58 protein-coding genes, 1 tRNA gene and 1 pseudogene (2 of these 60 only partly in view) are annotated in these 55168 nt (G+C 67.2%); 28 read left to right on the top strand and 32 right to left on the bottom strand.

Annotated features, from left to right (window positions below):
* The 4 genes in view from ttcA to rpmH are tightly spaced (at most 41 nt apart) and all read right to left on the bottom strand, a layout consistent with a single transcriptional unit that may run on beyond the window.
* Nucleotides 1–86: the start of a tRNA 2-thiocytidine(32) synthetase TtcA gene (gene ttcA / locus Q5Y72_RS10870; protein WP_305963440.1), read on the bottom strand. 760 nt of this gene lie to the left of the window's left edge; 86 of the gene's 846 nt are visible here — the first part of the coding sequence; it begins with the start codon at nt 84–86; its stop codon lies off the left edge, out of view.
* The gene (gene yidD, locus Q5Y72_RS10865) at nt 76–342 is read right to left on the bottom strand and encodes a membrane protein insertion efficiency factor YidD (protein WP_305963439.1); all 267 of its coding nucleotides are present in this window, start codon (nt 340–342) and stop codon (nt 76–78) included. The genes ttcA and yidD overlap by 11 nt, the downstream gene beginning before the upstream one ends.
* Nucleotides 339–755 (bottom strand): ribonuclease P protein component, encoded by a 417-nt coding sequence (rnpA, locus tag Q5Y72_RS10860; RefSeq protein WP_371930808.1) that lies wholly within the window; start codon nt 753–755, stop codon nt 339–341. The genes yidD and rnpA overlap by 4 nt, the downstream gene beginning before the upstream one ends.
* 41 nt (nt 756–796) lie before the next feature.
* Complete coding sequence (gene rpmH, locus Q5Y72_RS10855; RefSeq protein WP_028725980.1) at nt 797–931, bottom strand: 50S ribosomal protein L34; 135 nt, start codon at nt 929–931, stop codon at nt 797–799.
* A gap of 261 nt (nt 932–1192) precedes the next feature.
* Between rpmH and Q5Y72_RS10850 the strand changes: the two genes are divergently transcribed.
* Both Q5Y72_RS10850 and Q5Y72_RS10845 read left to right on the top strand, forming a co-directional pair.
* Nucleotides 1193–2614, top strand: a complete 1422-nt coding sequence (locus tag Q5Y72_RS10850) for a sensor histidine kinase (protein ID WP_305963455.1) — start codon at nt 1193–1195, stop codon at nt 2612–2614.
* 104 nt (nt 2615–2718) lie between these two features.
* Nucleotides 2719–2795: transfer RNA gene (locus tag Q5Y72_RS10845), tRNA-Arg, on the top strand.
* Nucleotides 2796–2801: 6 nt separating this feature from the next.
* Here the strand turns inward: Q5Y72_RS10845 and Q5Y72_RS10840 are convergent.
* From Q5Y72_RS10840 to Q5Y72_RS10815, 6 genes are all read right to left on the bottom strand, one after another.
* On the bottom strand, nt 2802–3950 hold the full coding sequence (locus Q5Y72_RS10840; RefSeq protein WP_305963438.1) for a tyrosine-type recombinase/integrase: 1149 nt from the start codon (nt 3948–3950) through the stop codon (nt 2802–2804).
* Nucleotides 3943–4122, bottom strand: coding sequence for a hypothetical protein (locus tag Q5Y72_RS10835; protein WP_305963437.1), 180 nt, complete (start codon nt 4120–4122; stop codon nt 3943–3945). Before Q5Y72_RS10835 ends, Q5Y72_RS10840 begins: the two co-directional genes overlap by 8 nt.
* 5 nt (nt 4123–4127) lie before the next feature.
* Nucleotides 4128–4607 (bottom strand): hypothetical protein, encoded by a 480-nt coding sequence (locus Q5Y72_RS10830; protein WP_305963436.1) that lies wholly within the window; start codon nt 4605–4607, stop codon nt 4128–4130.
* Nucleotides 4608–4740: 133 nt separating this feature from the next.
* Entirely contained in the window at nt 4741–4986 is a 246-nt protein-coding gene (locus Q5Y72_RS10825; protein WP_305963435.1) for a hypothetical protein, read from the bottom strand.
* Nucleotides 4983–5249 (bottom strand): hypothetical protein, encoded by a 267-nt coding sequence (locus Q5Y72_RS10820; RefSeq protein ID WP_305963434.1) that lies wholly within the window; start codon nt 5247–5249, stop codon nt 4983–4985. Before Q5Y72_RS10820 ends, Q5Y72_RS10825 begins: the two co-directional genes overlap by 4 nt.
* A gap of 14 nt (nt 5250–5263) precedes the next feature.
* Nucleotides 5264–5416 (bottom strand): DNA-binding protein, encoded by a 153-nt coding sequence (locus Q5Y72_RS10815; RefSeq protein ID WP_305963433.1) that lies wholly within the window; start codon nt 5414–5416, stop codon nt 5264–5266.
* Nucleotides 5417–5479: 63 nt separating this feature from the next.
* On the opposite strand from Q5Y72_RS10815, the gene Q5Y72_RS10810 reads away from it, so the two are divergent.
* On the top strand, nt 5480–5755 hold the full coding sequence (locus tag Q5Y72_RS10810; RefSeq protein WP_305963432.1) for an Arc family DNA-binding protein: 276 nt from the start codon (nt 5480–5482) through the stop codon (nt 5753–5755).
* A 593-nt stretch (nt 5756–6348) separates the two neighbouring features.
* Here the strand turns inward: Q5Y72_RS10810 and Q5Y72_RS10805 are convergent.
* The 11 genes and pseudogenes from Q5Y72_RS10805 to Q5Y72_RS10755 all read right to left on the bottom strand — a co-directional run.
* Nucleotides 6349–7428 carry a phage portal family protein gene (locus Q5Y72_RS10805; protein ID WP_305963431.1) on the bottom strand — a complete coding sequence of 360 codons (1080 nt, stop codon included), beginning with the start codon at nt 7426–7428 and terminating at the stop codon, nt 6349–6351.
* A gap of 1 nt (nt 7429) precedes the next feature.
* Nucleotides 7430–7993 carry an HK97 family phage prohead protease gene (locus Q5Y72_RS10800; RefSeq protein WP_305963430.1) on the bottom strand — a complete coding sequence of 188 codons (564 nt, stop codon included), beginning with the start codon at nt 7991–7993 and terminating at the stop codon, nt 7430–7432.
* On the bottom strand, nt 7993–9228 hold the full coding sequence (locus Q5Y72_RS10795; RefSeq protein WP_305963429.1) for a phage major capsid protein: 1236 nt from the start codon (nt 9226–9228) through the stop codon (nt 7993–7995). Before Q5Y72_RS10795 ends, Q5Y72_RS10800 begins: the two co-directional genes overlap by 1 nt.
* Before the next feature lie 9 nt (nt 9229–9237).
* Entirely contained in the window at nt 9238–9573 is a 336-nt protein-coding gene (locus Q5Y72_RS10790; RefSeq protein WP_305963428.1) for an HNH endonuclease, read from the bottom strand.
* The gene (locus Q5Y72_RS10785) at nt 9564–11021 is read right to left on the bottom strand and encodes a terminase large subunit domain-containing protein (protein ID WP_305963427.1); all 1458 of its coding nucleotides are present in this window, start codon (nt 11019–11021) and stop codon (nt 9564–9566) included. Before Q5Y72_RS10785 ends, Q5Y72_RS10790 begins: the two co-directional genes overlap by 10 nt.
* A gap of 245 nt (nt 11022–11266) precedes the next feature.
* On the bottom strand, nt 11267–11821 hold the full coding sequence (locus Q5Y72_RS10780; protein ID WP_305963426.1) for a head-tail connector protein: 555 nt from the start codon (nt 11819–11821) through the stop codon (nt 11267–11269).
* A 502-nt stretch (nt 11822–12323) separates the two neighbouring features.
* Entirely contained in the window at nt 12324–13250 is a 927-nt protein-coding gene (locus Q5Y72_RS10775; protein ID WP_305963425.1) for a hypothetical protein, read from the bottom strand.
* Nucleotides 13247–13477, bottom strand: a complete 231-nt coding sequence (locus Q5Y72_RS10770; protein WP_305963424.1) for a hypothetical protein — start codon at nt 13475–13477, stop codon at nt 13247–13249. Before Q5Y72_RS10770 ends, Q5Y72_RS10775 begins: the two co-directional genes overlap by 4 nt.
* Nucleotides 13474–13719: a hypothetical protein gene (locus Q5Y72_RS10765; RefSeq protein WP_305963423.1), complete on the bottom strand. Its 246-nt coding sequence runs from the start codon at nt 13717–13719 to the stop codon at nt 13474–13476. Before Q5Y72_RS10765 ends, Q5Y72_RS10770 begins: the two co-directional genes overlap by 4 nt.
* A gap of 279 nt (nt 13720–13998) precedes the next feature.
* Nucleotides 13999–14373 (bottom strand): tyrosine-type recombinase/integrase, encoded by a 375-nt coding sequence (locus Q5Y72_RS10760; protein WP_305963422.1) that lies wholly within the window; start codon nt 14371–14373, stop codon nt 13999–14001.
* Nucleotides 14374–14423: 50 nt separating this feature from the next.
* Nucleotides 14424–14657, bottom strand: a pseudogene (locus Q5Y72_RS10755) (IS21 family transposase); the annotation flags it as partial.
* Between the two features lie 238 nt (nt 14658–14895).
* Here Q5Y72_RS10755 and Q5Y72_RS10750 point away from each other — a divergent pair.
* The 16 genes from Q5Y72_RS10750 (at nt 14896) to Q5Y72_RS10675 (ending at nt 34181) form a co-directional block, all read left to right on the top strand.
* A complete protein-coding gene (locus tag Q5Y72_RS10750; RefSeq protein WP_305963421.1) occupies nt 14896–15519 on the top strand; it encodes a hypothetical protein in 624 nt (207 codons plus the stop codon).
* The gene (locus tag Q5Y72_RS10745) at nt 15410–16939 is read left to right on the top strand and encodes a Y-family DNA polymerase (protein WP_371930807.1); all 1530 of its coding nucleotides are present in this window, start codon (nt 15410–15412) and stop codon (nt 16937–16939) included. Before Q5Y72_RS10750 ends, Q5Y72_RS10745 begins: the two co-directional genes overlap by 110 nt.
* Complete coding sequence (locus Q5Y72_RS10740) at nt 16939–20223, top strand: error-prone DNA polymerase (protein WP_305963419.1); 3285 nt, start codon at nt 16939–16941, stop codon at nt 20221–20223. The genes Q5Y72_RS10745 and Q5Y72_RS10740 overlap by 1 nt, the downstream gene beginning before the upstream one ends.
* A 446-nt stretch (nt 20224–20669) precedes the next feature.
* The gene (locus tag Q5Y72_RS10735) at nt 20670–21575 is read left to right on the top strand and encodes a dihydrodipicolinate synthase family protein (protein WP_305963454.1); all 906 of its coding nucleotides are present in this window, start codon (nt 20670–20672) and stop codon (nt 21573–21575) included.
* Between the two features lies 1 nt (nt 21576).
* Entirely contained in the window at nt 21577–23082 is a 1506-nt protein-coding gene (locus tag Q5Y72_RS10730) for an aldehyde dehydrogenase (RefSeq protein ID WP_305963418.1), read from the top strand.
* Nucleotides 23083–23084: 2 nt separating this feature from the next.
* Nucleotides 23085–24425: an NAD(P)/FAD-dependent oxidoreductase gene (locus Q5Y72_RS10725; RefSeq protein WP_305963417.1), complete on the top strand. Its 1341-nt coding sequence runs from the start codon at nt 23085–23087 to the stop codon at nt 24423–24425.
* Nucleotides 24422–25402, top strand: a complete 981-nt coding sequence (locus Q5Y72_RS10720; protein ID WP_305963416.1) for a LysR substrate-binding domain-containing protein — start codon at nt 24422–24424, stop codon at nt 25400–25402. The genes Q5Y72_RS10725 and Q5Y72_RS10720 overlap by 4 nt, the downstream gene beginning before the upstream one ends.
* 263 nt (nt 25403–25665) lie before the next feature.
* Nucleotides 25666–26517 carry a glycine betaine ABC transporter substrate-binding protein gene (locus Q5Y72_RS10715; RefSeq protein ID WP_305963415.1) on the top strand — a complete coding sequence of 284 codons (852 nt, stop codon included), beginning with the start codon at nt 25666–25668 and terminating at the stop codon, nt 26515–26517.
* 76 nt (nt 26518–26593) lie between these two features.
* Complete coding sequence (locus Q5Y72_RS10710) at nt 26594–27697, top strand: quaternary amine ABC transporter ATP-binding protein (protein ID WP_305963414.1); 1104 nt, start codon at nt 26594–26596, stop codon at nt 27695–27697.
* 9 nt (nt 27698–27706) lie between these two features.
* Entirely contained in the window at nt 27707–28555 is an 849-nt protein-coding gene (locus Q5Y72_RS10705; RefSeq protein WP_305963413.1) for an ABC transporter permease, read from the top strand.
* Between the two features lie 8 nt (nt 28556–28563).
* The gene (locus tag Q5Y72_RS10700; protein WP_305963412.1) at nt 28564–29400 is read left to right on the top strand and encodes an ABC transporter permease; all 837 of its coding nucleotides are present in this window, start codon (nt 28564–28566) and stop codon (nt 29398–29400) included.
* A gap of 3 nt (nt 29401–29403) precedes the next feature.
* Nucleotides 29404–30402: a 4-hydroxyproline epimerase gene (locus Q5Y72_RS10695; RefSeq protein ID WP_305963411.1), complete on the top strand. Its 999-nt coding sequence runs from the start codon at nt 29404–29406 to the stop codon at nt 30400–30402.
* Between the two features lie 150 nt (nt 30403–30552).
* Nucleotides 30553–30954 carry a hypothetical protein gene (locus Q5Y72_RS10690; protein ID WP_305963410.1) on the top strand — a complete coding sequence of 134 codons (402 nt, stop codon included), beginning with the start codon at nt 30553–30555 and terminating at the stop codon, nt 30952–30954.
* Nucleotides 30955–31017: 63 nt separating this feature from the next.
* On the top strand, nt 31018–31176 hold the full coding sequence (locus Q5Y72_RS10685) for a hypothetical protein (protein WP_305963409.1): 159 nt from the start codon (nt 31018–31020) through the stop codon (nt 31174–31176).
* A 206-nt stretch (nt 31177–31382) separates the two neighbouring features.
* Nucleotides 31383–32129 (top strand): superoxide dismutase family protein, encoded by a 747-nt coding sequence (locus Q5Y72_RS10680; protein ID WP_305963408.1) that lies wholly within the window; start codon nt 31383–31385, stop codon nt 32127–32129.
* Between the two features lie 12 nt (nt 32130–32141).
* On the top strand, nt 32142–34181 hold the full coding sequence (locus Q5Y72_RS10675; protein ID WP_305963407.1) for a choice-of-anchor B family protein: 2040 nt from the start codon (nt 32142–32144) through the stop codon (nt 34179–34181).
* A gap of 263 nt (nt 34182–34444) precedes the next feature.
* Here the strand turns inward: Q5Y72_RS10675 and Q5Y72_RS10670 are convergent, their stop codons facing one another.
* The 7 genes from Q5Y72_RS10670 to Q5Y72_RS10640 form a co-directional block, all read right to left on the bottom strand.
* Nucleotides 34445–35725 (bottom strand): MgtC/SapB family protein, encoded by a 1281-nt coding sequence (locus Q5Y72_RS10670; RefSeq protein WP_305963406.1) that lies wholly within the window; start codon nt 35723–35725, stop codon nt 34445–34447.
* A 99-nt stretch (nt 35726–35824) separates the two neighbouring features.
* Nucleotides 35825–37603 (bottom strand): SLC13 family permease, encoded by a 1779-nt coding sequence (locus Q5Y72_RS10665; RefSeq protein WP_305963405.1) that lies wholly within the window; start codon nt 37601–37603, stop codon nt 35825–35827.
* A gap of 111 nt (nt 37604–37714) precedes the next feature.
* Entirely contained in the window at nt 37715–37846 is a 132-nt protein-coding gene (locus Q5Y72_RS10660) for a hypothetical protein (RefSeq protein ID WP_305963404.1), read from the bottom strand.
* Nucleotides 37847–37911: 65 nt separating this feature from the next.
* A complete protein-coding gene (locus Q5Y72_RS10655; RefSeq protein WP_305963403.1) occupies nt 37912–38199 on the bottom strand; it encodes a hypothetical protein in 288 nt (95 codons plus the stop codon).
* Nucleotides 38200–38486: 287 nt separating this feature from the next.
* Nucleotides 38487–39611: a hypothetical protein gene (locus Q5Y72_RS10650; RefSeq protein WP_305963402.1), complete on the bottom strand. Its 1125-nt coding sequence runs from the start codon at nt 39609–39611 to the stop codon at nt 38487–38489.
* Nucleotides 39608–40573, bottom strand: coding sequence for a glycosyltransferase (locus tag Q5Y72_RS10645; protein WP_305963401.1), 966 nt, complete (start codon nt 40571–40573; stop codon nt 39608–39610). The genes Q5Y72_RS10650 and Q5Y72_RS10645 overlap by 4 nt, the downstream gene beginning before the upstream one ends.
* Nucleotides 40570–41142, bottom strand: coding sequence for a hypothetical protein (locus Q5Y72_RS10640; RefSeq protein ID WP_305963400.1), 573 nt, complete (start codon nt 41140–41142; stop codon nt 40570–40572). The genes Q5Y72_RS10645 and Q5Y72_RS10640 overlap by 4 nt, the downstream gene beginning before the upstream one ends.
* 347 nt (nt 41143–41489) lie before the next feature.
* Here Q5Y72_RS10640 and Q5Y72_RS10635 point away from each other — a divergent pair, with 347 nt between their 5' ends.
* The 6 genes from Q5Y72_RS10635 to gmd all read left to right on the top strand — a co-directional run bounded on the left by Q5Y72_RS10635 (nt 41490) and on the right by gmd (nt 48845).
* Nucleotides 41490–42647, top strand: a complete 1158-nt coding sequence (locus tag Q5Y72_RS10635) for an NAD-dependent epimerase/dehydratase family protein (RefSeq protein ID WP_305963399.1) — start codon at nt 41490–41492, stop codon at nt 42645–42647.
* A 69-nt stretch (nt 42648–42716) separates the two neighbouring features.
* A complete protein-coding gene (locus tag Q5Y72_RS10630; protein WP_305963398.1) occupies nt 42717–43460 on the top strand; it encodes a phosphoadenylyl-sulfate reductase in 744 nt (247 codons plus the stop codon).
* Nucleotides 43461–43535: 75 nt separating this feature from the next.
* Nucleotides 43536–44486, top strand: a complete 951-nt coding sequence (locus Q5Y72_RS10625) for an NAD-dependent epimerase/dehydratase family protein (protein ID WP_305963397.1) — start codon at nt 43536–43538, stop codon at nt 44484–44486.
* 34 nt (nt 44487–44520) lie between these two features.
* Complete coding sequence (locus tag Q5Y72_RS10620; protein ID WP_305963396.1) at nt 44521–45267, top strand: sulfotransferase domain-containing protein; 747 nt, start codon at nt 44521–44523, stop codon at nt 45265–45267.
* A gap of 66 nt (nt 45268–45333) precedes the next feature.
* The gene (locus Q5Y72_RS10615) at nt 45334–47610 is read left to right on the top strand and encodes a glycosyltransferase (RefSeq protein ID WP_305963395.1); all 2277 of its coding nucleotides are present in this window, start codon (nt 45334–45336) and stop codon (nt 47608–47610) included.
* A 113-nt stretch (nt 47611–47723) separates the two neighbouring features.
* Nucleotides 47724–48845 carry a GDP-mannose 4,6-dehydratase gene (gene gmd, locus Q5Y72_RS10610; RefSeq protein ID WP_305963394.1) on the top strand — a complete coding sequence of 374 codons (1122 nt, stop codon included), beginning with the start codon at nt 47724–47726 and terminating at the stop codon, nt 48843–48845.
* Between the two features lie 9 nt (nt 48846–48854).
* On the opposite strand, the gene Q5Y72_RS10605 is transcribed toward gmd, so the two are convergent.
* On the bottom strand, nt 48855–49763 hold the full coding sequence (locus Q5Y72_RS10605) for a DUF1698 domain-containing protein (protein ID WP_305963392.1): 909 nt from the start codon (nt 49761–49763) through the stop codon (nt 48855–48857).
* A 147-nt stretch (nt 49764–49910) separates the two neighbouring features.
* Here Q5Y72_RS10605 and fcl point away from each other — a divergent pair, with 147 nt between their 5' ends.
* Nucleotides 49911–50891 carry a GDP-L-fucose synthase gene (gene fcl, locus Q5Y72_RS10600; RefSeq protein WP_305963453.1) on the top strand — a complete coding sequence of 327 codons (981 nt, stop codon included), beginning with the start codon at nt 49911–49913 and terminating at the stop codon, nt 50889–50891.
* A gap of 18 nt (nt 50892–50909) precedes the next feature.
* On the opposite strand, the gene Q5Y72_RS10595 is transcribed toward fcl, so the two are convergent.
* Genes Q5Y72_RS10595 through Q5Y72_RS10585 form a run of 3 tightly spaced genes read right to left on the bottom strand, consistent with a single transcriptional unit; the run spans nt 50910 to nt 53672 of the window.
* Nucleotides 50910–51824, bottom strand: a complete 915-nt coding sequence (locus Q5Y72_RS10595) for a hypothetical protein (RefSeq protein WP_305963391.1) — start codon at nt 51822–51824, stop codon at nt 50910–50912.
* Nucleotides 51808–52791 carry a sulfotransferase family protein gene (locus tag Q5Y72_RS10590; RefSeq protein WP_305963390.1) on the bottom strand — a complete coding sequence of 328 codons (984 nt, stop codon included), beginning with the start codon at nt 52789–52791 and terminating at the stop codon, nt 51808–51810. The genes Q5Y72_RS10595 and Q5Y72_RS10590 overlap by 17 nt, the downstream gene beginning before the upstream one ends.
* On the bottom strand, nt 52788–53672 hold the full coding sequence (locus Q5Y72_RS10585) for a hypothetical protein (RefSeq protein WP_305963389.1): 885 nt from the start codon (nt 53670–53672) through the stop codon (nt 52788–52790). Before Q5Y72_RS10585 ends, Q5Y72_RS10590 begins: the two co-directional genes overlap by 4 nt.
* A 215-nt stretch (nt 53673–53887) precedes the next feature.
* Here Q5Y72_RS10585 and Q5Y72_RS10580 point away from each other — a divergent pair, with 215 nt between their 5' ends.
* Both Q5Y72_RS10580 and Q5Y72_RS10575 read left to right on the top strand, forming a co-directional pair.
* Complete coding sequence (locus Q5Y72_RS10580) at nt 53888–54946, top strand: aldo/keto reductase (RefSeq protein WP_305963388.1); 1059 nt, start codon at nt 53888–53890, stop codon at nt 54944–54946.
* A gap of 55 nt (nt 54947–55001) precedes the next feature.
* A protein-coding gene (locus Q5Y72_RS10575) for a DnaJ C-terminal domain-containing protein (protein WP_305963387.1) crosses the window boundary here: on the top strand, nt 55002–55168 show its 5' portion. The gene runs 742 nt beyond the window's last position; the window shows 167 of its 909 coding nt (coding positions 1–167); its start codon is at nt 55002–55004; its stop codon lies beyond the right edge, outside the window.

The raw sequence follows: 55168 nt of genomic DNA, 5'->3' as shown, positions 1-55168 counted from the left end.
CGCTTGCGCAGCTTGCGGAATTCGGTCGACGCGGGTGCGCCGGCGAACAGCGCGTGGATGTCGGTGTCGTCGCTGTCATCCAGCATCGGATGGCCCCTTGCATCTGTCGCCCGCGGGGCAGGTGCCCGGGACCGGATCGAAGCCGTGCCCGCCCCAGGGATGGCAGCGCAGGATTCGCCGGCCCGCCAGCCAGCCGCCGCGCAGGGCGCCATGCCGGGCCAGCGCGTCCAGCGCATAGGCCGAGCAGGTGGGCTGAAACCGGCAGCCATGCCCCACCCAGGGCGAGGCGACCAGCCGATAGGCGCGCACCGGCAGCGCCACGAGATGCGCCAGCGGGCTCATCCATGCACCCTGTCGAGCGCGCGGCCGAGATCGGCGCAAAGCTCGGCGAAATCGCGGCTGATGGTCGCGCCGGGCCGGCCGACCAGAACATAGTCCCAACCGGTCCGGGCGCCTGCCGGCAGGCGCAGCCGCGCCGCTTCGCGCAGGCGTCGCTTGGCGCGGTTGCGGCAGACCGCGTTGCCGATCTTCTTCGAGCAGGTGAAGCCCACGCGGAAGGGCAGTCCGTCGCCACGATCCCGCGCCTGCAGCAGAAATCCGGGCATGCCCTGCCGCCGCGCGCGGGCCGCCGCCAGGAAGTCGGCCCGCTTTGCGATCACCTCTGGCATGCGAAGCCGGGGCGCCGCGATGCGAAATGCCGCCGTGCCGGCACCCTCGGGCTGCATCTCAGCGTCGGGATGGGGCAGGGGCGGCATGTCCAAAAGCCTTTCGTCGGCGGTTGCCCGCCGGACGCGGTTCAGGCCGAAAGGCGCTTGCGGCCCTTGGCGCGGCGGGCGTTAAGGACACGGCGGCCGCCCTTGGTGGCCATGCGGGCGCGAAAGCCGTGGCGGCGCGCACGAACGAGGTTCGAGGGTTGGAAAGTGCGCTTCATGGTCGGTCTCCGGATCGGTGCTTGCGGTGGCACGACGGCGGGGCATGGACAACAGGTCGCAGGCCCGCGCGCGGACGCGCCGGTTGTTCGAAGCCCGCTGGATAGTGCAGAGTGGGGGTGGCGTCAACCGCCAAGACCTGCCTTTATAAGGCCCGTGATGATCCGGCGGCCCCGGAACCGGCGCGTCATCACATTCGTTTGATGTGCAATTGCCGCCTTGCCCGGCAAAAGCGGATGGCACGACGTCACGACCCGGACAAGATGCGACTGAACACGATCTCTGGCCGATTCGCTGCATTGACGATCATCTTCGTCATGCTGGCAGAGCTGTTCATCCTGCTGCCCGCACTGGCCAGCTTTCGCCTCGGCTATCTGGAATCGCGGCTCGAGCGTGCGCAGATCGCCAGCCTTGCCCTGCTGGCCACCGACGAATCACTGGCCAGCGACCTGGAATCCGAACTGCTGCAGAACGCCGGCGTCTTCAACGTGGTGCTGCGCCGTGACGACATCCGTCAACTGGTGCTGGCCTCCAGCATGCCCGGTCCGGTGGCGGCGACCTTCGATCTGCGCGAGGATGGCGTGCTGCAGACCATCGATGACGCGGTGGTGGCGCTGCTGGACGACCAGAACCGGGTGATCCGCGTCATCGGCTCGCCGGTGAACCAGGCCGGCCAGCTGATCGAGATCACCATGCCGACCGCGCCCCTGCGCAGCGCCATGGTGGAATACGGGCTGCGGTTGCTGGCGCTGTCGGCGGCGTTCTCGATCCTGACGGCGGTCCTGCTGAACATTGCCGCGCAGCGGCTGATCCTCGTGCCGATCCGCCGCGTCATCTCGCACATGACCGCCTATGCCGGCGCCCCCGAGGATCCGCTCAGCATCATTTCTCCCAATGCCCGCCTGGCCGAGCTGCGCGACGCCGAAACCGCGCTGGAGGCGATGCAGAAGACCGTCACCTCGTCGCTGAAGCAGAAGGACCGGATGGCGCAGCTGGGGCAGGCGGTGGCCAAGATCAGCCACGATCTGCGCAACATCCTGACGACGGCGCAGATCTTTGCCGACCGGCTCGAGGACAGCGCCGATCCCAAGGTCCGCCGCGCCGCGCCCAAGCTGGTGAACTCGATCACCCGCGCCGTCAACCTGTGCGAAACCACGCTGGCCTTCGGCAAGGCCGAGGAGCCCGCGCCGACGCTGTCACGCTTTCCCCTCGCGCCGCTGGTCGCGGAACTGATCGAGGCCGAGGCGCTGGCCGCAGAGGCCGCGGGACGGGTCGAATTCCTGGCCGATGTGCCCGCCAGCCTGACGATCCGGGCCGATCGCGACCAGCTTTACCGCGTCCTCAGCAACCTGTCGCGCAATGCCCGGCAGGCGATCGAGGGCAGCGGCCAGCCCGGCGCGGTCGAGATCGGGGCGGGCGAGACCGATCAGGGCTGGTGGATCCGCGTGGCCGACAGCGGTCCTGGCCTGCCCGACAAGGCGCGCGAATTCCTGTTCAAGCCCTTCACCGGCAGCGCCCGCAAGGGCGGCACCGGGCTGGGCCTGACCATCGCGGCCGATCTGGTGCGCGGGCATGGCGGCCGGCTGGAACTGGTGCGCAGCGACGCCGAGGGCAGCGAGTTCATGATCCATCTGCCGCGCGACCTCGGCACCATCCCCTCGCGCCACGCCACCGCCGCCCGCTGAGCCCCGTGCCCGCTGAGCCCCGTGCCCGTTGACGCCGGGCGCGACTTTTTTGCACCGCCCCCTTGCATCCCCCCGATCGTGGCGCTAGATGACCGCCCTACAGTGGACCCGTAGCTCAGCTGGATAGAGCACCAGACTACGAATCTGGGGGTCGGGCGTTCGAATCGCTCCGGGTCCGCCATTCATCCTATTGATCTCCTTGAAGTTTGTGCTTCGGTTGATCGGCCACCTGCGGGCCGGTTTGCAGCCGGTTTGCAAATTGCGTTGCCGGGCTGTTCTCGAACGCCAGAATCGCAGCCCTCGACAGGGCAGGGGTCATGGCGAGGTATTTCTCCAAGATACGGGTGGCCGACTGCAGCGTGTGGCCGGTGACGGCGCAAATCTGCGGGATGCCGTTCCCAGCTTCAGACAGCAGCGTGACGGCGGTCCCGCGCAGGTCATTGAGCCGCAGATGTTCGGCCTTCTTTCGCTTGGGCAGTTCCGCGTATCCCTCGGGGCGTAGGCCGCAGGCGACCATATGCGCCGACCATTGCTTGCCCAGTTCCTTGTCGTTGCCCTCGGTGAACCACGGGCGCCCATCAGGACGGGTCAGGATATACGGCCCGCGCCGATCAATGCCGTCCAGCATTCGCCGTAGCGCCTGCGAAACGTGGATCGTGACGCGGGCTTTGGTCTTGTTCTGGCGCAGGCTGATCGTGTCGCCCTGATAGTCGGCCCAGCGAAGCCGGATCAGATCGCCGTAACGCTGGCCAGTGTGCAGGGCGAGGATATGCGCCTGTTGCAGTTCGAGCGGTGCGGCCTGCATGAAGGTCGTTATGTCGCCAGCGCTCCAGATCATTTCAGATCGGTCGGAGGAATAGATGCGCTCGAAGCCTTGCAGCGGGTTTTCCCTGATCCGGCCCTTGCGCGCCGCATAGGTGAAAACGGCGGACAGCACCGAAAGGCGATTGTCCGCCTCTCGGGGACGGTCGCGGCCGATTTCTTCCTGATAGCCGAGAAACACGCCCCGGACGCGCGGGCTTTCCAGAGCCTGGATCGGCAGCTTGCCGAATTTCTCACCCAACGGCATCAGCATCCGCTTGTATTCTCGCTGGGTGCTTGCGGCCTTCGCCTCGAAGGTCAGGCTAAAGAGGTAGTCGCGAATCAGAGCGTTGACGTTGCCAACGTCCTTCGGCTGGATCTTCTCGGCCTCGGTGAAGGCGGCAAGGAAGGCCGGATCGCCGGGCTTGCCGGGCAACGGGGTGCCAGTGTCGCGGTGGTAGTAGTAAGTCTTGACGGTGCCGTCAGCCAGCCGCTTGCGAGTGGTGTTAACGCCCTTGATCTTCGCCTTAACCACGTTGTGACCTCGCCCATGCATCCAGTGCCGCGTCGGCCTGATCCTGCTTTTCCTGAACCGTCAGGACGCGAATGCCGCCATCGGCCAGCACCTCATAGCCCGCGACCGGCAGACCCATATCTAGGGCCACCTTGATCGCTTTTTTAAGCCGAGGGGTGCTGAACGATGACATGCGGATCAGTCCTCGGCGTCGTCGGGGTGAACGTGGCGCGCGGCCAATTTCGCGAACTGATGCGCGATATTCTTGTGTTGCTGGCGCAAGTCCCACGTCTCGATTGAGATGGGGCGCGAGCCGCCCAAGGTGAATTTCACCAGAGATTCGATTGCGTCCGGTGCGCAGACGTGGCGGCGGCGGAATGCGTCACGAACCAAGGTCACCTCTTCCAGATCGGGCCGCTGGCGCAGCAATTCCACCAACTCGCAGGCGAGTTCTCCGGCCTTCGCCGGGGGGATGCCGTCATCCAGCAAATGACCGTAAAGCCAGATTCCCATAACATCGCGCGCAGTGAACACTCGGGCGCGACCTTCGACCCTCGGAGCGCATGGATAGTCGCCGCGCGCAACGGCTTCGTTAAACCTCTGCTTGAACTTCGCGTGGTGGTCTACGAAAGCGACTTCAAAAGCGTAGGTGCTGGACATGGTGGGCTCGATGGTCATTGCCTTTAACTCCGTTCAGGTGCTGCCGACTGTCGGCGCAGCGATTGATTGCCTCGACAATAGAACGGAATGATTGCTGTGGCAATAGCTTCTTTCGCTCGCCCGCAACCGGGATGATTGCGGGCGATCTTCGTCAAGCTGCCTGATCCACTTCCTGCGCCTCGGCCTGCTTAGCCTCCCACTCCAACTCGTGCAGCGCGTCGAGGCGGCACAAATCCTCGTGGATCGTTCGGATCAGCGTCAGGATGCCATAGGACATCGGATCAGGGTTGTTCAGCCCTTCGAAGTCCCAGGCGATTTCGTTCAGGACCGTGGTCAGCCCTTGCATCCGCGACAGATGCGCCGTGGTGTCGTTGTAGGCGTCCTGCCAGTCGGTCATTGCGGCATCCCCTTCGCTTCGGCATAGGCTTGCAGGACAAGGGAACGCTCGTCGCCGAAATAGACCCAATCCAGCGAAAGCCCGTTTTCCACGGCATAGGTCAGGAATGTTTCGCTGAACGTGCGTTCGCCTGTCGGCCCCTCTAGCATCTGGTCGGCGGGGAACAGCGCCGCGCCGGTCCACTTGGAAAACAGCGCCAATCGCTCTGCCACGCCTTGCGGCAAGCCGGTATCGTTCGCCCGGGGGCGGTCCATCAGTTTCATATCGTTCTCCATTGTTACGCGGTCGCCGTCTCGGCCCGCTCCATCCGTTCGCGCACGGCGCGCACGATTTCACTGTTTTGGCTGGAAGCGTTGACGGCGGCTTGATCCGCGATCCACGCTTTCAGGTCGGCGGGCAGTCGAAGCTGCAAGGGTTTCCGGTCGGTCATGGCGTCCTCCATTGTGGCTCATAGCCATTTGTGGCTCAATGCCACCATTGCGTCAAGTTGAAAATGTGGCTCTATGCCAGCATGACAGATCGAAAGCCGCAGGATCAGGACAAGTTCGTGCTTCGCCTTCCAGATGGGATGCGGAACAGACTCAAGATGGCCGCAGAGCGCAACAGGCGCTCCATGAACGCTGAGATTGTGGATGCGCTTGATTCCCACCTGCTGGCGATGGAAAGTTACGCCAAAGTAATCGAAAATTCGGCTGTTCCAGATACGCTCGCTGATGAAATTGCTGACGCGGTCCGCCAAGTCACGCTAAAGCATTTACGTGGAAGTTAGGATGGAAATGATCAGACGGATACTCGAAGCTCGGATAGCAAGATGAACGAACCGACACGAGCGCCAGTTCATCCAGCAATCGTGTTCCATTGGATGTAAGTCGCAAATGAAAAATACTCAAAAGTCTCGAATTCTATTCGCAGTGACAGACCTTCTTGGCTCGGGTCTATTATGGGGAGGGCTGATATTTTTGGCCTACGGGTTGATTGCAGGGTTTCCCATCGGTGCTTTGTGGGGTGCCTCGGCTATGGGCACGGGCCTTTCGTTGCTGATCGTCACGCATATTGGGCGGGCGATTCTCGATATCGCACAGACCAACTCGCAAATATTGGAGAGATTGGCGCGAGGAGAATAAGCAGAGCCGGGCACACGGTTCCCCGTGCCATCCCGGCCCCTTGCCCAGACGCGGGCGATGGCACTTACACGTGCCGCGTTGGCTGCCCCCGGTGCAAGTCCGTGACAGCCTGCGCCGCGCCCCCGAAGATGAACAGGGGCCGCGCCTTGACGGGGTTAAGGGCTATGCCAGCCCGCACACTCGCCGTCTTGTGCAGATGCTTGGCGGGGAACAAAAACCCGCAGGGCGCATCCCGGCCCTATTCCGCCCAATCAATGAAGGCCAGCGCGTCGGCCACGGTCTTGTCGTCCAGCCCCGCCGCCTTGGCCTCGGCCATCGCCTTGAGCATCACACCCAAAGCCCGCGCCTTGCCGCCGTGGTCGAACGCCTGCATGGGCCGCACAACGTCGATTGCGACAGGTGCGCCCAGTTTCTCGGTCGCTTCCTCGGCCATGAGATTTGCAACGGGTTGCAACACAAGCTGCGCCAGGTGCCGTTGCGCCTCGCGGACCAACGGGCCGGTTGTGGCGGGGTTGTGCAGGCCCGGCAGGACGCCGAACGCGCCGAAGATGGCGCCCTTGGCATCGGTCAAGAGCTTGTCGGCAAGCGTCTTGTCCAGTTGCGGCGAAAGTTGATCGGGCGATTTCCCAAGGTTCGGGTTCATGCCTGCCGCCGTCGCCTGCGCGACGCCCTCGACCACCAGAGATGCGCCGCGCCTGCCCCGGAAGCCCGCCCGCAGCGCGTCCATATCGTCGGCGCTGCCCTCGGGCACGGGAATTATTTGGCTGCCCAGGGGCGCATCGCGGAACACATCGCGCAGGGCGGTTTCAATTTCATGCAGCAGGCCAGCCGAGAGGGGCGCGCGCCGCAACGGTGCCGTGCCCGCCCAGGGGGTGACGGCATCGCAGCCGATGCGGAAATGCAGCACCTCGCCCGCCAGCACGGTTTCATTCCGCCCGCCGCCGATTTCGGGCAGTCCCACGCGGTATGCGCGCGGCAACCCATAGCGGGTTGAAATGTCCCAATCGGTGCAGGGAATGAGCCGGTCGCGGATCAGGAACAGGCATTCGCCCCGGAGAGCCAAAGAGCGCGCGCAGAGCGCCATAGAGCGCCGGTCGATCAGATCGGTGCCGGTCACATCTGCCAGGGACAACCCGGCTTCCCAGAGAGACACGGAAGTCTGCACGGTCGCGGTCAGTTCGCCCATGTTGGACGCGCCACTGATCCAGCTTTCACGCGCCGCCATAATCGCCGCCGTATAGCCGGGGGCCACAGCGCGGGTTTCTGAAAGAGGTGGGCGCCCGCCCTTTTCACGCCGGAAAATGTCCATCAGGCCCATGTCACGCCCTCCAACGCCGTAGGTATTGAAGGCGGTCGCCCGCCCCTAACTTTGGGTGGTCTCCCGCCCTAAGTTCCCACGCCCTCGCTTCGATCTGCGCCGTGGGATAAGCTGGCCGGGTCACGGTCGAGAGTTCGAACAGCGATGCGCGGGTGATCGTCCGCAGCACGTCCGCGCCGCGCCGTTCGATGCGTTCGCCATCCGCCGCCACGCGAAAGCCCGGTGACAAGCCTCGGACCAGCCCGGCCCGGTGCGCCGCCAGGAAGTCAGCAGCCCATGAGGTGCCGCCGTCCAGTTCCGCCCGGACTTCCAGCGCGTCCTCGGTATCGCGCAGGGAAAGGGTGCCCGCCGCCGTCGAGGCGAGGGGCTTGGCATAGTCATGCTGTGACAGCAGGTGGATTTCCTCACCTGCCGCGATGCGATCTGCAAAGGCCCGAGGGGCGATCACCTCACGCCGACCTGGTGCCAGTTCAGTTTCGGCACCATAGGGGAACCGCGCCACAAGACGGGTTGCCCCGCCCTCGGCCCGGATTTCCAGCTGCCCGAGATTGCCGCCCCAGAGCATCAGGGCGCCCCGATGCCGGTCAGGATGCGGATCTGCGAACCGCGCGCCACGGTCACATCAGCGGTCAACAGGCCGGTGAGCCGCAGCCCGCCGTTCTGCGCGTCGGTGTAGGGGTCACGAATCATGTCCAGTCCGCCCCAGATGCCGAGGAATGCCGGGGAAATGCCGCCCGCCGAGGTGGTCAGGATCGCGGTTTCCGCCGCAAGCTGGTTCGCCAAAGCGATGTTGCTGGCCGGGATATGTTTGGTCAGGCGGTCCCATTCGGAAACTGCCGTGCCGCTGATCAGCGCCTCATCCAATTCCGACCAGATCGCAGGCCCGAACGCGACATTGACGCCCGATGCCGCGCTGATCTGGTTCGCGGTCATGAACGCCACCACCTCGGCCCGGAACGCCGCCCAGGTCGCCGCAGCGCCAACTGCCGTGCTGGTGATGCCATAGGTCACAGCGCCCGGCACAAGCCCCAGAGGCTGTCCCGCCGCGCCGCTGCCCATCAGCACCGCCCGGTCAAGTTCGGCCCCGACAGCCGCGTTCATGTCGCGCCGGATGGCGTTTTCCAGCCCGTCGCCGGTCTGTTTCATGGCCTTGCGGCTGATCCGCATATGCACGCCCAACGTGTGATCCGGTGCCAGCATCCTTTCGGCGGTCTGGAACGGGTTCGGGCCGGGCACGTTGCCGCCCTCGGTCGCCGCCCATCCGGCAATCGCGCCAGCCGTCGCAACCGGCCATTCGACGCTGCCTTGCGTGATGTTGATGGTCTGCACGCCGATCCGGGCCGCAACCGATGCCGGAAACAGCCGGTCGATAATGGGCCGGGTCTGCACGGGGTTCGGAACGTCTCCAGAAACGGTGTTCCGAAGTTCCAGCGCGGCCAGGGGAACAGGCACGCCGCGATAACCGCCCGCATTGCGCATTTCGGCCACAACCTCGGCGGTCTGGCCGGTCAGGCTGCGCCCTTCGTCCAGCGCCAGCACAACCTGCCGAAGTTCGAAGCCCGCGACCAGTTCGGCAAATTGCCGGTCGGTGCGGGTTTCCAGATCGGCCCCGGCCTCGCGGCGTTCGCTATCCTCGGCGGTCAGCGCTGCCCGGTAGCGGGTTTCGTTCTGCCGATATTCCGCGTCGAGCGTTTCCATCGAGCGGGTTTCGTCCTCGGACAGTTCGGGCTTGCCGACCAGTTCAGACAGGGTTTGGCGGATTTCGGATTGCCGCCGTTGGATTTTAACAGAGTCCAGCATGTGAATACCTCATGTGTTGCCGGTTTCGTTCGTCGCCAGTTCGGCAACAGCTTGCCCCCAGGCGTCACGCTCGGGGGATGTGATCGGGGGCGGGTGTCCGCACTCGATCCGGGTTTTCCTGGTGTGGCAGGGGGGGCAGCGGGTCGCGCAATTGGCCGGGTCAAAGGCCAGATCAGGGCGCAGGCGAACGGGCTGCACATGGTCGATTTCCAGCCGCCCTCGGGTCTGCCCGCAATCCACGCAGGCCCATCCGTCACGTTCCAGCACCGCTTGCCGCAGCACCTGCCAGCGGCGTGTCGAGGTGACGCGTTTGGAATGACGGTGATGTTCAGCCTTCACAGCCATGCCGCCCTCGCTTTCCGCGTGGGTGCCGCCTTCATCCGCGCGCCCTGCGCCACGGCCAGCACGGATGCCGCCGCCGCGTCGATCCGCCCGAGGCTGCGCGCCTTGGCCAGCTTGGCATTGTTGGCCGGGTCCAGCAGAACGATTGCATCGGAAAAGGCAGAGCGCAGCAGCAGCGACGGGGCCACTTTCACCTCGCCGTCGAACAGCGCGCGGCGAAAGCGTTCAATGTCCTCGCTGCCATCCTTCCAGCCGAAGCCTCGCCAGATAAAGGGCACGCGGGCCAGACCGGCAGCCTGCATCGCCTCGACAAATTCGGCATGCCGAAAGCGGTCGCCGCAGATGCAGGCGATTTCCGCGCCGTCCAGCAGCCGCACGATTTCGGCCAGCCAGGGGCCGGGCGGCACGGTCGCCTCGCCCATCACGGTCATTTCGCCGCGTTCGGCCATTTCGACATAGCGCCCGGACACGCCGTCAGCCGCGCCACGGTCGGCCAGTGAGGGGTTGCCGGGAAAGGTGCCCAGAGCCTCCAAGCGGCCAGTGTCGGGCCAATACATCGCCGCGGCCGACATTGACCGGCTGCCGCCCAGATCCACGCCCAGGACGCAAGGCCCCGCGCGCGGCGGCAACTGGTCGGGGTCAACCTCGGCGGCAAGCCATTCGTCAACCGTCACCAGAACGGAGCGATCTTCGGTCGAAACCCGTTCGTTGCGGTTCAGGTTGCGGAAGCTGGACAGGGCCGATCCGCCCCGTGCAATCGCCCGTCGTGCCTGCGCAATGAGCCATTCCGGGCTTGAGCCGATGCCCTCGGTCGCGCCGGGGTTGGCTGCCAGAAGGCTTTCCAGATCGTCGGCGGGCAGGCCAAAGGCGGGCCGATGTTCCTGCACATAGGTGCCGGGCGGGGGTTCATCCAGCCAGCGGCTAAAGGTGTTGGCGTCGTCAGGGGCCGAGGTCGAGATAATCAGCGCCCGCCCGTCGCGCTTGCCCAGGCCCGACAGGATGGCGTTTTCCAGCCCGTCGCCCTTGTCGCGTTCCCAGGCCGCACGTTCGTCCATCAGCGCCAGCGTCGGCGCACCGCCGAGGATGGACTTGCCATCGGCAGCGATCACGCGGGCCAGCCCGCCGCCATTGTCGGAATATTCGACTTCCAGTTTGCTGCCGCGCCGAACGGTGAACCGTTCCTGCTCATCCTCGGGCAGCCCTTCGATGAAGCCGACGAGGAATTGAAACGCGGTCTTGGCCTGGTCACGGTTGCGGGCCGCGAACAGGATTTCCCGCTTCGGCTGATCGTCCCACACGCCCATCAGCGCGCCCAGAGCCAGCCCGGCAGAAAGCGCCGTTTTCGCATTGCCCCGGCCAATCGACAGACAGGCCACCATCACGCCCCCGGCCAGAGCGCCGCGCACGAAACGGCGCTGAAACTCGGCCAGCGTGACCGGCTGCCCGGCCATTTTTCCCTCGGGAATTTTCAGGGTTTCGAGAAACGCAATCGCCAGATCGGCAGGTTCGGCCCCCGATTTTTCCGAAAGCGCGAACGCAACACCCCGACGCCGGTCCCTGTCTGCATCCGAAAGCCGGGCATTGGGACCAATCGCGCCCCTGATCCGCACGCGCCGGTCGGCCGCCTTGGCCTCGGGCGATCCGGCTGGCAACCCGTCCTTGCGCGGTCTGCCGCGTGGCTTGCCCGTCGCCTCGGTCACAGCGCAACCCGCCGATGCCGTGCCGCGATGCGGGCAGCCGCGATGCTCAATCCCTGCGGCGCGTCAGCGGGGCCGCGCTGGTCGTAGAATGCTGCCGCCTGGTCGGCAATAGCAAGGCGCAGGTCAGCCGGGATGCTGCCTGCGTCCATGCCATAGCCAGCGGGATAGCTGATGCGGATCGCCACGCCGCTGCCCGAGGTGGTCAGGTTCAGCACGGGATAGCGCCCGCCCTCGATCCACCAGCCTGCCGGGTGCGGTGTGGCAATGCCTGCCTCGTCCAGCAGTTCGACGGTGATCGGATGTTCGGCCAGCGCGCCGGCATAGAACGGGCCAACGGGCAGGGGGATGCGGCTGCACCACGCGCGTAGCGTGACGGTGACAACCTGGGCCAGCAGCGCCAGTTCGCAATGCCGCTCGATTTCCGCCGCCGCTGCATCGCCCATGACGGACAGTTGCAGATCGTCGTCGTCAAAGCTGATACGTCCACGGTCCTTCAACGCCCCGAGGTCGTAGGGCGCGGCTGTGCTGATCGGGGTGCGGGTGTGGGTCATGGGCATCGTCTTGTTATGTTATCACGCATCTATATATTGGGTCAATATTGCTGACCTAACGCCTGAGCGTAAAGACCTGCCACCCGCTCCTTCCCCCCCGCCATAAGCGGCCAAGCCATTCCGGCCTGCGTCTGGGAAAGGCCCTGCGCTTCCTCGATCCGTATCCACGCGATGCCCGTATCGTGGGCCAGTCGCTTCCCCTCTGGCTTCTCACCAGACCCGCCCTTTGCAGCCATGCGCCGGTGCGGTCCCCGATCTGTCACCCTGCGCCGCAGCATCAGGTTCACCAGCCGGTGGGTATCTTGTCGCGTTTCTGAGCGGGCCTAGCAGGAGCCGGTTCCGCTCGGGGTGGGTTAGAAGTCCCCGGATCGTCATTCCCCGCTGATTTCGCTCAGCGGTCAGAAGCTAGGGCGGATGGTGGAATATGCCCGGCTCATGGTCCGGTCTGCTTCGGTGGGTGGCCGTCCCCGAACCGCGCCCATGGCACGGGGACGGGGTGGCGTTATCGCGGCGGGGGCAGGAGCAAGGTCTGGATCTCGTCGCGGTCGTTATCCTCGCGGGCCTGATCGACGCCGTATTGAACCATGTCCAAGCGGCACTCGATTTCCTCGCGCAGAATGTCGGCAATGATGTTCGGCGGCAGCGCCTCAAGCTGGCAGGTGCCGCCGGTCCAGCCCTTCGACCGGCTGTCCGTCGCTTTCGGTGGCGCGGTCGGCAGGTCGTATTGCTGCACCTGTCTGCTGGTCAGCGCCACGCGCTCGAAGGTCACATTAACGTATCCGTGGGGACGGTCGGCCATCACGAATGCCTCCACATCCTCGGCCACGCTGTCGAAGATGGATTGCCCGCTGGGATCGAAGTCGCCCAGGTGCAGGATCACGGTCGGCTTGCCGATCCGGCAGATTCGGTTTGTGAGGTTCTTCTTGGCCGTCAGGCTGTCGAAGCCGCCCGACGAATAGGCGCGGACGGAATAGGGTTCGGCCACATCGTCGAGTTGTGGCAGCATCCCCGCCGCCTCGCACCAAACTTCTATATGCCGATCCTGCCCGGCCAGCTTGTCGCGGGTGTAGTTCTTGCCCATCTCGCGGACGCGCCGCAGGAAGGCGTCCCGGTCCTCGAAGTGATCGCGGGCATAGGTGGTCACGCCATCGTCGCGGATCGCGTAGAAGGGGATCAGCTTGCCCCGCCGGGCATTGGCGAGGTGATGGCAGAGGCGACCATAAGCCGCCTCCGTCTTGTCATAGCCATGCGCTCCCACCAGCCGATAGAAGATCTGGCGGCAGGTCAGCGGCCAATACTGGCGATATTCGTCCAGCACGGCCTGCGCCTGTTCCAGCAGTTCGCGGGTCTTGGCCTGCGGGCGGTAATCGGTGATGTATCCGCGCGCCCGGCCCGTTTTACGGCTGGGTGTAGAAACGTCGAGGCTCATTCGATCACCTCGAAGTCGTCGTCGAAATCGCCGCGATGCCGGTAGAGTTCGGCCACCAGCCGGTTCATCAGCGCGTGCTGTTTTGGGCTGGGCGTCCAGTTCCGCCGCTTGGAATGCTTGGCGATGGACAGGGCAAAGCCGCGTGCCCAATCGTTCGTCGCCGCCTTGCAGACGGTCGGCCAGGACCACAGAAGTTCGTCAATAGGGCGCAGGGTGCTGCCGCTCATGCCGCTGCCCTCCGGTCCAGATGGCTGAGGAACGCCGCCTGATCGCGCCCGTTCATTGCCTCATAGGCGGCAAGACAGTAGGCTTTCCGCTCGGCGCGGGTCGCCCATTCAGCCCAATCGCGGGCCTCGGCCATGATCGACCCAAAGCCGATTTCCGGCTCGCCGGGGCGCATAACCTCGATGAACCGCTCCATCAGCGGGATACGGTCGCGCGGCTCGCAGGCAAGCACGGCCTCCAACAAGGCTCTTGCGGCAGATTCACGGTTTAGGTTATGATCAACCCAAGACAGCCAGTCTTGAAAATCAGCCCCGGTTGCGCCCGCCAGCGCGCCGGGGTTTTCGTTTTCGGGTGCTGCGTCGGTTTGCAGCGAAATCGCAAGCTGTTGTTCCGAAACAGAAAGATTTCGGGTCAGTTGCGCGATTTTCCCTTTCGATTCAATGCCTGCGGTCAGGCTACGAATCTGGGGGTCGGGCGTTCGAATCGCTCCGGGTCCGCCATTTCCTGAATACGATACAGAAAATCAATTTCCTTCGGGAAATTGTCGAGCCGCTTGCGCAGGTTTGACGGCATCTGTCCTGGTGTCGATCCGATCAAGCCGGTCGACGGCACGTCGCATGCGGCCCGTTCTGGTCGCTTCGATGGTGTCGCGAGGCACCTCTGCCAGCGACCTGCGACCGCGGATAGCCATGATGTCATGAGGGCTGCATCCCGCCTCTGCCAGCCTTCGGCAGGTCGACCTGCGCAGCCCGTGGGGTGACAGGCCATCGGGCAACCCGGCTTGAACTGCCATCGCGCGGAACCGGTTGGTGAAGCCCGCAGGCACGAAAGGCTTGCCCTTCGCCCCGGCAAGAAAGGTCCGGGCGTCCAGCGGATGGCTGTCGATCCGCGCCTTCAATCGGGGTGCAGCGGGATAGGCACGTACTGCCCGGTCTTCTGCCCACGATGCTCAAGACGCCTGTGCGGATAGGCCTGCACGAACAGGATCCGACTGTGGCAGAGCCGGACATGCGCGACCTTCACCATGGTGGTCGCGCCGTCGATCAGGACGGCTGCACGACTCCGGTCGAACTGGCAGGCGTCGCCGAGGTCGAAGCTCGGCGGGACAGAGACGGCGGCCGAGGCCTCGCGCTCGGTCCTCGCCCATGACGAGGCATAGCGCCGGACGGCATCATGGCCACCGATGCAAGGGAAGCATGTTTGGCCGCTGATCACCCCGCTGCGGGGTCACTTTTCCACGCCGGTTCACACCCTGTGTCCAGATCGGACGTCGCGCGGCAAAGGGGGGGGTGGCATCGCATGGAACATTGACGACTCATCTTTGGCAGGATTAGAACAAAACATAAACATCCATCTGCTGCCGATATGTATGTCTGTTCATGCCTTGCGGCCCCTGGCGCCTATAAGGCGGGCGCCAGACTTGCGTGCCGCCACCCTGGCCGAGATCACTTGCGCTTCGCCGCTGGACGGGGCGGGGTCGGGATTTCTCCTGGCGGCTCTGCCCGCCGGACCGGTGCTGTGGGCGCAGGATCGGCTGACAAGGCGCGAAGCAGGGGTGCCATTCCTGCTCGGCATCGGGAGGGAATTGCTGCGTGCCGATCTGTCCCGTCCTGCGGATGTTCTGACGGCGATGGAAGACGCCTTGGCCAGTCTGGCCTTTGCGGCCGTGGTGGGCGAGATATGGGGCGATCCGGCGGTGCTGGATTTCACGGCCACGCGAAGACTGGCGATGCGGGCCGAGGCGGCGGGTCGTCCGTGCTGGCTGCTGCGGCGGGCGGCGTCTGCCAATGCTTCGGCGGCGCGGATGCGGTGGCGGGTGGCGGCTTGCCCCTCGGACCCGCCGATGGACGATCCGGCCGCTCCGGGCGATCCGCGCTGGCGGGTCGAGCTGTTCAGGTCGCGCTTGTCTCCGGCGGGCGAATGGTTGGTGCGCCATGAGCGGGGTCGGCAAGGGGCGGCGGATCGCCTGCATTTTTCTGCCATCACTGCCGACGGAACGCTGGCGGAATCACCAGCTGCGGATGGGCGAAGCGGTATCCGATGACACTCCGGTCGTCCTGTGGGCCGAGGGTTCGCACGGCCCTGTCGTTCACGACCTGAATCGGGCTGCCCGAATGGCGGGGGTGCGGCGGGGGGCGCGCCTCGCGGACATGCGCGCGCTTTGTCCGGTGCTTCAGGCGGTGCCCGCCGAACTGCAGGGCGATTCGGCTGCGCTGGTGCGATTGATGTTCTGGGCGCGTCGGTGGGGTCCGTTTTCCGCGACGGATGGCAATGACGGGCTGGTCGTCGACACCACCGGGACCGCCCATCTGTTCGGCGGTGAGGACGCGCTGTTGGCTGACATGCAGGCGCGCCTGGCCCGCGCCGGGCTGACCGCACGGGTGGCGCTTGCACCAACCTGGGGCGCGGCCTGGGGGTTGTCGCGATATGGGGCAGAGCGTTCTGTCTGTCACGATCTTGCCGATCTGCATCCGCTGCCTGTCGCGGCACTGCGATTGTCGGACGATACGCTGCTGTTGCTGCGCAGGCTGGGGCTGCGGCGGATTGGCGATCTGGCGGCGATGCCGCGCCTGACGCTGATGCGCCGCTTTGCCCGCGCCCCGATCCGGGACAATCCGCTGACCAGGCTGGATCAGGCGATGGGCCAGCTGGCCGAGCCGGTTGCAGCACCCGATCCGCCCCCGGATTTCATGGCCGAGGCGCGGCTGGCCGAGCCGGTGTTCGATCCGACGGACTGGCTGCCCGGTCTGGTCGACGAACTGGCCAGAAAGATGGCAGAACAGGATCGCGGTTGCCGGCGGTTATGCCTGTCGGTGTTTCGCGTCGATGGCGAACGTCGCGACATCCGCGTGGCAACCGCTGCGCCCAGCCGGGAAGCCGCGCATCTGTTGCGCCTTTTTGCCGGGCGGCTTGACCATCTGGATCCCGGTTATGGCTTCGATCTGATCCGTTTGCTGGCCGAGACGACCGAGCCTCTGGCGACAGCGCAAGTGAGCCTGGAGGGCAATGCCGACACGGCCTTGCATCTGTCAAGGCTGATCGACCGGCTGGTAGCCCGGTTCGGGCCTGATGCCATCGTGCGTCCGGTGCCGATGGAAAGCCATATTCCCGAACGGTCCGAGGGCAGGGCCGAAGCCATGCGGACCGATCCGCCGCCCGCGCCGCGCCCTGATCGCCCTATCCGCCTGTTTGACCGCCCCGAGGAGGTGCGTGTCCTTTACGCGCTTCCCGACGGCCCCCCGGCCCTGTTCATCTGGCGCCGCCAGCAGATTTCCGTCGCCCGTCATGCCGGGCCTGAACGCATCGCGCCCGAATGGTGGCGCGACGGCGCTGGCGCGCGGCTGCGCGACTACTACCGGATCGAGGACGCCACCGGCCGCCGGCTGTGGCTGTATCGCGAAGGTCTGGAAGGCGATGGCCGGGGCGGGTTGCCCCGCTGGTTCATTCACGGGGTCTTCGCCTGATGCCGCAGAATGACCATCAGGCCCCGCGCCGCAGGCTGAGCGGTGATTTCATTCCCAACCCGCGGGCACCCTTTGTCGAACTGGGGATGACTTCGGCATTCTCGTTCCTGCGTGGCGCGTCCGATGCGACCGAACTGGTCCAGACCGCGCATGACCTTGGCTATGATGCCATCGGCATCGCCGATCTGAACAGCCTTGCCGGGGTGGTGCGACTGCATGCCGAGGCTCGCAAGGCCACGTTGCGCCCCATCATCGGCGCGCGGATCGTGCTGACCTGCGGCACCGGCTTCCTGGCCTATCCTCGTGACCGCGCGGCCTATGGGCAATTGTCCACGCTGATTTCCAAGGGCAGGATGCGCGATCCTGACGGACACTGGCAGGCAAAGGGCGTCTGCGATCTGACGCTGAAGGACATGACCGATCATGCCGAAGGGCTGGCGCTGATCTGGCTGCCGGGCGACGATCTGTCCGTGCTTCCCGGCCTTGTCGCGAGGCTGCCCGGGTTGGGCCATGTCGCCGCCTCGTATCTGTATCGCGACGGTGACGTGGCCCGGATCAACCGGCTGGACCGGGCGGCGCGGGCCTGCGGGCTGACGATCCTTGCCACGAACGATGTGCATTATCACGCCCCGGACCGCCGGCCGTTGCAGGACGTCATGACATGCATCCGTTACGGCACCACCATCGACCGTGCCGGATACCTGCTGGATGCCAATGCCGAACGCCATCTGAAAGCGCCCGGGGAAATGGTGCGGCTGTTTTCCCGCTGGCCCCACGCCATCCATGCTGCGCGCGATCTGGCAGACCGGCTGACCTTTTCGCTGACCGAATTGTCCTATGAATATCCCCGCGAAACCGCGCCGCCGGGGCGCGACCCGCTGGATTATCTGGCCGAACTGACCTGGGCAGGGGCGGCCAACTGCTATCCCGACGGCGTGCCGGACAAGGTTCGTGCGGCGCTGCACCACGAACTGTCCCTGATCGGCAGGAAGAGCATCGCCCAGTATTTCCTGACCATCCGCGAGATCGTGGATTTCGCCCGGTCGCGCGGCATCCTCTGCCAGGGGCGGGGCTCGGCCGCCAATTCGGCGGTCTGTTTTGTTCTGGGCATCACCCCGGTCGATCCCGCGCATTTCGACCTGCTGTTCGAACGGTTCATCAGCGAGGACCGGGATGAACCGCCCGACATCGACGTGGACTTCGAACACGAACGCCGCGAGGAGGTCATCCAGTACATTTACGAAAAATACGGCCGCGACCGCGCGGCCCTGTGTGCCACGGTGATTCATTACCGTCCGCGTTCCGCCATCCGCGAGGTGGGCCGCGCGATGGGCCTGTCCGAGGACATCACCGGCGCCCTGGCCCGCACCGTCTGGGGGTCGTGGGGCACCAGCATGGGTGCTGGTGAAGCCGCCGAGGCCGGGGTGGATGTCACCGACCTGCGCCTGCGCCGGACGCTTGTGCTGGCCCAGCAGATGATCGGGATGCCCCGGCACCTGTCCCAGCACGTCGGCGGCTTCATCCTGACCGAAGGAAAGCTGACCGAAACCGTGCCCATCGGCAACGGCGCCATGCCTGACCGCAGCTTCATCGAATGGGACAAGGACGACATCGACGCGCTTGGCATCCTGAAGGTCGACGTGCTGGCCTTGGGGATGCTGACCTGCATCCGCAAATGCTTTGACCTGATCGCGGCGCATCATGGCCGGCGGCTGACGCTGGCGGACCTGAACCCCGCCGCGCCGGACGCCGCGCCGGTGTTCGAGATGCTGTGCCGGGGCGACAGCATAGGGGTGTTTCAGGTCGAAAGCCGGGCGCAGATGAACATGCTGCCACGCCTGAAGCCACGCGAATTCTATGATCTGGTGATCGAGGTCGCCATCGTCCGCCCCGGCCCGATCCAGGGCGACATGGTCCACCCCTATCTGCGCCGCCGCACTGGGCAAGAGCCGGTGGACTATCCACAGCCCGGTCCGCCGCATCCGCCAAACGAGTTGAAGGACATTCTGGAACGCACGCTGGGCGTGCCGATCTTTCAGGAACAGGCCATGAAGATCGCCATGGTCGCGGCTGAGTTCGACTCGAAGAAAGCCAACGAACTCCGCAAGGCAATGGCCACGTTTCGGTCGCGCGGGACAATCAATTCACTTGAAGGCGATATGGTCGACGGCATGACCCGGCGCGGATACGATCCGGTCTTTGCGCGCCGCTGCTTTGACCAGATCAAGGGTTTCGGAGAATACGGCTTTCCCGAAAGCCATGCGGCGGCCTTTGCGCACCTGGTCTATGTTTCGGCCTGGCTGAAGCACTACTATCCGGCCGCCTTTGCTGCCGCCCTTCTCAACAGTCAGCCAATGGGCTTTTATGCCCCCGCCCAAATTGTCCGCGACGCGCGCGATCACGGGGTTCAGGTGCGCGCCGCCGACGTGAACCTGTCGGATTGGGACAGCACCCTCGAACCTGGCAAGGAAGATCCGGCCCTGCGGCTGGGGCTGCGCCAGATCGAAGGTCTGGGCCAGGCCACGGCCGACCGGCTGACTGCGGCGCGGGACATGCCGTTTTCCGGGCTGGCCGATCTGCAAGCGAGGGCGGCGTTGAACACGGGTGCGATACGGCGGCTGGCGGCGGCGGATGCGTTCCGGTCTGCCGGACTGGACCGGCGCGCGGCGCTATGGGATGCCAAGGCGCTGCGCAATGCGCCCGACCTGCCGCTGTTCAGAAGGGGGGAGGACGAGGGCCAGGAACCCGCCGTTACCCTGCCCGCGATGCCGATCTGCGAACAGGTCGTCGCGGATTACCAGACGCTGCGGCTGTCCCTGAAGGCGCATCCGATGCGGTTCCTGCGGAGATCCATGGCGGCGCAGGGCTATACGACCGCTGCCAGCCTGCATCGCCTCAATCATGGCGAATCCGTGCGACTGGCCGGCCTTGTCCTGATCCGCCAGCGGCCCGGCAGCGCCAAGGGCGTCTGCTTCATCACCACCGAGGATGAGACCGGCGCTGCAAACCTGGTCATATGGCCCAAGATATTCGCGGCCTTTCGGAAGGTCATCATGACGGCGCGGCTGATCGATGTCAGGGGCAGGGTGCAGCGTGGCGACGGCGTGATTCACATCGTTGCGGAAAGCATGACCGATCGCAGCGACGTGCTGTGGCGCCTGTCTGGCGAACGGCTGGCTCCGCCCATGTCGCACGCCGACGAAGTGAACCGCCCCATCCCTGCCAGCCGACAGCGACATCCTCGCGATGTTGACGTGATCCCGAAATCACGGGATTTCCACTGAGGCTGCTTTCCCGGGGCCAACTCATTGGTCTCACGGACCGGGACCTGAGCCGTGCCGCCAGCGCCCCGGCGAACAGGACGGTCTTGGCGTCCCTGTCGTGGCGGGTCGCAGCGCGGGGTCACTCCTTCGATCTGCCGATCATCCACCCGTGGCTCGCCACGGCTTGTCGTCACGAGCGGCTTCAGACGCTTTGCCTGTTCGGTCATCGACCGGAAAGGGCTCATCATCCCCCGCGCGGTTCGAGGGTCCTGAATCGCGGGGCCAAGGGCAGCTTCAGGACGATCGGGGGCCCTGACCCTAGCTGTGCTAATGCCTCGGCGCTGAATATTCTCCTTTGCGGCATACGCCACGGATCACTAACCCATAGTCGCAGCCAAAGCCCGTTCACCCTTGATGAGGCCAGTTGGCACGCGCACAGGATTGGAGGCCGCCGCATGACACACCGCATGGTGCTTGAAGGCATCTACACCCCGCTGATCACGCCCTTTCACGCCGATGGCTCGATCGATTTCGAGGCGCTGGCCGAGTTGATCGAGCGTCTGGCCGACGCCGGGGTTCATGGCTTGATCTCGGGCGGCTCGACCGGCGAAAACTATGCCGAAACCGTCGAGGAACGGCTGGAGCTTGCGCGCTTCATCACCGAGCGCGCCAAGGGACGGCTGCCGGTCATCGTCGGCACCGGCGCGTTGCGCACGCCCGACTCCATCGCGCTGGCCGAAGGCGCGCGCGAGATGGGCGCGGACGCGATCCTGCTGGGCACGCCGCCCTATTCGGTGCCGACCGAGACGGAAAACGCCCTGAACGCGCTGGCCATCGACCGCGCCTGCGGGTTGCCGATCATCCTCTACAACTATCCCGGTCGGATGGGCGTCGCGATGGGCCGCGACTTTCTCGATCGCGTCGGCCGGTCGAAGAACGTCATCGGCATCAAGGAAAGCTCGGGCGACATCAACCGCGTGCATCTGCTGGCCCGCGACTATCCGCACATCCAGATGTCCTGCGGCATGGACGATCAGGCCCTGGAATTCTTTGCCTGGGGCGCGCGCAGCTGGATCTGCGCGGGATCAAACTTCCTGCCGAAAGAACATGTCGCGCTGTATGAAGCCTGCGCGGTGCGCGGCGATTTCGACAAGGGTCGGCGGATCATGTCGGCGATGCTGCCGCTGATGGCGGTGCTGGAACAGGGCGGCAAGTTCATCCAGTGCGTCAAGCATGGGGTCGAGACGACAGGCCTGCGCGCCGGACCGATGCGGCCGCCGCTGAAGGGGCTGAACAAGGATGAGAAACGCGCGCTGGAACAGGTGATCCGCACGCTGAAGACCGCCGTCACCGCGATCACGGAAGGAAACTGAGATGAGCGAGCTTCTGACCACCGAGGAATACAAGGCCATCGCCGCATCGCTGGAACTGCCGCAGAATGCCTTCATCGACGGCGGCTTCCGCCCGGCGATCTCGGGCAGGACCTTCGTGACGACGAACCCCGCGACGGGTGAGGCGCTGACCGAAGTCGCGGCCTGCGGCGCCGAGGATGTCGATCTGGCCGTGCAAAAGGCCCGCGAAGCGTTCGAGGATGGCCGCTGGTCGCGCCTGCACCCCGCAGAACGCAAGGACGTGCTGATCCGGCTGTGCAAGCTGCTGACCCGAAATGCCCGCGAACTGGCGGTGATGGAAAGCATCGACAGCGGCAAGACGATCCATGATTGCGAGACCGTCGATGTGCCGGAAACGATCCATGTGCTGAAATGGCACGCCGAACTGATCGACAAGATCTACGATCAGGTCGCCCCCGCATCCGACGATCACATCGCGATGGTCGTCCGCGAACCCGTGGGTGTCGTCGGGCTGGTGCTGCCCTGGAACTTTCCGCTGCTGATGCTGGCCTGGAAGATCGGACCGGCGCTGGCCGCCGGCTGTTCCGTCGTGGTCAAGCCGGCTGCCGAAACCACGCTGACCGCGCTGCGGGTGGCCGAACTGGCCGTGCAGGCCGGGCTGCCGCGCGGCGTTCTGAATGTCGTCACCGGCGGCGGGGCCGAGGTCGGCGAGCCGCTGGGGCGTCACCCGGATGTGGACATGGTCAGCTTTACCGGATCGACCGTGACCGGCCGGCGGTTCCTTCATTACTCGGCCGACAGCAACCTGAAAGAGGTGGTGCTGGAACTGGGCGGCAAGAACCCCTGCATCGTGCTGGACGATGCCGAGGATCTGGACGCTGTCGCCGCCCATGTCGTGAACGGCGCGTTCTGGAACATGGGGCAGAACTGTTCGGCCGCCTCGCGGCTGATCGTCCACAAGGACATTCAGGACAAGCTGATGGACCGGATCACCGCCCATGCGCGCGAATGGATCGTCGGCGACCCGCTGGACCCGCAGGTGCGGGTGGGGGCGCTGGTCTCGACCGGACATTTCCGGAAGGTCAGCGGCTATCTGAAGGCCGCGCAGGATGAGACGATCCTGCTGGGCGGCAAGATCGTCGCGGAAGGATTCATCGAACCGACCATCGTGCAGACCGGCGCCGCATCGACGCTGGCCCGCGAGGAAATCTTCGGTCCGATCCTGACGCTGGTGCCGGTGGCCAGCTTCGAGGAAGCCATCGCCATCGCCAACGAGACCGAATACGGCCTGGCGGCCTCGATCTTCACCGCGATTGGCAAGCGGGCCCTGCGCGGGGCGCGGATGCTTCGGGCGGGCACCGTCACCGTCAACAGCTTTGGCGAGGGCGACATCACCACCCCCTTCGGCGGCTACAAGCAGTCGGGCTTTGGCGGGCGCGACAATTCCATTCACGCCCATGACCAGTATACCCAGCTGAAGACCATCTGGCTGGACCTGACCGATCACACCGCGACCGCGCTGGACTGATCATGGCGGTCCATCAGGCGGTTCGCACCCCCGTCTTCACCGGTCCGGCCGGCTGGGCCGCGATCCTTCCCCCTGCGGCGACGCGCGCGCCGCTGGCGGGGCGCGCGGGCTGCGACGTGGCGATCGTCGGGGGCGGCTTCGCGGGCCTGTCGGCCGCGCGGCGGCTGCTGCAGATCGACCCGGCGATGCGGGTCGTCCTGCTGGACGCCAAGCGCATCTCCGAGGGCGGGGCGGGGCGCAATTCCGGCTTCATGATCGACCTGCCGCATGATCTGACATCGGCAGATTATGCCGGCAGCCATCCCTCGCAGGACCTGACGCGGCTGAACCGCGCGGCCATCGACTTCGCGGCCGAGGCGGTGCGCGACTACGCGATCCCTTCGGGCTATCTGCAGCGCTCGGGCAAGATCAACGGCGCGGCCTCGGATGCGGGGATGGCCGCCAATGCCAGCTATGCGCGGCATCTGAGCGACCTCGGCGAGCCGCATGAGCTGCTGGACGCCCGCACCATGCACAAGGTCACGGGCAGCCGTTACTATCGGGGCGGGCTGTTCACGCCCGGCACGGCGATGCTGCAACCCGCAGGCTATGTGCAGGGACTGGCGGCCGGGCTGGAACGCGCGGGCGTGACGATCCACGAGAACAGCCCGGTCCTGGAATTCGCCAGCAACGCGCAGGGCTGGGCGCTGCGCACGCCCGAGGGCGGCCTGCAGGCGCAGCGCGTCATCCTGGGCAACAACGGCCATCTGGAAAGCTTCGGCTTCAAGGCGGGGCGGCTGATGCACATCATGCTGAATGCCTGCATGACCGAGGAACTGCCGCCCGAAGCCGTCGCGGCGCTTGGCGGGCGGGAGTGCTGGGGCGTGACGCCGGCCGATCCGATGGGCACGACCGTTCGCCGCATCGGCCCGGCGCAGGGCGGCCATCGCATCGTGATTCGGCAGGGCGGCGCCTATCGGCCGGACATGCAGGCCAGCGCGGGCGATCTGGCACGCGCCACCCGCCACATGCGGCAGAAATTCGACGCGCGCTTTCCGATGCTGGCCGGGCTGCGCTTCGAGCATCGCTGGTCGGGGCATCTGTGCCTGTCCAAGAACGGCGTTTCGGTGATGCGCGAACTGGAGCCGGGGCTGTATGCCGCCTGCGTCCAGAACGGCCTGGGCACCGCGCGCGGCACGCTGACCGGCATCGGTGCAGCCGAACTGGCCTGCGGGCAGCAAAGCGCCATCACCCGCTTCTTCACCGCCGAGGCGGAACCGGCCCGCCTGCCGCCGCATCCCTTCGACACGATCGGGGCCAACGCATATCTTCGCTGGAAAGAGTGGCAGTCGCGGCTAGAATGACCTCTCGCACGCAGAGGACCGCCGTCACCGAGATGCCGCCGATCAAGCGCCGCTATCTGCCATCCCTGGGGGCGTTCGCCACCTTCGAGGTCGCGGCCAAACACCTCAGCTTCACGCTGGCTGCGAAGGAACTGAACGTCACCCAAGGTGCGGTCAGCCAGCAGATCCGGCTGCTGGAACGCGCGCTGGATAAGGCGCTGTTCCTGCGCAAGCACAACGCGCTGGAACTGACGCCAGAGGGGGCGACCCTTTTTGCCTCGGTGACGGCAGGGCTGGACACGATCAGCGCGGGCGTGGCCGCGGTGACCGGGGACGAGGGGCCGCAGACGATCACCATTGCCGCAACCGACGGCATGGCCAATTACTGGCTGAAGCCCTTGATCAACAGTTTCCGCGCAGACCATCCGGGCATCGGCTTCACGGTATTTGCCTCGGACGAGAACGACACGCTGCGCAATTATTCCGAGGTGGACGTCTCGATCCTGTGCGGCAATGAACGCTGCGAGGCGGGCGAAGAGCTGCATTTCCTGTTCCCCGAGGTCGCCCAGCCGGTCTGCTCGCCCGGGTTCATGCAGCGCATCGGCCCGTCGCCATCCGCAGAGGCCCTGGGGCAGGTGCCGTTGCTGCACCTGCACGAACGCCATTGGAGCGCGGATGCGATCGGCTGGCATCCGCTTGGCTGGCCGGAATGGTTCAGCGCCCAGGGGGTCGACTGGTCACGCGATTTCGCGCTGACATCGAACAAGGTCGGGCTGCTGACCGAGGCCGCCATCGCCGGCGAGGGGGTCATGCTGGGCTGGCACCACATGGTCCGCTCGCTGGTGCGGCAGGGGCGGCTGGTGTTCGCCCATCCGGCGCCGATCTCGATGGGGCGCGGCAACTTCCTGAACTGCCGCCTCAAATCCATGGATCGCCCGGCCGTTGCGGCATTTGTCCAGCACCTGCTGCGGCAGGTGAAGGCGCAGGGCGAGGTCTGACCCCCGGCACGCCCCGAGATTTACTAATGTCCCGCCACAGGGAATTCTCGTTTGCCGCGGGGGCAGCCGGCATGGGAAAACACCGCTATTCCAAGGGACGGGCGCCCTGAAGACAAGGCTCGCACGATCCCCGACAGACCGCCTTTCCGCCTGACGCCAGACGGAGCCATGACAACGCCGCGATGCCAGATCGCGGCGGCAGGACAGTCATGTCCAGTCGCAGGATCACTGAACGACAAGAAACAAGCAACCGGAGGTTACGAATGAACAAGCTGTTGAAAACCATCCTGGCCGGCGCGATGGCGCTGGGACTGGCATCGCCCGTCATGGCTCAGGACAAGGTGATCCGCATGGGCACCCTGTCCTGGGAGGATCTGACGCCGATCACGGGCATCACCAGGAAGGTCCTCGAGGACAAGGGCTTCACCGTCGAGGTGACCGAGTTTTCCGAATGGGGCATCGCCTATGCGGCGCTGGCCAAGGGCGATGTGCAGATCCTCGCATCGCAGACCGACTACGTCGCCCATGACTACTGGGACCGCAACAAGAACCGGCTGGAAAAGATCTCTCCGGTGTCGCACGGCCTGTATCAGGGCATCGCGGTGCCGTCCTATGTCAACATAGACTCGGTCGAGCAGTTGAACGAGAACGCCGACAAGTTCGGCGGCAAGATCATCGGCATCGAGCCGGGCTCGGGCCTGATGCGCGACACCACGAACGCCGTCAGCGAATACGCGCTGGACCTGCAACTGGTCGAGGGCAGCTCGGCCGCGATGACCGCGGCGCTGAAATCGGCCATCGACCGCCAGGAGTGGATTGCCGTCACCATCTGGGAACCGTCCTGGATGACCCAGAAGTTCGACATCAAGTTCCTGGCCGACCCGAAGGGCGTCTTTCCGCCGCCGCAAAGCTATTACTGGATCGGGCAGGATGGCTTCTCGGCCGAGAACCCGGAAGCGCGCGAAGCCATCGCCAGCGTCTATGTGCCGCTTGCCGACATCACCGCGATCAACGGCGCGGTCAGCGACGGCAAGACCATGGACGAGGCCGTAGCCGACTGGGTGGGCGCCCATGCCGACCTGATCTCGCGCTGGTCGAACATCAAGTCCTACTGACGCGCGACGGGCGGGCGGTCGCCGTGACCGCCCGCCTTCACAAGGGCCCTTCGACAGGGGCGGGATGGGGATAGACATGACGAACGCAGCCAGCACCGAAGTCCTGATCGACTGCCGGAATCTGTGGAAGGTCTTTGGCGACCGCAGCAAGGAGGCGATTGCCTCGATCACCCAACGCGGGCTTTCCAAGACGCAGATCCTGCAGGAATTCAACTGCGTGGTCGGCGTGTCCGACGCCAGCCTCAAGGTGCATCGCGGCGAGATCTTCTGCATCATGGGCCTGTCGGGTTCGGGAAAATCGACGCTGATCCGGCTTCTGAACAAGCTGATCACGCCCAGCCTCGGCACCGTGTTCGTGAAGGGCCGCGACATCTCGGGCCTCGACGGGCCGGAACTGCGCCGGATGCGCGCCCGGCATATCGGCATGGTGTTCCAATCGGTCGCCCTGCTGCCGCAGCGCACGGTGCTGGAAAACGCGGCCTTCGGGCTGGAAGTGCAGGGCATCCCGCGCGAGCAGCGCAACGAGGCGGCCCGGGCCGCGCTGGCCAAGGTCGGCCTGTCCGACTGGACCGCGCGCTATCCCTCGGAACTGTCGGGCGGCATGCAGCAGCGCGTGGGCCTGGCCCGCGCCCTGACCGCCGACCCCGAGATCATCCTGATGGACGAGCCGTTCAGCGCGCTGGACCCGCTGATCCGGCGCCAGCTGCAGGACGAATTCCGGCAACTGACCAAGGATCTGGGCAAGTCGGCCGTATTCATCACCCATGACCTCGACGAGGCGATCCGCATAGGCGACCGCATCGCCATCATGAAGGACGGCGCGATCATCCAGGTCGGCACCGCCGAGGAAATCGTGATGAACCCTGCCGATCAATATGTCGCCGATTTCGTCGCCGGCATCTCGCGGCTGCATCTGGTCAAGGCCCATTCGCTGATGCAGCCGGCCGAGGCTTGGCGCGCCACGACCGAGGGACGGGACATGACGCATCTGCCGCGCTGCACGACCGAGGCCGATATCGACACGCTGATCGCCTGCATCACCGAGGGCGACCATGACGCCGTGGCCGTCGAGGATGACGGCCGCATCGTCGGCGTCATCACGGTGCGCGACCTGCTGCGCGGCGTCCGGGGCGAGGCGGCGGAGGCCTCGGGCCCGTCGCCGGCCGAAAATGCGGCATAGGGGGCGATGATGGACAATGCGGCTTTCGTGCAGGGCTTCGACCGGATCATCGACGATGCGCTGTTCTGGCTCAGCGATCATGCGGCCTTCCTCTTCGATTTCTTCCGGGCGATGCTCGAGGGGCTTTACGAGGGGGTGCTGTGGCTGGTGATGCTGGCGCCGGCCTATGCGGTGGCGGCCATCATGGGACTGATCGGCTGGCGGCTGATCGGTCCGGCCTTCGGCGCGCTGACCGCGGCTGCGCTGGTGTTCTGCGCGCTGATGGGATTGTGGCCGGAAACGATGGAGACGCTGGCGCTGGTCATCGCCGCATCGGTCATCGCGCTGGCGATCAGCCTGCCGATCGGCGCCATCGCCGGGCTGGTGCCCTGGCTTGACCGCGCGCTTACGCCGGCGCTGGACCTGATCCAGACCCTGCCGCCCTATATCTACCTGCTGCCGGCCATCGCTCTGCTGGGCTATGGCCCGGCGACGGCGCTGGTCGCCACGGTGATCGTGGCAGTGCCACCGGCAATCCGGCTGACCGCGCTTGGCATTCGCCAGACGCCCCGCGAATTCATCGAACTGGGGCAGGCCGTGGGCGTCAGCCCGCTGCAGATGTTCCTGAAGATCCGCCTGCCCTTCGCCGTCCCCAGCATCATGGCCGGCATCAACCAGAGCCTGATGATGGCCTTCGGCATGGTGGTGATCGCCGGGATCGTCGGGTCGGGCGGGCTTGGCGAGACAATCTATGGCGCGATCCGCACGCTGGACATCGCCACCTCGATCAACGCCTCGATCGCCATCGTGATCCTGACGATGATGCTTGACCGGCTGACCCAAAGCGCGGCTGCGGGCCGCCCCGGCGATAGGACCTGACCATGCCCATGCAGATCTCTCCCGGCGCTTTCCTTGCCCCCGTCGTCGACTGGCTGAACGCCAATTTCCACGGCGTCTTCGCGATCGTCAGCCGCGTGATCGAGGCTGTCCTCGGCGCGATCGAGGCCGCGCTGCTGTCGCTGCCGGCGCTGGCCGTCATCGCGGTGCTGGCGCTGTTGGCCGGCTTGGCGATCGGCCTCAGGGCGGCGATCCTGGCCGGCTGCTGCCTTGGCTTCTGCCTGCTGGCAGGACTGTGGCAGGCGTCGATGCAGACCATCGCGCTGGTCGGCGTGGCGGTGTTCATCTCGGTCGCGATCGCCTTTCCCCTGGGCATCCTTGCAGCCCGTCGGCCCCGGATCGAGGCCGCGCTGCGTCCGATCCTCGACGTGATGCAGACGGTGCCCCCCTGGGTCTACCTGATACCGGCGGTGATGATCTTCAGCCTCGGACGGGTGCCCGCGATCATCGCCACCATCGTCTATGGCATCCCGCCGATGCTGCGCCTGACCACGCTGGCCTTTCGCGGCGTCCCCCGGGACCTGAAGGAACTGGGGCAGGCGATCGGCGCGCATCCCCGCACGATCCTTTGGAAGATCGAGATCCCGGCCGCCATGCCCACGTTGCTGGTCGGGCTGAACCAGTGCATCCTGCTGTCACTGGCCATGGTGGTGCTGGCGGGCCTCGTCGGTGCCGGCGGCCTGGGCGCCGAGGTGACGCGCGGTCTGACCCGGATGGAGATGGGGCTTGGCCTGCGCGCCGGGCTGGCCATCGTGGCGGTGGCACTGCTGCTGGACCGGCTGTCGCGCGGCGCGCTGGACCGGCGCGCGGCCCGGCGGGGAATCTGACCGGTGCGGCACCGTTTCTTCTGCATCGACGCGCATGCCTGCGGCAACCCGGTCCGGGTCGTCGTGGCGGGCGGCCCGATCCTGCCGCATCTGCCCATCGCCGAGCGGCGCGGGATCTTCCTGCGCGACCATGACTGGGTGCGCACCGCCCTGATGTTCGAGCCGCGCGGCCACGACATCATGTCCGGCGCGATCCTGTATCCGCCGCACCGCGACGATTGCGATATCGCGGCGCTGTTCATCGAGGTCAGCGGCTGCCTGCCGATGTGCGGCGCGGGCACCATCGGGCTTGCCACGGTCGCCATCGAGGAGGGGCTGGTGACACCCCGCAGCCCCGGCCTGCTGGCCGTCGAAACTCCCGCCGGCCGGGTCGATGTGGCCTACCGCGTCACGGGCGGCAGGGTCGACAGCGTCCGCCTGATGAACGTACCCAGCTTCCTGCACAGCGCCGATGTCGCGGTCGATGTGCCCGGCCTGGGGCGGGTGACCGTCGACATCGCTTATGGCGGCAACTTCTACGCGGTGGTCGAACCGCAAACCGGCTGGCCGGGGCTGGACGGCATGTCGGCCTCGGCCATCGTGGCCCGCAGCCGCGCCCTGCGCGCGGCGCTGGCGCCCGTCTGCGACCCCGTCCACCCCGAGGATGATCGCATCCGGGGCGTGCATCACGTCATCTGGTGCGACGGTCCCGACGCGGCCGATTGCGACGGTCGCGATGCGGTCTTCTATGGCGAGAAGGCGATCGACCGGTCGCCGGGCGGCACCGGCACCTCGGCGCGGCTTGCACAATTGCATGGCAAGGGGCGCCTGGCCATCGGCGAGACCTTCCGCAACAAGAGCCTGATCGGCACGATCTTCGAGGGCCGCGCCGAATCCGCCGTGCGGATCGGCGGATATGCCGGCATCCTGCCCGCGATCACCGGATGGGCGCGGATCATTGGCCACAACACCATCATCGTCGACGATGACGACCCGCTGCGACACGGCTTCCAGATCATCTGAACCGCCTCCCCTGCCACCCGTTTCCCGCTTGCCGGGCGGGTCGCGCCGCCCTAGGCTCGGCCTGACCGCCGCAGCATCGGCGCGGCGGCGCATCAGGCTTGCCAGCGGCAAGGGCTGAAGGCCCGGCCCGCAGATCAAGGGAAGATATCCATGCTCAAGACGCTTCTGCTGGTTGCTGCGACCACGCTGCCGCTGGCCGCGACGGCGCAGACCACCGAGACCGTGACGTTCAAGCCCGGCAATTACGGCACGATGGTGACCGGGTCGATCACCGGCGACGGCTATGCCGACTACCGGATCGGCGCCAAGGCGGGGCAAGAGCTGTTCGCCGAACTGGCGGTGGCCGAAAGCTCGGGCGACGGTTCGATCTATTTCAACCTGCTGCCGCCCGGCAGTGCCGACGTGGCGATCTACAACGCCTCGATGGACGGCAACAGCGCGACGATTCCGCTGCCCCGGGACGGCACCTACACGATCCGCGTCTACCACATGGGCAATGACGAGGATTCGGGCGCGACGACCAGCTTCAACCTCGACCTTTCGATACAGTGAATACCCCCGGCATCCCCGCGGGGGCGCTTCTGTACCTCCTGAACCCCAAATGAGGACACTGCCGTGAAGACAATCGCATTGCTCCTGCTGGTGACCGTCGTCGCCGGTTGCGTGACGGACGACATGCCGATGGAAACCGACATCTCGGAGGCGAACCGCAACGAGGTCTGCCCGGCCGATGTGTCCGAGGCCGATCGCGCCGACTATCCGGCCTGCAACTGAGCGAATCAGGCCTGACCACGCGATGAAAGGCGGCGCAGGCCGCGCCGCTTTTCATGTCTGCGCCATTCCGGTTGTGGCCACGAAAACACTCACCCGGAACGCCCGCGAATGATACAATGCTGAGGCGAGTCGGCGAAAGCCGCGCCTGCCTGCCCGAGGCATAACGCGGGACGCCCGACCATCGCATCTGCTTCGAGGAGGCTGTGATGGGCATGGGCACAGCACCCATCGGTCGGACGGTATACACCGCGGCGCGCAGCCTTCCGTGCTGTGTAGCCCTGTTTCTGCCGATTGGCGGCGGGCCGGCCGGAGCCGAAGCAATCATCGCACCGGTCCACCGCATTTCGATCGCCGGTGTCCACGAACCTCTGGGCTCGGTCGAGGTGGCGCAGGGCCGGGCGGCGCTGGAAATCCGGCTGCGGCTGGCGGGATTCCCCCCGGGCTGGCACGCGATGCATGTTCATGACCGCCCCGATTGCGGTCCCGCGATGGTTGACGACAAGATCGTCGCCGGTGCCGCGGCGGGTCCGCATTTCGACCCGACCGGCGCGATGGCGGCGATGGCCTCCATGCCGGTCGGCGCATCCATGCAAGACGGCATGGCGATGCAGGACGACATGGCGATGCAGGGCGGCGCGGCGATGGCGGGCATGGATCACATGCGCGACAGGGAAAGCCCGCCTGACGGCAACCCTGCAGCCGCCCCTCGGCCGACCCCGGCCGCCGACCCGCCGCCTCCGCCCGGGCGGATGCCGCGGCCTCTGGGCGACCTGCCCGCGGTTCATACCGCGGCGGACGGCACCACCGACATGCGGATCCTCAGCTACCGGCTGAACCTCGACCAGATGCGTGGTCGCGCGCTGATGCTGCATGAATTTCCCGAGGGCAGCGACGACCCCCGGATGCCGAAGGACGGCGGCGCCAAGATCGCCTGCGCGGTCCTTCCCGAATAGGGAGATGACGAGATGAGCTGCAAGCCCCTGACGACCTGCGCCGCCATCCTGACCGCCTGTCTGGCAGCCGGCGCGGCGCTTGCGCATGGCGACGGCTTTCCCAGCCTCTACGTGTCGGAAACCGGCGTCGACACCGGCAAATGCGTCGATCCTCTCAACCCCTGCGGCAGCATCGCCTATGCGCTGGCCGTGGCCGAGAAGGGCGACGAGATCCGCGTCGCCGCCGGCAGCTTCAGCTATCCGACGCTGCGGCGCGAGCAGGCGCTGGACCTGCTGGGCAGCGTGATCCGGGTGCGCGGCGGCTTCGACCCCGCCAGCCGCTTCGAGACCCGCGCCGGAGGCACGCGCGTCACCTATCTGACCGGCCCCGACGCCAGCTATCGCGCAAGGCTGGCCGAGAACGGCCTGCTGCTGCTGGGCGATGACGATGGCCGCGAAAGGCTGTTGCTGGCACAGGCCGAGGCGCCCGCCGGGCCGGTCGGCCATGTTTCCGAGGGCGGCACCGACAGCGGCGACTGCGGCAACCCGAACGCGCCCTGCGCGACCATCGCCTATGCCGTCTCGCAAGCCGTCGAGGGCCAGGAGATCCGCGTCGCCGAAGGCTATTTCGAGCTGGATCCGCAGGTGCTGGCCGATGCAACCGCGCGGCAGATCACCATCGAGGGCGGCTTTGCCCGCGCCAGCGCCTTCGGCGCGCGGGCGGCCGCGCCCGATGTCGCCGAACTGGCCACGGTTGTCAGCGGGCCGTCCTACGCCGCCCGGACCGCGCTGGCCGAAGGCGGCATCCGGCTGCAACAGGATCGCAAGCATCGCGACATCGCCCCCGTGACGCGCGCGGCCGCGCTGAAGGGGCCTGCCACCTGCACCGACGGGCTTGCCGACGGCCATCCCTGCAAGGGCATCGACCGGCTGGCGCAGATGCCCCTTGCGGTGTTTTCGACGCAACCGGGCGAGGCGAACGACATCTGGGGCTTCGTGGATCAGAACGACAACCGCGAATACGCGATCATCGGCCTCGAGAACGGGGCGGCGGTCGTCGATGTCACCGACCCCCAAGCCCCTGTCGAGATCGGCTCGATCCCCGGCCTGCCGACCATCTGGCGCGATGCAAAGGTCTATCAGCGCTTCGACGAGGCGGCAGGACGCTGGAAGGCCTATGCCTATGTCACCGCGGATGATCGCGGCGCGCAGCGGCACGGCATCGCGGTCATCGACCTGACCGAACTGCCGCAGCGCATCAGCCTCGCGGCGACGCTGGACCTCGTGGATGTGGCGCACAACGTCTATGTCTCGAATGTCGACTACGTGACCGGCGTCGCGCTGCCCGGCATGACGCCCTATCTCTACATCCTCGGGTCGGATTTCGGCAGCGCGACCACGATCGGGGCTTTCTTCGTGCTGGACCTGACCGATCCGGTTAACCCGGCTATGGTCCAGTCGCCGCCCGCCGACGCCACCTATTCGCATGACGCGACGACGCTGCTGATCGACGATGCGCGCGCCTCGGTCTGCAGCGGACAGCCCTGCGAGGTGCTGATCGACTATTCCGAGGACGCCGTCGACATCTGGGACGTGACCGACAAGGGCGCGGCGCGAAAGCTGAGCAGCATCACCTATGCCGACAAGCAGTATATCCATTCCGGCTGGTGGACCGAGGACAAGACCCATGTGCTGATCCAGGATGAACTGGACGAATCGGACGGCAACCTGAACACCACGGTGCGGGTTCTCGACATCTCGGACCTCGAGGCGCCGAGATTGGCGTCGACCTGGACCGGGCCGACACGCGCAATCGACCATAACGGCTTCACCCTGGGCACTGATTACTACATCTCGAATTACCGGCGCGGGCTGACGGTGCTGGACATTTCCGATCCCGCGAACATCGCCGAGAAGAACCCCGGGGAACTGGCGCTGTTCGACACCTATGTCGAGGACCCCGCCGATGACGCCCGGTTCAACGGCGCCTGGGGAAATTACCCGTTCCTGCCCTCGGGGACGATCCTTGTCAGCGATATCGAGGGCGGGCTGTTCCTTCTGAAGCGGCAGTAGCGGGGGGCGGGCATTTCCGTCCCTGCGCCGATCTCTGGTGCCGCGCTTCGATGGCGCGATCCTTGTCCGGGGCATCGAAGGCGTCGCCGCGGGGCAGCTTCGCAACCGCAGTCCTGCAATCACGCGGGCCGCCCGGGGCACGCCTTGCCCGCTTGTCGGCATCGACCGCTCGTCCAGCTTCGCCGATCAGGCCCGGCAGCGCGACGGCCACGATCGCGTCCGATGCGCCTCGACTCCATCCGGCGGATGCCGGGACCGCAGTGCTAGGGCGCCGGCAGGCCCCCTGGCATCAGCAGCCAGGCGGCGACGGCAGCGCCTGCAGCAGCCAGGGTCACCGCCGCCAGCGGTGCCCAGAAGCGCGGCGGACCGGCCATCGCCGCAAGCGACATCCGGCCCAGCGCATTGGCCGCCAGCGCCGCGAGGATCGCGGTGGTCATGGCCGGCAGGTCCAGCGCCGGACGCTCGATGCGCAGGACGCTGAGGACCGCGACATCGACATCGAACATCCCCGACAGGGCCGAGGTCAGCGCCAGGCTGCCGCCGCCGAACCGTCCCACGACCGCGGCGCTGACCGTCGAGACCAACGCGAACAGCGCGGCAAAGACCAGCAGCGCCCGCAGGTCGAACGGGTTTCGCAGCATCGCGCCGGGCTCGCCCGCCCCGGTCGCCACCGACGACGCCTTGCGCAGCAGCAGCCACAGCCCGGCCCCGACCAGAAGGCCCGCGGCCACCAGCGCGGGTGGGGCCAGCCCAGGCAGAAGGTCCGGCCGCAGCAGCGCCACGACCGCCAGCACCCGCAGCACCGACACCGCCGCCGCCAGCGCTGCCGCGCCGATCAGGGGCCGGGCTGCGGCGGTATCATTGGCCATCCGGGCCAGCGCCACGGTCACCGCCGTGGACGAGGCCAGCGCCCCGGCCAGCGCGCTGACCAGCAGCCCCCGCGCTGCGCCCAGCACCCGCACGGCGATGTATCCCGCGAACGAGATCGTGGCGATCAGCACGGTAAAGAACCAGATTTCGCGAGGATTGAGCCCGCCCCAGGGGTCGATGCTGCGGTCCGGCAGGATCGGCAGGATGATCGTCGTCATCACCGCCAGCACAAGGGCCGAGCGCAGCTCGATCCAGCTGAGCCGGCGCAGCGCGGCGTGCAACGCCTCGCGGCTGGCCAGGACCGCGGCAAGCGCCGCCCCGCCGGCCGCCGCGACCCGGTAGTCGCCGCCCACCGCCAGCGCGCCCAGCCCGAAGACGCCAAGCCCGGCCATCACGCCGGTGACGCTGGCGTCGCGATCCTGCCGGGCTTCGTGGAACTGGAACAGGCCGTAAAGGCCCGCCATGCCAAGGAACCCGGCGACGAGGATCACCGGCGCCGACATTTCGGCGGCCAGCACGGCGAAGACGCCGCCCAGCAGGCCGAAGATGCCGAAGGTCCGAAGCCCGGCGGTGCGGCTGCCGGCGGCGCCCTCACGCTCGCGCCAGCCTCGTTCCAGCCCGACCAGAAGGCCGATTGCAAGCGCCACGGCCAGCCTGAAGAACTGATCCTGCATCGCCTCGCTGCCTGTCGTCCCGCCGCTGCGGCGCAAGCGCGCCGCTTGTCGAGTTTAGACGCGAATCGGCATCTGGCCAGCGCCCTTCGGCGGCGCGGGTCAGAGCGGCCAGATCAGCGGGATCAGCAGGCAGGCGGTGACCCCGGTGACGATGTTCAGCGGCAGCCCGATGCGGGTGAAATCGCCAAAGCGATAGCCGCCGGGCGCATAGACCATGGTGTTCGTCTGGTAGCCGATGGGCGTCGCGAAGGCCAGGGTCGCCGCGAACATCACCGCGACCACCAGCGGCCGCGGGTCCAGGCCCAGGCTGTGGGCCAGCGTGATCGCGACCGGCGTGACGATCACCGCGACGGCGTTGTTCGACAGCAGCTCGGTCAGGATCTGCGTCAGGAAATACAGCACGAACAGCACGGCCAGCGGCGGCAGGCCGGCCAGCCAGGGTGCCAGCGCGTCGACGATCAGCTGTGCCGCGCCCGACTGGCCCATCGCCTCGCCGACCACCAGCATCGACAGGATCAGCACGATCAGCGGCGCGCTGACCGCGCCATAGGCCTCTGCGGGTTCGATGGTCCGCGTGGCCAGCAGCAGGGTGACGGCCAGCATCGCCAGGATCTGGATCGGCGCGATGTCGAAAGCGGACAGCACGACGATGGCCGCCACCACGCCCAGCACCAGCGGCGCGCGGTCGCGGCGGAAGGGGCGGTCGGTCGGCTCGCTGAGATCGGCAAGGTTCATGTCGGCGGCCAGGCGGCGGATGTCGTCGGGCGCCCCCTCCAGCAGCAGCGTGTCGCCGACCTGCACCACCACGGCGTCCAGTTGCCGGCCAAGGTTCTGGCTGCGCCGATGGACCGCCAGCGCATAGACGCCGTAACGCCGCCGCAGACGCAACTGTCCCAGAGACCGCCCGACCATGCGGCATTGCGGCAGGATCAGCGCCTCGACCGTGGTGGTCGGGGTCGATCCGATGCGGTCGACCATGTTGACGCTGCCGCTGTCCTTCAGACCCAGAAGCTCCTGCATCTCGGTGCGCAGCACGACGCGGTCGCCCTCGGTCAGCGTGACCTCGGGCAGGTCGCGCCGCAGGCTGAGATCGCCGCGCAGCACATCGACGATCCGCATCCCCTCGCGGCGGAACAGCGCCACCTCTCCGACCCGGCTGCCGGCCAGGGGCGAGCCCTCGGGCAGCACCACCTCGGTGAAGTATTTCGGGCGGCTGCGTGCGCCCACCAGGTCCGAGACCGTCTCGCGATCCGGCAGCAGGCGGGGCACCAGCGCCCACATGGTCGCAAAGCCGACGAGGCACACGGCCAGGCCAAGCGGTGCGATCTCGAACAGGCCGAAGGGTTCCAGCCCCTGCGCCCGCGCGACCCCGTCAACGAGAATGTTCGTCGAGGTGCCGATCATCGTCATCATGCCGCCCAGCACTGTCTGGTAGGAGAGCGGGATCAGCAGTTTCGAGGGCGACAGGCCCATCGCATGGGCCAGTTGCACCGTGACCGGGATCATCACCGCAACCAGCGGCGTGTTGTTCGTGAAGGCCGAGGCGATGGCCACGACGCCGCCGACCCCGCAGATCACCAGCACCCGGTGTTCGGCCGCGCGGCGCGACACGAACCAGGCAAAGCTGGCGATCATGCCGGTCCGAACAAGGCCGGCCGACACGATGAACATGGCCGCGATGGTCCAGGGTGCCGGGTTGGCAAAGATCTCCAGCACGCCCTTGGCCGGCACGATGCCCAGCAGGACCACGCTGGCCGCGCCCAGCATCGCCGTGACCTCGACAGGGTAGATCTCGGCTAGGAACAGCACGAACATGACGGCGAGGATGGCCAGCGTCAGATAGGCATGAAGATGGGGCAGCGAAAGCAGTTCGAACATGGTCCGGTTCCTGAAGGGCTGTGGTGCCGGGCCCCTGCGCGGGCGCGCGGCGTGAGACATGCCGGCCGTGCCCCGCCGCCTCGCGCAACGGGCGGCGGGGCGGCGGCCGTGCTAGAACAGCAGTGCCGCGCCGCCGATCAGGGCGGTCATCAGCAGGGTGATGAAGATCCAGTGCAGCAGCACGCGGCCTGCACCGGCCTCGGGCAGCGGGGCCTGGTCCCGCGCCTCGGGTTCGTCTGTCATGATGGGGTCCATGGATGACGGGATGGGAACGGGCCGCCCTCAGGGCGAGGCCCGCGCGACCGGTGTCAGATCATGGGTGGTGGCGCCCGCGGGGATGCGGTCGGGTGCCGCCGCGGCAGGGCGAGGCGGCTTTGTGGCGGGTGCGCCGCAACGCGCGGCCCCTTGGGGATGGCGGGAAGGCTCGCGATGGTGCAGCCGGCCGGGCAGGGCAGGGGATCGGGGCTGCCCGGGCCGGCCGAGGGCCGTTCGACGATCGCCTGCGCCGGCACCAGAAGCGAGTCGGTGATCTGGCCGTAGGATGCGACCATCCCGCCGCCGATGGCGGTCGGGCGCAGCTGCAGCCAGCCGGTCATCAGGATCAGCGCAAGCACTGCGACGAGACCGGCCAGACGCATCCCCGCCGGCCGATGTGAAGAGGATCCGCGAAGGCGCACGGGCTTCGCTCTCATCGCGCCGCACCTGCCCTGTCGGGCCGGCGGCTTGCGGCATCTGGCCGGGCAAGGGCAGTTCTGGGACGCATGAGCCTGTCCAGGGGCGAATCGACCGCCGCAGACCCGGCGCATCGCGCCACTCTAGTGAACCTGCCCGCATCGCGCCAGCGGGCCGTGAGGCCGCCGGCGAAGATCGGCCCGCGCCGGCCTCAGCGGAGCGACCGGAAGGCGCGCAGCAACGTCGCAAGAGCCGGACGTGCCCGACCGGGGCGGGGCGGGGGCACAGGGGCTCGGTGCCATGCCGTTTCCAGGCCGTCGCACAGACCGTCCAGCGCAACGACCACCGCGCGGCCGAGGCGTTCGCGCTCGGCCTGCTCGGCCCCGGTGGTCAACAGGTCGCGCAGCCTTGCTTGCGCGGCGCGATAGGCCGGCAGGAAGGCCGGGTCGGCCAGTCGGGCGCGGGCAGCCTCGGCGATCGCGCCCTCGTCCAGGTCCCATGTGTTCAGCCAGCTTTCGGCCGGCAGGCCAAGGTCGTGGACGCGGTGTTCGGGCGATGCGTGATACAGCGGCAGCGCCCCGCAGGCGAAGGCATCGAACATCTTCTCGGTGATGTAGTCGGGCTGATGTGTGTTTTCCCAGGCCCCAAGGATGCGCGCGCGTCCGTCGAGGGTCGCGATCTTGTCCGCGTGCCAGTCTTGCAGGTCGAACCGCGTCGGCCCGTTGCCCCAGCTTGCGCCATGCCGTTCGACGCTGGCGCCCCGCCACCGCTCGACGATGCGGGTGCGGCGGGCGCAGAGGCCGTAAAGATCGCCCTCGGCCCATTCGACATCGTGACGGGGTTCGGGGCGCCTTTCGAACATGAAGGCCGCCTCGACGGGGCGGGCGGCGAAATCGGCCCGCCAGTCGGGCAGGCTGCGGGCGGCATTCCGGGCGAACATGCGGCGGTAGGCGTCGAGGAAGCGCGGATTGGTCAGGATGTAATAGGGCAGCCTGTCGAAGCGAAAGACAGCGCTTGTCTGGTGGTTGACCTGCCGCAGCGGCAGGGCGCCCAGGGGGCTGTCCACGACGATATGGCTGGCCATCGGCGCACCGCCCCAGATGGTATCCCAGAACGGCTCTTCGGACAGCCAGACAAGCGGCAGGCCCCGGTCGCGCCAGGCGCGGATCACCGGCTCGGGCGCCTCGGCTGCGTCGAGGCAATGGGCAAAGATCGCCAGATCGGCCTGCGCCGGGTCCTCGACGATCGCGACCCGGCCGTCCCACAGGGGCGCAAGCCAGCGATAGCTGATCGGTGTGCGCCGTGCATGGCGGCCCCCCAGCCAGACCCGGATCATGCCGTCGCCGCCCCGGCGGCCTGCATCCAGCGCGCCGCGCGGGCGCGGACCACCGGCGTCATCCGGTAGCCGCCGGGCAGATCCAGCCAGCCGGCATGGGCGGCGAGAAAGCGCCCGGCGCCGGCCTCCAGCGCGGGATGGTGTGCGGATGCCAGGTTGAAGCGGATCCAGCTGAACAGATGCGTCACGAAGGACGCGAAGGGTGCGCGCAGCCCCTCGCCCTCGGGTGCCGCCAGCCGCGCCGCGATCTCGTCAAGCATGCCGAAGACCTTTAGCCGTTCCGGGCCGCGGCGGTTGGTCTCGCGCGTGCCGTCGGTGCGGACGATGTGGTTGGCGCAGATCCGGTCGCTGACCAGGATGCGTCGGGCCGCGAGATAGCCCGACCAGTGCAGTGCGATGTCCTCGTGCACCGGGATTTCGGCGCAGCGGATCGCGTGATCGCGCAGGAAGCCGGTGCGATAGATCTTGTTCCACGGATAGCAGGCGGTCTGGGCAAGCCAGGGCCTGCCTTCCGGCGACAGTTGCGTCAGCGCCCCGAAGGCGCCCGAGGCCCGCCACAGCCCGGCATCCCATGCGGTGAGTCCCCATCCGGGCGCCGAGGTCTCGTTATGGCGGAACTGGCAGAAGTCGAAGTCGCGATCGCGCAGCGATTGCCACAGCAGGGCCATGTCCCCGGTCAGGTGATCGTCGCTGTCGAAGAACAGAAGATGCGAGGTTGTCACCGCGGGCAGGGCGGCGTTGCGGGCGGCGCCCGGACCGCGCGACCGGCTGTGGCGGATCAGCCGCACCGCGCCGGGCGTCAGTCCCGCGGCCGCGGCGAGGTCGGCGGCGTGCAGCAGGTCGGCCGATCCGTCGTCAACCACCACGATCTGGTCGAAGGTCTCGAGGATGCGGGCCTGATCGAGAAGGGTCGTCAGCCGGTCGGCGTCGTCGCGCACGGGCACGACCAGCGCGAGGCTCATACCAGAAACACCCGCAGATCGGCCAGCGACAGCCTGAGGCGGCGGGGCGGGAAGAACAGCACCAGCTCGCGCCAGGGCGCCTTCTGTGGCACCTCGTCGCGGGTCTGCAGCGTGATCGCGTCCACATGGCTGCTGTCGGTGGCGTGCAGCAGGATGTGCTTGTCGAAGAAACAGTCGCTGAAGCCGCCAAGCCGCCCGCCCGAGCGCAGGCAGGCGCGGACCGGGATGAATTCGCTGGCGCTGCCGCGGCAGGCGAAGCCGAAGACGCCCTGATCGGCGAGATTTTCGGCCCCGACCGGCAGGTGCAGCGCGAACCAGTCGCCGGTCCCGCGGGCGGTGGCGTCGATCTCGAGCAGCCGGCCGCGCGGCGAGGCGTAGCGCCCCGAAATGCCCAGGGCGGGATCGGCACGCAGGACCAGCCCGGCAGCCAGTTCGGTCACGTCGGCAATCTCGCCCTCGGCCTCGTCGTTCCGGCAGATGGCGAGGCGGTAATTCACATCCGCATGGGCCCCCAGATCGAGGTTCTGCAGCCCCGGAGCGCGGCGTGCAGGCATCAGCCAGCGCAGCATCGACCCTTCCTTTCGCGCGTGACGGCCGATGCGCCGGCAGCAGCCCCGGCCCATGCCGGCACGTCGTCGGATCGCTCCGCGCCCCGCAGCCCGCCTTCCGGTCGGAACGGGCGCCGAAACCGGCGCGATCCCGGCGCAGCTTTGCCCGCTTGTCCGCCGGATTGCAAGCTGGCCCGATTGCCCGGACAGCGGGCATTCGCCGGGCTGCGGGCCCCTGCAACCGCCGGCCGAGTTGCGAAATGCCCATGCCGCCGCAGGAATGCCTTGCGCCGTTGCGTCGAGGCTTTCAATTGCACCCCCGCTTCACTACTAGGTGCGCCAGACAGTTCCATCGGATGAGGACATACATGAAGATTGTCATTCTGGGCGGCGACGGGTTCTGCGGGTGGCCGAACGCGCTGTACCTTTCGAACCGCGGCCATGACGTGATCATCGTCGACAATCTCAGCCGCCGTTCGATCGACCTCGAGCTGGAAGTCGAAAGCCTGACGCCGATCCGCCCGATCGGCGAACGCCTGCGGGTCTGGAAGGAGCTGACCGGCAAGGACATCAAGTTCCACAGCTTTACCGTGGGCGAACATTACCACCGCCTGCTGTCGCTGTTTCAGGACGAAAAGCCCGATGCCGTGATCCATTTCGCCGAACAGCGCGCCGCGCCATATTCGATGAAGTCCTCGACCCACAAGCGCTATACCGTCAACAACAACATCAACGCCACCAACGACGTACTGGCCGCGATCGTCGAATCCGGGCTGGACATCCATCTGGTGCATCTCGGCACGATGGGCGTCTATGGCTACGGCACCGCGGGCATGAAGATCCCCGAGGGCTATCTGAAGGTGAAGGTCGCCACCCCCGAGGGCGAGACCGAGCAGGAAATCCTCTATCCGACCAACCCTGGCTCGATCTATCACATGACGAAAAGCCAGGATCAGTTGCTGTTCGCGTTCTACAACAAGAACGACCAGGTCAAGATCACCGATCTGCACCAAGGCATCGTCTGGGGCACCCAGACCGACGAGACCCGCATGGACGAGCGGCTGGTCAACCGCTTCGACTATGACGGCGACTATGGCACGGTGCTGAACCGCTTCCTGATGCAGGCCGCCATCGGCTATCCGCTGACCGTGCATGGCACCGGCGGCCAGACCCGCGCCTTCATCCACATCCAGGACACCTGCCGCTGCATCGAGCTGGCGCTGCTGAACCCGCCGCAGAAGGGTGAGCGCGTGAACATCCTCAACCAGATGACCGAGACCCACCGCGTCCGCGATCTGGCCCAGATGATCAACGGGTTGATGGGCGCCGAGATCGCCTATCTCGACAACCCCCGCAACGAGGCGGCGGAAAACGACCTGCACGTATCGAACGACCGGTTCCTCGGGCTGGGTCTGGCGCCGATCAAGCTTGAGGGCGGGCTCATGGACGAGGTTCGCGAGGTCGCCGAGAAATTCGCCGACCGCTGCGACCGCACCAAGATCCCCTGTGTCTCGCTGTGGCGCTGACCTGCCTGACGGCGTTCATGCCCGGGGAGGGCCGGGCATGAGAGCGGCCGCGCGCCACCGGGACGGCGCATGATCGTCTACGAGACCAGCGCGCGGATCGAGCGGCAGGCGCGGGCGGCCGATCTTGCCGCCCGCCACGCCGGGCTGACCGCCGAGGGGGTGCTGCGGGCGGCGATCCAGGACGAGTTTCCCGGCCGGATCGGCCTCGTGTCGTCCTTCGGGACCGAGGCGGCCGTGCTTCTGCACATGGTGTCGCGCATCGATCCCTATGTCCCGGTGATCTTCCTTGACACATGGAAACATTTTCCCGAGACGCTGGCCTACCGCGACCGGCTGATCGGGGCGCTGGGCCTTGCCAACATCCAGACGGTGACGCCCCGCGCCGAGGGGCTGCGGGCCGACGATCCCGACGGCACCCTGCATGCGCGCAATGCCGATCTGTGCTGCCATGTGCGCAAGACCCTGCCGATGCTGATGGCGCTGCGGCCTCTTGACTGCTGGATCACCGGGCGCAAGCGCGCCCAGGCCGCCAGCCGCAGCGATCTGGCGCTGTTCGAGGTCCAGGACCGCTGGATCAAGCTGAACCCGCTGGCCGACTGGACCGCCCGCGACGTGGCGGACTACTTTGCCCGGCACGGCCTGCCCGACCATCCGCTGCGGGCGCAGGGCTACCCATCGGTCGGCTGCGCGCCCTGCACACGGGCCGTGCGCGCCGACGAGGATGCCCGCGCGGGCCGATGGGCCGACAGCGACAAGACGGAATGCGGCATCCACCTCGTCAATGGCCGGATGATGCGGCGCGGCCAGTCATAAGCCCATTTTGGGCGTTGTCCCCGTCCCCCCCATTGACTACACGGCAGGTGCCCAAATCCCTCCGAGGAAGCGCAGATGACCCATTCCCTTGTCCTGATCGGCGGCCTTGGCTTCGTGGGCCGCAACATCCTCGACGCGCTGGCGGCCGATCCTGCATTCGCCGGGATGACGCCCTTCGTGGTGGACGACCTGTCGAATGCCTGTCCGGGCCACGAGGCGCTTGCGGTCGCCCGCCATGTCGGCCCCTATCAGGACGCCGCCGCGCTGGCGGCCATCGATGCCGCGGCGCCGGGGCCGCGCAGCTTCGTCTTTCTGGCCGGCGAGACGCGGGTGGCCGAATCAAAGGACCGGCCGCTGGACTTCATCGCGGCCAATATCTCGGAGCCGGCGAAATTCGTGATGGAGGCGGTGCGCAAGGGCGACCACTTCATCCTGATATCGACCGCCGGCGCGCTGTTCGACGGCACGTTCGAGGTGACGGTGGACGCGCCCTACTGCCCCAAGAACTTCTATGGCGCCTCCAAGGCCGCCGAGGAAATGGTGCTGGAAAAGCTGGTCGAACTGCGCGGCGGTCGGTTCTCGGTGGTGCGGCTGACGAATGTGTTCGGCGTCCATTCCGACCGCAAGAAAAGTGCCATCCACGCCTTCACGCGCGCCGCGATCGAGGGCAGTGCGGTGACCATCAACGGCGACGGCCAGCAAAGCCGCGACTTCGTCTTTTCGCGCGATGTCGGCCGCGGCATCGCCACGCAGGCCAACCGCGCCCGGCTGGGCCAGCCCGTCAACCGCGTGAACATGCTGGGTTCGGGGGTGTCGACGACGCTGTGGGACGTGGTGCACGCCATCGAGGCCGCGACCGGCCGGCCGCTGCGCTATACCCAGATCGCGGCCGAGGACCTGATCCGCACCGAGCCGCGCGACGTCATCGCCAGCCCCCGCGACGTGGCGGTGCTGCTGGGCGACGCGATCACGCCCTTCGCCGAGGGCATACGCGCCACCCATGACTACTACCACGCAGCGGCGTGACGCCCTGTCGGCCTCCCATCCGAAAGGAACCCAGATGCCAGCAACAGGCAAAAGCATCCTTTGCGCCACCATGCACAAGGCCGGCAGCAGCATCGCCGACCTGATACTCGCGGACATCTGCCGGGCGAAGGGTCTGGAGATTGACCGGATCGCGCTGCAGGTCCCGTCTTCCGACATGACCGAGGGCGAGCTTTTTGTCAGCTATCAGGACAAGATGCGCGGTGAGGGCGTCTATTACGGCGTTGCCCGGGGCGCCTATGTCAAGGACATGCCGATCGTCTACGGCCTCAGGGCCATCATTCAGGTGCGCGATCCGCGGGACTGCCTGACCTCTGCCTATTTCTCGTTTCGCGAATCGCATCGCCCGCCGACCGACCCGCAGAAGCTTGAGGCCTTCCTGAAGCGGCGCGAGCTGCTGCAGAACCAGACGATCGACGAATACGCCACTCTCCAGGCGCGCTCCTACAACCATCGCATGGCGGTGCTGCAAGAGATCGTCAGGAAGCACGATGACGTGCTGGTTCTCAGATATGAGGACATGGTCACCCGGACAGACAAGTGGCTGGCGGCGATATCGGATTTCATCGGCCAGCCGATCACGCCGGACCTGCGCGCCATCCTCGGCAAGAAGATCGACTTCACGGTGGAAACGGAAGATGCCTCGCGCCACAAGCGGCAGGTCAGCCCCGGCGACCACCGGCGCAAGCTGAAGCCGGAAACGATTGCGTCCATCAGCGACACTCTCGCAGCGCAGCTTGAGTTCTTCGACTACGAGGTGTGAAGCATGTCCGTCGCAGCCCCCGTTCCCGCGCGTGATCGCCAGCCGGCTGCGGACCGGCAGGGAAGGATGACCGGGCCGAGACGGTGGACGGGGCTTTTCCATCGCTATCCGGACCTGACCGGCGGGCGGCTGGCCGAAGGCGGGCTGCGGCTTGCGGGCAAGGCGCCTGTCGGCACGGCCGAGGCGCCGCTGGTCAGCGTCATCACGGTCAGCTTCAATGCCGCCGCAACCATCGAGCAGACCCTGCTGTCGGTGCAGGCACAGACCCATGGCGCGGTCGAGCATGTCGTGGTCGACGCCGCCTCGACCGACGGCACCGCCGACATCCTGCGCCGCCACGCGGACCGGCTGGCGTATTTCGTCTCCGAGCCGGATGCCGGGCTTTACGACGCGATGAACAAGGGGCTGGCGCTGGCCAGCGGCAGCCTGATCCTCGTGCTGAACGCCGATGACTGGTATGCCGAGGACTGCATCGCCGCCCTGGTCGCGGCGCAGGCCGCAAGCGGGGCGGATTTCGTGTCGGGGCTTGCGAATTACGTCGATGGCGACGGCCGGATCACCCATGTTCAGCCCGCCTTTCCCTACGACGCGGGCATTTATTTCCGCATGCCGCTGCGGCACGAGACGATGCTGATCCCCGCATGGCTCTATGACCGGGAAGGGCCATATGACACGCGCTACACGATCAATGCCGACCGCGCGCTGACGACCCGGCTTTACGAGGGCGGGTATCGCCATCACCAGATCGCGCGCCCGCTGATGTATTTCCGCAATACCGGCGTTTCATCGACCCAGAAGGACGCGCTGGAACAGGAACGCGCGCGGATGCTGGCGCGGTATTTTCCCGGCCTGACCCCGGACGAGCTTGCCACGCTGTCGAGGCTGGACAGGCTGACGCCGGATGTGCTGTCGAGGATCGCGCGGCGTTACGGGCGGCCCGGGTTCTCAAGGGCGGCGGCCGCGCTGGCGGCCGATCGCCGTGCGCGGGGCGACAGGGCATGGCAATCCGCGACCCCCGGCATGTTCGGCGACGCCGACCCCGCCCCTGATGCGGTCTGCGAGCCGTCCCTGAACATCGCCACGCTGATCACAAGTGATCATGGTGGCGCGGGGATCGGCAGCCTGCGGCGTGTCGAGGCGCTGCGCCGTGCCGGCCACAACGCCGAGATCTACTGCCTTTTCCGGAAGACCGACCTGCCCTATGTCGACCGGCTGGCCCCGGGCATCGAGGGCGGGCGGCGCGCATCGCCCCGCGCGCTGCACGACGCCTGGCGCGAGGCGGCGGTGCTGACGCGCGACGAGGAACCGGCGCTGTCGGCCCGGGAACTGTTCTCGAAGACCGGCACGGTCGTCGATTTCCGCTCCAACCGCCCGGTCTTCGAGGCCGCCGACATCGTTCACATGCACTGGGTGTCGGGGGTGCTGGACTACGCCAATGCCGACCAGCTTGCCGATCGCCCCGTCGTCTGGACGCTGGCCGACATGAACGCCTTTACCGGCGGCTGCCACTATTCCGAGGGCTGCGAGGGCTATCGACGGGACTGCCGCGACTGCCCGCTGCTGGGCGGCGGGTCGGACCTTGCCCATCGCGGCTGGCTGGCCAAGCGTGACGCCTATGCCCGGATCCCGGACCTGCATGTGGTCTGCCCCTCGCAATGGATGGCCGACCGCGTGCGCGAGAGCTCGCTGCTGGGCGACCGGCCGGTGCATGTCATTCCCAACGCGCTGCCGGTGCATCGCTTCACGCCGGTCAACCGGCTGGTGGCGCGGCGCCGGCTGGGCCTGCCCTTGCGGGCGCGGCTGGTGGCCTTCGGGGCCGACAATCTGGGCAACCGCCGCAAGGGCGGCGACATCCTGCGCGATGCGATCGGCCGGCTGACGGCGATGGGCCGTGCCGAGGGGGTCGAGGGGCTGTTCTTCGGCGCAAACACGCTGGATCTGGGCATCCGCGCGCACAGCATGGGCCATGTCACCGACGAAGAGCGGATGTCGCTGATCTATGCGGCCGCCGATGTCTTCGCCTTCCCCTCGCGCGAGGACAACGCCCCGCTGACCGTGGTCGAGGCCATGCTGTCGGGCACCCCGGTCGTCGGCTTTCCGGTCGGCAACGTCCCCGATCTCGTCAGCCACCGCGACACCGGGTATATCGCCGCCTACGAGGATGCCGAGGATTTCGCGCGCGGGCTGGCCTGGGCGCTCGAGGCGCCCGACCAGGTGCCGGCGCTGGAACGGCGCCTGCGCGGCCACGCCCATGCCCGCCGCCACAACGATCCGGCGACGGCGGCGGCGCGGCACGTCGCGCTGTATCGCAGCATCCTGGCGCAGGGCGCGGCGGGGTCCTAGCTCGGCGCGAAAATCATCCGCTCCTCTGGCCATCAACGGCGAAAATGGCTAGGCGTTTTCCCGCAACCGGGCCGCGACCGGCGTGCCCCCGTCATCAACACCGAGGTATTCCCGTGAGACGCAAGGCCCTCATTACCGGCATCACCGGTCAGGACGGTTCCTACCTGGCCGAGTTCCTGCTTGAGAAGGGCTATGAGGTGCATGGCATCAAGCGCCGCGCCTCGCTGTTCAACACGCAGCGCGTCGATCACATCTATCAGGATCCGCACAGCGCCGATCAGCGGTTCGAACTGCACTACGGCGACCTGACCGACAGTTCCAACCTGACGCGCATCCTCAGCGAGGTGCGCCCCGACGAGATCTACAACCTCGGCGCCCAGTCCCATGTCGCGGTCAGCTTCGAGGCGCCCGAATACACCGCCGATGTGGACGCGCTGGGCACGCTGCGACTGCTCGAGGCGATCCGCTTTCTCGGCCTCGACAGGACGACGCGGTTCTACCAGGCCTCGACCTCGGAACTCTACGGTCTGGTGCAGGAAACCCCGCAGACCGAGACGACGCCCTTCCATCCGCGCTCGCCCTATGCGGTGGCGAAACTTTACGCCTACTGGATCTGCGTGAACTACCGCGAGGCCTATGGGATCTATGCCTGCAACGGCATCCTGTTCAACCATGAAAGCCCGCGCCGCGGCGAGACCTTCGTGACCCGCAAGATCACCCGCGGGCTGGCCAATATCGCGCAGGGGCTGGAGCCCTGCCTGTTCATGGGCAACATCGACAGCCTGCGCGACTGGGGCCACGCGAAGGATTACGTGCGGATGCAGTGGATGATGCTGCAGCAGGACACGCCGCGGGATTACGTCATCGCCACCGGCAAGCAGTATTCCGTGCGCCAGTTCATCGCCTGGTCGGCCGAGGAACTGGGCATCACCCTGCGCTTCGAGGGCGAGGGGCTGGACGAGATCGCCGTGGTCGAGGCGGTGCGCGGCGACAAGGCCCCGGCGCTGTCGCCGGGCGATGTCGTGCTGCGGATCGATCCGCGCTATTTCCGGCCGGCCGAGGTCGATACGCTGCTGGGCGACGCCTCGAGGGCCAGGGCCGAACTGGGCTGGCAGCCCGAGATCACCGTCCGCGAGATGTGTGCCGAGATGGTCGCCGAGGACCTGGCCGCCGCCCGCCGCCACGCGCTGCTGAAGGATCACGGCATGGCGGTGCCGGTCAGCGTCGAGGGGTAGGGCCGCCCCTTACGCGATGTCGGGAACCGACAGGCCGGCGCGCGTGATCTGGCGGAATTCGCGCCGGATCCCGTAGCCGAACACCCGTTGCGTTTCCGGCGAATGGAACACCCGGACATCGTCGAATCCGGCCTCGCGCATCCACAACTCGAGGCAGGAGGCCGAGGGCAGGAACCAGTTCCAGCCACCGCGGCTCAGATCCTGTTCCGACCCGTCCTTGTGGAATACGCGATTTCCCTCGAACAGGCAGACCGGCTTGTCGGAGCGGAAGGTCGCCGATTCCACGAAGATGTCGCCGCCGTCTTCCAGACGATTGAACATCCGCCGCAGTCCGAGGACCGGATCCGAAAGGTGGTAGACGACGCCGGGAACGTAGACCGTGTCGAAACGACCCTCATCCAGCGCATACAGCGAGACGGCGCGGCAGTCGACATCCGACAGCCCGAGCACGCCATTGACCAGCTCGTGCGCCGCCTCGGCGTATTTGCGCACCTCGTCGATCGCCAGGATCTCCGCCGCACCCAGCATCTTCAGAGTGAGGGTCGTGCCGCCCGTCCAGCAGCCGACATCGAGGATCCGGCGACCCCTGAAATGATCCTCGGGAAGGCCGAAGCCCGTCAGGAACTCAGCCATGAGGCGCAGATGCCGGATGCCCATGCGGCCCCTGACCGCAAGATCATCGCCAAAGCGATGATCATGGCCCCAATGGAACCTGATCGACAGATCGCGCTGATTGTCGGGCGACGCGTAGCCCTCGGAGGCCCAGTCGATGGTGCCGATCCGGGACAGCAGCGCCCTGGCCCGGACGGCCTGCTGCGGATCGCGCAGCGCGAACGCGGCGTCGAAGCGTGCCCTGAACTGATCGCTGAGGTCTCGCACCGAGGCGGCATAGGCGTCGGGAAGTTGAATTTCTGGCATCCGTGTCCGCCTTCGGGCCATCCTGACGGTCCGACTGCTAGAGCGTTCTCCGACAGGTTGCAACCGCGGCCGTCTGAACCCCCTCTGAACGGTTGTCTGGGCGGCGGAATCTTCCTAGACCGGGCGCGGCACGGGAGAGTGGCAGACATGACGGCAAGAGTATACATCGCAGGCCATCGCGGCATGGTGGGCGGGGCGATCCTGCGGCGGCTTCAGGCGCGAAGGGGGGCGGGCGAGGCGCTGGAGCTGGTGACCCGCAGCTCGGCCGAGCTTGACCTGACCGATCAGAGGGCGGTGGCGGCCTTCATGGCCGAGACGCGGCCCGATATCGTCATCCTTGCCGCCGCCAGGGTTGGCGGCATCCATGCCAACAACAGCTATCCTGCCGATTTCATCTACGAAAACCTGATGATTGAATGCAATGTCATCCATCAGGCCTTCGCCCACGGCACCCGCCGGCTGCTGCAGCTTGGCTCAAGCTGCATCTACCCGCGCGCCGTGGCGCAGCCGATGCGCGAGGATGCGCTGCTGACCGGCGTGCTGGAACCGACCAACGAACCCTATGCCATCGCCAAGATCGCCGGCATCAAGCTGTGCGAAAGCTACAACCGCCAGCATGGCACCGACTTCCGCTCGGTCATGCCGACCAATCTGTACGGGCCGGGCGACAATTTCCACCCCGAGAATTCGCATGTGCTGCCGGCGCTGATCCGTCGCTTTCACGAGGCCGCGCGCGAAGGGGCCGGGTCGGTCACGATCTGGGGCAGCGGCGCCCCCCGGCGCGAGTTCCTGCATGTGGACGACATGGCCGAGGCCGCGCTGTTCGTGCTGGACCTGCCGAAGGCCGATTACGACGCCAACACCGAACCGATGCTGAGCCATATCAATGTCGGATCGGGCGAGGACATCACCATCCTCGATCTGGCGCGGCTGGTGGCGCGGGTCACGGGCTTCGCGGGCGAGATCCGGACCGATCCCACCAGGCCCGACGGCACGATGCGCAAGCTGATGGATGTCGGCCGGCTGTCCGCGATGGGCTGGTCGGCCCGGATCGGCCTGGAACAGGGCCTCCGCGAGACCTATGACTGGTTCCTGGCCCAGGGCGCGCACGGACTGCGCGCGAAGTAGCGCGGCCCGCGCACTGGCCTAGCCGCGTGCAAGCCGGGTCTTCAGGGCCCGCATCGGGCCGGTGATCCGCCACGAGGTCGAGGCATAGACCTCGTCCAGCTTGGCCTGGCCCTCGCGCCGGGCCTTGGCGGTCGCGTCCGCCGCGCCGCGCAGCGCCTGTTCGAGATCCTTGACCTGTTGCATCAGCACCGTCCGCAGCATCTCGGAATCGTCCAGTTGACGGCGCAGATCGGCGACCTGACGGCTGACGCCCTGCGCGTCGGACAGTTGCTGTCGCAGCACCGCGACCTGCTCGCTGACGCCCTCGGCCTCGGCCAGCTGCCGTTGCAGCACCGCGACCTGCGGATCGGGCCGGGGTGACAGCAGGTCCGTTGCGACGGACTCCAGCATTGAATCGGGGTCGTCGCGCTGCGGCGCGGGGCCGGTGGTCGCGGCCTCGATGGCATCCATCAGCTCCACCGCTTCGGGATCAAGCGCCAGCGACAGGCCGCACAGCGCGTGCGATCCTGCGGTCTCGCGGGCGGTATTGGCGCCGGGCTCTGCGGCAGGCGACGCGGTGGCAAGGGGCAGGTCGGGCAGGCGCCGGTCCGGCCAGCGCGCCGCAAACGCGACCCTCAGCGCCTCGAGGGCCCGGGCGTTGCGCGGCTGGGCGATCACGGCGACGCGGTCGCGGTGACGGCGCTGAACGGCCATGTAGGCGGCGGCATCGGCGCGCCAGCGCAACCGGGCATCGCGCAGCGTCGCGCCCTGCGCCACGAGGCCCGCCACCACCGCCGCCGGTCCGGCATGGACCAGCAGCGCCGCGCCGCCATCCGCCGCCAGCCATGCTTCGAGCATCGCGAGGTCGGGCAGCAGGGCCGGCGCGCGCCCGTCTCCCGCCAGCGACCAGGCGCTGAAGGCGGGCGGTGTCGTCATGTCAGCTTGGTTCGTCATCGTCGCCTCTGCTTGCCGACGCCGCCTCCGGCGCCTCGCGGGATGGGGTCTCGGGCTCGGGCGGATAGCCCAGCCTTTCGCACAGCAGGCCATAGCGCCGGCTGGCCCGCGCTTCCAGTGCGATGTCGGCGGGCACCGCCCGGCGCGGACGCGAGGTGATCTGCCGGGTCTGCCGGCCGCTGTCGCCGCTCAGCATGGCGAGGCCGTAAAGCTGCTCGACCTGTCGCAGCACCGGCAGGTCCAGCACCGCGCAGATCGCCGCCAGCGTGTCGTCGGGCGCGGCGGTGAAATCCTCATAGCGGAACAGCGCCAGATCGTCATGCGCATCGAGGAACATCAGGTATCGGCGGGCATATTCGTCAAGGGTGGCCGGTTCGAAATGCAGCCAGCCGTTCAGCCCCAACGACAGGTAGGAGTCCAGCGGATGCCGCACCGTGACGACCCCGCGCACGGGCGCGACACGCTGCAGAAGCTGGTGCATTCCGGGGCGGCCGTCCGGGTCCGCGCCGGTGCAGAACTGCGAATGCGAATGCGCCCGAACGCACAGATAGCCGCCCTGTCGCGCCAGCCCGCGGTGCAGTTCGCGCAGCCCCGCGCAGAAGATGTCGGCCGTCGTCGCGGCATCGGGCGGCCGCAACGAGAATCCGGCTGCATAGATCAGGTCCGAGGGGCGGAACTGCTGCTTGCCGGCGGCCCCCTGAAGCGTGCTGAGCGGGTCGATCTCGCTGAGCAGGGTGGTGTTGGGCAGCGTGGCGAGGCAGCGACTGATCAGGGTGCCGCCCGTGCAGGCGAGGTGATGGATGGCCCGGATCGGCGCGGGCCCGGGCGCGACCGCGCGAGAGCCCGCGCAGTCTTCCAGCACCTGCGCCAGCGGCTCGGCCTGCCCGTCGCGGGGGGGCGGCACGTCCTCGGCGCGCAGCATGTCACGCGCCGCGAGGATGGCGGCGATCGGCGGGACGCGGCTCATGGGGTTCGCGCACCGGTCGCGGCGGCGCTGCTTGCGGCATCCTCGAGGCTGGCAAGCAGCCGGGCCAGCAGGTCGGCCTGCGCCGCGCGGGCGGCCTCGGCCACCTGATACCGTGCCCGAAGCTCGGCCAGGTCGGCGCGCAGCAGATCCTGCATCCGCTCTGCCGCGGCAAGCTGGTCGGTGACCCTTTCGATGTCGGCCTGCACGGCCTTGCGGGCCTCTGCGGCGGCGGCCGCAAGCTTCCGGCGCAGGTCGCGCTGGATCAGGTCGGGCACGAAATGCAGCCAGGGGCGATCCGGGTCGCGGTCGTCGCGCATCGTCACCTGATAGCCGTCTTGGCGCAGCGCGGCGAACAGCGCGCCAAGGCCCGCTCCGCCCTCGACCAGAGGCTGGCGGGCCGCGCGCAACCGGATCTCGCGCAGCTCGGAGCGCAGATCCGACGACGCCAGCGCCGCGATGATCGCCGCCTCTTCGCCGGGCGTGTCGATCTCAAGATGCAGGGGGCCCGCCTGCGTCCCAAGATGGCCGGCCAGATCATCGCAGCTCATCCGGGACACTGTCAGCCGGGCCCGGATGTCGAGGCCGGGGAACAGTTTCCGCGCATGTGGCGTCGCTGCGCGGAACGCGCCAAGGCCCGGTTCATTGAAGCGCAGCCATTCGGCCTGCCCGCCGGTCGCGGCAAGGGCCGCCTCGACGATCTCGACCCGGTCCGAGGCGCGAAAGCGGTGGCGCAGGCTGCGGGCGTGGTCGGGGTCGGGGGTCAGCACGACCAGCCGCGCGGCGCCCCTTTGCAGCGCGCGGGCGATGCGGCGGCCGTCGGGCAGTCCGGTCAGGACCTCGACAGGCGGGGCCGCCGGGGCGTCTTTGCTGTCCGTCGTCAAGGCGCCGTCTTTCCCATACCGAGGGCACTTCTTCAGGTTGCGTGTGGCCGCATGGACCAACCTGCGGCACCTTTCGCCTATCCCATCCATGCGCGAGGTCAAGGCCCGACCTCGATTTCGGCCTTTGCCGGGGCTTGACGGCCCGCCGCGGGTTGCGCCGCCCGCCGTTATCGCTAGCTTGGCACCGCGCAACGCGAGAACGGACGGACAGCACGATGAAACGGGTGATACTGGGCGGCAGCGATGTCGAGGTCAGCGAGATCTGCCTTGGAACGATGACCTTCGGGAACCAGACCGACGAGGCGGTCGCGCAGGAGCAGATGAACCGCGCGCTGGAGGCCGGGATGACCTTCTTCGACACCGCCGAGATGTATCCGGTAAACCCGGTCCGGCGCGAGACCGTCGGGGTCACCGAAGAGATCGTGGGACGCTGGCTTGCGGCGTCGGGGCGGCGCAACGCGGTCGAGATCGCCACCAAGATCACCGGGCCCAGCCAGATCGTCCGCGACGGGGCGCCCTATGACGGCCACATCGTCACCGCTGCGATCGACGCCTCGCTGCGGCGGCTGCAGACCGACCGGATCGACCTTTACCAGCTGCACTGGCCGGTCCGCGGCAGCTATGCCTTCCGGCAGAACTGGACCTATGATCCCTCGGGCCAGTCCAAGCAGGCAACGCTGGACCACATGGCCGACGTGCTGGGCGCCTTGGAGGCTGCGCGGCGGGCCGGCAAGATCCGCGCCGCGGGACTGTCGAACGAAAGCGCATGGGGCCTTGCCCGCTGGTGCGATGTGGCCGACCGGACCGGCGGCCCGCGCATGGCGGCGATCCAGAACGAATACTCGCCGCTCTACCGGATGTTCGACACCGACCTGGCAGAGGCTGCGGTGAACGAGGATGTCACCCTGCTGGCCTATTCGCCGCTGGCCGCGGGGCTGCTGACCGGGAAATATGCCGGCGGCGCGATCCCCGAGGGCAGCCGCGCCGATGCCGACAAGGCCAGCGGCGGCATGGGCAATCTGGGCGGGCGCAAGACCGCGCGCGGGCTGGCCGCGACCGATGCCTGGCACGAGCTTGCCGCCGCGCATGGCTGGGATCCGGTGCATCTGGCGATCGCCTGGCAGTTGACGCGGCCCTTCAGGGCGATCCCGATCATCGGGGCCACCACCGCAGCGCAGCTGGATCACCTGATCGCGGGTTTCGGCAGGGCGGTGCCCGATGATCTGGCCAAGGCCATCAACCGGCTGCACAGGGACCATCCGCTGCCCTATTGATGATGGCCACGACGGGCCTATCTTGCTGACAGGCAAGGACGGACACGGGGGCGCGATGTCAGGCGATCCATATGCGGCATTGGGGCTGGCCAGGACGGCCAGCGAAGCCGAGATCAAGGCGGCTTATCGCAAGATCGCCAAGGCCGATCATCCCGACCTCAACCCCGACCCTGCGGCGGCCGAACGCTTCAAGGCCGCGGCGCGGGCCTATGACCTGCTGAA

It is taken from the genome of Paracoccus spongiarum (assembly GCF_030732095.1).
Classification (GTDB): Bacteria; Pseudomonadota; Alphaproteobacteria; order Rhodobacterales; family Rhodobacteraceae; genus Paracoccus; species Paracoccus spongiarum.
This window is presented reverse-complemented; position numbering and strand designations above follow the sequence as displayed.

Bases quoted from the DNA above. Each gene is read 5' to 3' on its own strand.
- Q5Y72_RS10655 (WP_305963403.1), bottom strand. From the start codon at position 38,199: ATGACCGGCTGGCTGCAGCTGCGCCCGACCGCCATCGGCGGCGGGATG.
- Q5Y72_RS10730 (WP_305963418.1), top strand. From the start codon at position 21,577: ATGAGCGAGCTTCTGACCACCGAGGAATACAAGGCCATCGCCGCATCG.
- Q5Y72_RS10810 (WP_305963432.1), top strand. From the start codon at position 5,480: ATGTGGCTCTATGCCAGCATGACAGATCGAAAGCCGCAGGATCAGGAC.
- Q5Y72_RS10715 (WP_305963415.1), top strand. From the start codon at position 25,666: ATGAACAAGCTGTTGAAAACCATCCTGGCCGGCGCGATGGCGCTGGGA.
- Q5Y72_RS10825 (WP_305963435.1), bottom strand. From the start codon at position 4,986: ATGACCGACTGGCAGGACGCCTACAACGACACCACGGCGCATCTGTCG.
- Q5Y72_RS10670 (WP_305963406.1), bottom strand. From the start codon at position 35,725: ATGCAGGATCAGTTCTTCAGGCTGGCCGTGGCGCTTGCAATCGGCCTT.
- Q5Y72_RS10645 (WP_305963401.1), bottom strand. From the start codon at position 40,573: ATGAGCCTCGCGCTGGTCGTGCCCGTGCGCGACGACGCCGACCGGCTG.
- Q5Y72_RS10795 (WP_305963429.1), bottom strand. From the start codon at position 9,228: ATGCTGGACTCTGTTAAAATCCAACGGCGGCAATCCGAAATCCGCCAA.
- Q5Y72_RS10725 (WP_305963417.1), top strand. From the start codon at position 23,085: ATGGCGGTCCATCAGGCGGTTCGCACCCCCGTCTTCACCGGTCCGGCC.
- Q5Y72_RS10660 (WP_305963404.1), bottom strand. From the start codon at position 37,846: ATGACAGACGAACCCGAGGCGCGGGACCAGGCCCCGCTGCCCGAGGCC.
- Q5Y72_RS10850 (WP_305963455.1), top strand. From the start codon at position 1,193: ATGCGACTGAACACGATCTCTGGCCGATTCGCTGCATTGACGATCATC.
- Q5Y72_RS10665 (WP_305963405.1), bottom strand. From the start codon at position 37,603: ATGTTCGAACTGCTTTCGCTGCCCCATCTTCATGCCTATCTGACGCTG.
- fcl (WP_305963453.1), top strand. From the start codon at position 49,911: ATGACGGCAAGAGTATACATCGCAGGCCATCGCGGCATGGTGGGCGGG.
- Q5Y72_RS10830 (WP_305963436.1), bottom strand. From the start codon at position 4,607: ATGACCATCGAGCCCACCATGTCCAGCACCTACGCTTTTGAAGTCGCT.
- Q5Y72_RS10720 (WP_305963416.1), top strand. From the start codon at position 24,422: ATGACCTCTCGCACGCAGAGGACCGCCGTCACCGAGATGCCGCCGATC.
- Q5Y72_RS10700 (WP_305963412.1), top strand. From the start codon at position 28,564: ATGCAGATCTCTCCCGGCGCTTTCCTTGCCCCCGTCGTCGACTGGCTG.
- Q5Y72_RS10775 (WP_305963425.1), bottom strand. From the start codon at position 13,250: ATGAGCCTCGACGTTTCTACACCCAGCCGTAAAACGGGCCGGGCGCGC.
- Q5Y72_RS10680 (WP_305963408.1), top strand. From the start codon at position 31,383: ATGGGCATGGGCACAGCACCCATCGGTCGGACGGTATACACCGCGGCG.
- Q5Y72_RS10650 (WP_305963402.1), bottom strand. From the start codon at position 39,611: ATGATCCGGGTCTGGCTGGGGGGCCGCCATGCACGGCGCACACCGATC.
- rnpA (WP_371930808.1), bottom strand. From the start codon at position 755: ATGCCGCCCCTGCCCCATCCCGACGCTGAGATGCAGCCCGAGGGTGCC.
- yidD (WP_305963439.1), bottom strand. From the start codon at position 342: ATGAGCCCGCTGGCGCATCTCGTGGCGCTGCCGGTGCGCGCCTATCGG.
- Q5Y72_RS10690 (WP_305963410.1), top strand. From the start codon at position 30,553: ATGCTCAAGACGCTTCTGCTGGTTGCTGCGACCACGCTGCCGCTGGCC.
- Q5Y72_RS10710 (WP_305963414.1), top strand. From the start codon at position 26,594: ATGACGAACGCAGCCAGCACCGAAGTCCTGATCGACTGCCGGAATCTG.
- Q5Y72_RS10740 (WP_305963419.1), top strand. From the start codon at position 16,939: ATGCCGCAGAATGACCATCAGGCCCCGCGCCGCAGGCTGAGCGGTGAT.
- Q5Y72_RS10785 (WP_305963427.1), bottom strand. From the start codon at position 11,021: ATGGCCGGGCAGCCGGTCACGCTGGCCGAGTTTCAGCGCCGTTTCGTG.
- Q5Y72_RS10705 (WP_305963413.1), top strand. From the start codon at position 27,707: ATGGACAATGCGGCTTTCGTGCAGGGCTTCGACCGGATCATCGACGAT.
- Q5Y72_RS10735 (WP_305963454.1), top strand. From the start codon at position 20,670: ATGGTGCTTGAAGGCATCTACACCCCGCTGATCACGCCCTTTCACGCC.
- Q5Y72_RS10605 (WP_305963392.1), bottom strand. From the start codon at position 49,763: ATGCCAGAAATTCAACTTCCCGACGCCTATGCCGCCTCGGTGCGAGAC.
- Q5Y72_RS10580 (WP_305963388.1), top strand. From the start codon at position 53,888: ATGAAACGGGTGATACTGGGCGGCAGCGATGTCGAGGTCAGCGAGATC.
- Q5Y72_RS10615 (WP_305963395.1), top strand. From the start codon at position 45,334: ATGACCGGGCCGAGACGGTGGACGGGGCTTTTCCATCGCTATCCGGAC.
- Q5Y72_RS10800 (WP_305963430.1), bottom strand. From the start codon at position 7,993: ATGCTCTGGGGCGGCAATCTCGGGCAGCTGGAAATCCGGGCCGAGGGC.
- Q5Y72_RS10790 (WP_305963428.1), bottom strand. From the start codon at position 9,573: ATGGCTGTGAAGGCTGAACATCACCGTCATTCCAAACGCGTCACCTCG.
- Q5Y72_RS10590 (WP_305963390.1), bottom strand. From the start codon at position 52,791: ATGAGCCGCGTCCCGCCGATCGCCGCCATCCTCGCGGCGCGTGACATG.
- Q5Y72_RS10770 (WP_305963424.1), bottom strand. From the start codon at position 13,477: ATGAGCGGCAGCACCCTGCGCCCTATTGACGAACTTCTGTGGTCCTGG.
- Q5Y72_RS10805 (WP_305963431.1), bottom strand. From the start codon at position 7,428: ATGGGCCTGATGGACATTTTCCGGCGTGAAAAGGGCGGGCGCCCACCT.
- Q5Y72_RS10745 (WP_371930807.1), top strand. From the start codon at position 15,410: ATGAGCGGGGTCGGCAAGGGGCGGCGGATCGCCTGCATTTTTCTGCCA.
- Q5Y72_RS10780 (WP_305963426.1), bottom strand. From the start codon at position 11,821: ATGACCCACACCCGCACCCCGATCAGCACAGCCGCGCCCTACGACCTC.
- Q5Y72_RS10675 (WP_305963407.1), top strand. From the start codon at position 32,142: ATGAGCTGCAAGCCCCTGACGACCTGCGCCGCCATCCTGACCGCCTGT.
- Q5Y72_RS10640 (WP_305963400.1), bottom strand. From the start codon at position 41,142: ATGCTGCGCTGGCTGATGCCTGCACGCCGCGCTCCGGGGCTGCAGAAC.
- Q5Y72_RS10635 (WP_305963399.1), top strand. From the start codon at position 41,490: ATGAAGATTGTCATTCTGGGCGGCGACGGGTTCTGCGGGTGGCCGAAC.
- Q5Y72_RS10620 (WP_305963396.1), top strand. From the start codon at position 44,521: ATGCCAGCAACAGGCAAAAGCATCCTTTGCGCCACCATGCACAAGGCC.
- Q5Y72_RS10625 (WP_305963397.1), top strand. From the start codon at position 43,536: ATGACCCATTCCCTTGTCCTGATCGGCGGCCTTGGCTTCGTGGGCCGC.
- Q5Y72_RS10630 (WP_305963398.1), top strand. From the start codon at position 42,717: ATGATCGTCTACGAGACCAGCGCGCGGATCGAGCGGCAGGCGCGGGCG.
- Q5Y72_RS10835 (WP_305963437.1), bottom strand. From the start codon at position 4,122: ATGTCATCGTTCAGCACCCCTCGGCTTAAAAAAGCGATCAAGGTGGCC.
- Q5Y72_RS10815 (WP_305963433.1), bottom strand. From the start codon at position 5,416: ATGACCGACCGGAAACCCTTGCAGCTTCGACTGCCCGCCGACCTGAAA.
- Q5Y72_RS10820 (WP_305963434.1), bottom strand. From the start codon at position 5,249: ATGAAACTGATGGACCGCCCCCGGGCGAACGATACCGGCTTGCCGCAA.
- rpmH (WP_028725980.1), bottom strand. From the start codon at position 931: ATGAAGCGCACTTTCCAACCCTCGAACCTCGTTCGTGCGCGCCGCCAC.
- Q5Y72_RS10595 (WP_305963391.1), bottom strand. From the start codon at position 51,824: ATGACGAACCAAGCTGACATGACGACACCGCCCGCCTTCAGCGCCTGG.